General features: G+C 70.1%; 57 protein-coding genes. 7 read left to right on the forward strand and 50 right to left on the reverse strand.

Translation table 11 applies throughout. From position 1 onward, the window contains the following. Positions 1–109 precede the first annotated feature (109 nt). The 3 genes from glmM to rplM all read right to left on the reverse strand — a co-directional run bounded on the left by glmM (position 110) and on the right by rplM (position 2,601). A complete protein-coding gene (gene glmM, locus ACWEF6_RS31720) occupies positions 110–1,444 on the reverse strand; it encodes a phosphoglucosamine mutase (protein ID WP_449686310.1) in 1,335 nt (444 codons plus the stop codon). A gap of 189 nt (positions 1,445–1,633) precedes the next feature. Then, positions 1,634–2,134 carry a 30S ribosomal protein S9 gene (rpsI, locus tag ACWEF6_RS31725; protein ID WP_310967646.1) on the reverse strand — a complete coding sequence of 167 codons (501 nt, stop codon included), beginning with the start codon at positions 2,132–2,134 and terminating at the stop codon, positions 1,634–1,636. Positions 2,135–2,148: 14 nt separating this feature from the next. Next, positions 2,149–2,601 (reverse strand): 50S ribosomal protein L13, encoded by a 453-nt coding sequence (rplM, locus tag ACWEF6_RS31730; protein ID WP_449686311.1) that lies wholly within the window; start codon positions 2,599–2,601, stop codon positions 2,149–2,151. Between the two features lie 261 nt (positions 2,602–2,862). Here rplM and ACWEF6_RS31735 point away from each other — a divergent pair, with 261 nt between their 5' ends. After that, on the forward strand, positions 2,863–3,756 hold the full coding sequence (locus ACWEF6_RS31735; protein ID WP_449686312.1) for a hypothetical protein: 894 nt from the start codon (positions 2,863–2,865) through the stop codon (positions 3,754–3,756). A gap of 29 nt (positions 3,757–3,785) precedes the next feature. Continuing rightward, positions 3,786–4,478: a DUF4333 domain-containing protein gene (locus tag ACWEF6_RS31740; protein WP_449686313.1), complete on the forward strand. Its 693-nt coding sequence runs from the start codon at positions 3,786–3,788 to the stop codon at positions 4,476–4,478. 78 nt (positions 4,479–4,556) lie between these two features. Here the strand turns inward: ACWEF6_RS31740 and ACWEF6_RS31745 are convergent, their stop codons facing one another. From ACWEF6_RS31745 to eccCa, 5 genes are all read right to left on the reverse strand, one after another. Continuing rightward, a complete protein-coding gene (locus tag ACWEF6_RS31745; RefSeq protein WP_449686314.1) occupies positions 4,557–4,850 on the reverse strand; it encodes a WXG100 family type VII secretion target in 294 nt (97 codons plus the stop codon). Positions 4,851–4,907: 57 nt separating this feature from the next. After that, positions 4,908–5,234, reverse strand: a complete 327-nt coding sequence (locus ACWEF6_RS31750) for a WXG100 family type VII secretion target (RefSeq protein WP_449686315.1) — start codon at positions 5,232–5,234, stop codon at positions 4,908–4,910. Between the two features lie 256 nt (positions 5,235–5,490). Next, positions 5,491–5,838, reverse strand: a complete 348-nt coding sequence (locus ACWEF6_RS31755) for a hypothetical protein (RefSeq protein WP_449686316.1) — start codon at positions 5,836–5,838, stop codon at positions 5,491–5,493. A gap of 14 nt (positions 5,839–5,852) precedes the next feature. Then, on the reverse strand, positions 5,853–7,949 hold the full coding sequence (locus ACWEF6_RS31760; RefSeq protein WP_449686335.1) for a type VII secretion-associated protein: 2,097 nt from the start codon (positions 7,947–7,949) through the stop codon (positions 5,853–5,855). A gap of 103 nt (positions 7,950–8,052) precedes the next feature. Further along, positions 8,053–12,063, reverse strand: coding sequence for a type VII secretion protein EccCa (gene eccCa, locus ACWEF6_RS31765; RefSeq protein ID WP_449686317.1), 4,011 nt, complete (start codon positions 12,061–12,063; stop codon positions 8,053–8,055). Positions 12,064–12,369: 306 nt separating this feature from the next. Between eccCa and eccD the strand changes: the two genes are divergently transcribed. Further along, entirely contained in the window at positions 12,370–13,734 is a 1,365-nt protein-coding gene (eccD, locus tag ACWEF6_RS31770; protein WP_449686318.1) for a type VII secretion integral membrane protein EccD, read from the forward strand. Positions 13,735–13,754: 20 nt separating this feature from the next. Next, positions 13,755–15,332, forward strand: coding sequence for a type VII secretion-associated serine protease mycosin (gene mycP, locus ACWEF6_RS31775; RefSeq protein WP_449686319.1), 1,578 nt, complete (start codon positions 13,755–13,757; stop codon positions 15,330–15,332). Between the two features lie 46 nt (positions 15,333–15,378). Here mycP and ACWEF6_RS31780 read toward each other — a convergent pair whose 3' ends face one another. From ACWEF6_RS31780 to eccB, 3 genes are all read right to left on the reverse strand, one after another. Next, the gene (locus tag ACWEF6_RS31780; protein WP_449686320.1) at positions 15,379–16,506 is read right to left on the reverse strand and encodes a WXG100 family type VII secretion target; all 1,128 of its coding nucleotides are present in this window, start codon (positions 16,504–16,506) and stop codon (positions 15,379–15,381) included. Then, positions 16,503–16,820 (reverse strand): hypothetical protein, encoded by a 318-nt coding sequence (locus ACWEF6_RS31785; protein WP_449686321.1) that lies wholly within the window; start codon positions 16,818–16,820, stop codon positions 16,503–16,505. The genes ACWEF6_RS31780 and ACWEF6_RS31785 overlap by 4 nt, the downstream gene beginning before the upstream one ends. A gap of 64 nt (positions 16,821–16,884) precedes the next feature. Continuing rightward, entirely contained in the window at positions 16,885–18,519 is a 1,635-nt protein-coding gene (eccB, locus tag ACWEF6_RS31790; protein ID WP_449686322.1) for a type VII secretion protein EccB, read from the reverse strand. A 271-nt stretch (positions 18,520–18,790) separates the two neighbouring features. On the opposite strand from eccB, the gene ACWEF6_RS31795 reads away from it, so the two are divergent. From ACWEF6_RS31795 to ACWEF6_RS31805, 3 genes are read left to right on the forward strand one after another with little or no spacing between them, the layout of a single operon-like run. Next, positions 18,791–19,342, forward strand: a complete 552-nt coding sequence (locus ACWEF6_RS31795; RefSeq protein ID WP_449686323.1) for a hypothetical protein — start codon at positions 18,791–18,793, stop codon at positions 19,340–19,342. Beyond that, a complete protein-coding gene (gene eccE / locus ACWEF6_RS31800; protein WP_449686324.1) occupies positions 19,276–20,457 on the forward strand; it encodes a type VII secretion protein EccE in 1,182 nt (393 codons plus the stop codon). The genes ACWEF6_RS31795 and eccE overlap by 67 nt, the downstream gene beginning before the upstream one ends. Next, the gene (locus tag ACWEF6_RS31805) at positions 20,454–21,173 is read left to right on the forward strand and encodes a hypothetical protein (protein WP_449686325.1); all 720 of its coding nucleotides are present in this window, start codon (positions 20,454–20,456) and stop codon (positions 21,171–21,173) included. The genes eccE and ACWEF6_RS31805 overlap by 4 nt, the downstream gene beginning before the upstream one ends. A gap of 46 nt (positions 21,174–21,219) precedes the next feature. Here the strand turns inward: ACWEF6_RS31805 and truA are convergent, their stop codons facing one another. The 39 genes from truA to rpsL form a co-directional block, all read right to left on the reverse strand. Then, positions 21,220–22,152, reverse strand: coding sequence for a tRNA pseudouridine(38-40) synthase TruA (truA, locus tag ACWEF6_RS31810; protein WP_449686326.1), 933 nt, complete (start codon positions 22,150–22,152; stop codon positions 21,220–21,222). Continuing rightward, on the reverse strand, positions 22,136–22,690 hold the full coding sequence (gene rplQ / locus ACWEF6_RS31815) for a 50S ribosomal protein L17 (protein ID WP_310967669.1): 555 nt from the start codon (positions 22,688–22,690) through the stop codon (positions 22,136–22,138). The genes truA and rplQ overlap by 17 nt, the downstream gene beginning before the upstream one ends. 41 nt (positions 22,691–22,731) lie before the next feature. Then, positions 22,732–23,802, reverse strand: a complete 1,071-nt coding sequence (locus tag ACWEF6_RS31820; protein WP_004558887.1) for a DNA-directed RNA polymerase subunit alpha — start codon at positions 23,800–23,802, stop codon at positions 22,732–22,734. A 105-nt stretch (positions 23,803–23,907) separates the two neighbouring features. Further along, entirely contained in the window at positions 23,908–24,513 is a 606-nt protein-coding gene (rpsD, locus tag ACWEF6_RS31825) for a 30S ribosomal protein S4 (protein ID WP_043781959.1), read from the reverse strand. 23 nt (positions 24,514–24,536) lie between these two features. Continuing rightward, entirely contained in the window at positions 24,537–24,944 is a 408-nt protein-coding gene (gene rpsK / locus ACWEF6_RS31830; RefSeq protein ID WP_004558885.1) for a 30S ribosomal protein S11, read from the reverse strand. An 18-nt stretch (positions 24,945–24,962) separates the two neighbouring features. Further along, positions 24,963–25,148 carry a hypothetical protein gene (locus tag ACWEF6_RS31835; RefSeq protein WP_013222623.1) on the reverse strand — a complete coding sequence of 62 codons (186 nt, stop codon included), beginning with the start codon at positions 25,146–25,148 and terminating at the stop codon, positions 24,963–24,965. After that, positions 25,145–25,525, reverse strand: a complete 381-nt coding sequence (rpsM, locus tag ACWEF6_RS31840; protein WP_004558883.1) for a 30S ribosomal protein S13 — start codon at positions 25,523–25,525, stop codon at positions 25,145–25,147. Before rpsM ends, ACWEF6_RS31835 begins: the two co-directional genes overlap by 4 nt. 204 nt (positions 25,526–25,729) lie before the next feature. Next, positions 25,730–25,843 (reverse strand): 50S ribosomal protein L36, encoded by a 114-nt coding sequence (rpmJ, locus tag ACWEF6_RS31845; protein ID WP_004558882.1) that lies wholly within the window; start codon positions 25,841–25,843, stop codon positions 25,730–25,732. Positions 25,844–25,878: 35 nt separating this feature from the next. Then, complete coding sequence (infA, locus tag ACWEF6_RS31850; RefSeq protein WP_004558881.1) at positions 25,879–26,100, reverse strand: translation initiation factor IF-1; 222 nt, start codon at positions 26,098–26,100, stop codon at positions 25,879–25,881. A gap of 286 nt (positions 26,101–26,386) precedes the next feature. Further along, positions 26,387–27,163 (reverse strand): type I methionyl aminopeptidase, encoded by a 777-nt coding sequence (gene map / locus ACWEF6_RS31855; RefSeq protein WP_449686327.1) that lies wholly within the window; start codon positions 27,161–27,163, stop codon positions 26,387–26,389. 44 nt (positions 27,164–27,207) lie between these two features. Beyond that, a complete protein-coding gene (locus tag ACWEF6_RS31860) occupies positions 27,208–27,762 on the reverse strand; it encodes an adenylate kinase (protein ID WP_449686328.1) in 555 nt (184 codons plus the stop codon). Next, complete coding sequence (gene secY, locus ACWEF6_RS31865) at positions 27,759–29,066, reverse strand: preprotein translocase subunit SecY (RefSeq protein ID WP_449686329.1); 1,308 nt, start codon at positions 29,064–29,066, stop codon at positions 27,759–27,761. The genes ACWEF6_RS31860 and secY overlap by 4 nt, the downstream gene beginning before the upstream one ends. Before the next feature lie 254 nt (positions 29,067–29,320). Further along, positions 29,321–29,926 (reverse strand): LysE family translocator, encoded by a 606-nt coding sequence (locus ACWEF6_RS31870; RefSeq protein WP_449686330.1) that lies wholly within the window; start codon positions 29,924–29,926, stop codon positions 29,321–29,323. A gap of 4 nt (positions 29,927–29,930) precedes the next feature. After that, on the reverse strand, positions 29,931–30,467 hold the full coding sequence (locus ACWEF6_RS31875; protein ID WP_449686331.1) for a hypothetical protein: 537 nt from the start codon (positions 30,465–30,467) through the stop codon (positions 29,931–29,933). A gap of 801 nt (positions 30,468–31,268) precedes the next feature. Beyond that, positions 31,269–31,715, reverse strand: coding sequence for a 50S ribosomal protein L15 (gene rplO / locus ACWEF6_RS31880; protein ID WP_086842934.1), 447 nt, complete (start codon positions 31,713–31,715; stop codon positions 31,269–31,271). Beyond that, entirely contained in the window at positions 31,712–31,897 is a 186-nt protein-coding gene (rpmD, locus tag ACWEF6_RS31885) for a 50S ribosomal protein L30 (RefSeq protein WP_033291195.1), read from the reverse strand. The genes rplO and rpmD overlap by 4 nt, the downstream gene beginning before the upstream one ends. 1 nt (position 31,898) lies before the next feature. Continuing rightward, positions 31,899–32,543 carry a 30S ribosomal protein S5 gene (gene rpsE / locus ACWEF6_RS31890; RefSeq protein ID WP_004558874.1) on the reverse strand — a complete coding sequence of 215 codons (645 nt, stop codon included), beginning with the start codon at positions 32,541–32,543 and terminating at the stop codon, positions 31,899–31,901. 34 nt (positions 32,544–32,577) lie between these two features. Further along, complete coding sequence (rplR, locus tag ACWEF6_RS31895) at positions 32,578–32,976, reverse strand: 50S ribosomal protein L18 (protein ID WP_449686332.1); 399 nt, start codon at positions 32,974–32,976, stop codon at positions 32,578–32,580. A gap of 2 nt (positions 32,977–32,978) precedes the next feature. Then, positions 32,979–33,518 (reverse strand): 50S ribosomal protein L6, encoded by a 540-nt coding sequence (gene rplF / locus ACWEF6_RS31900; protein ID WP_004558872.1) that lies wholly within the window; start codon positions 33,516–33,518, stop codon positions 32,979–32,981. Between the two features lie 16 nt (positions 33,519–33,534). Further along, positions 33,535–33,933: a 30S ribosomal protein S8 gene (rpsH, locus tag ACWEF6_RS31905; protein WP_004558871.1), complete on the reverse strand. Its 399-nt coding sequence runs from the start codon at positions 33,931–33,933 to the stop codon at positions 33,535–33,537. A gap of 85 nt (positions 33,934–34,018) precedes the next feature. Then, the gene (locus tag ACWEF6_RS31910) at positions 34,019–34,204 is read right to left on the reverse strand and encodes a type Z 30S ribosomal protein S14 (protein WP_004558870.1); all 186 of its coding nucleotides are present in this window, start codon (positions 34,202–34,204) and stop codon (positions 34,019–34,021) included. Between the two features lie 4 nt (positions 34,205–34,208). Then, positions 34,209–34,772: a 50S ribosomal protein L5 gene (rplE, locus tag ACWEF6_RS31915; RefSeq protein ID WP_013222611.1), complete on the reverse strand. Its 564-nt coding sequence runs from the start codon at positions 34,770–34,772 to the stop codon at positions 34,209–34,211. Then, entirely contained in the window at positions 34,772–35,086 is a 315-nt protein-coding gene (rplX, locus tag ACWEF6_RS31920; protein WP_013222610.1) for a 50S ribosomal protein L24, read from the reverse strand. Before rplX ends, rplE begins: the two co-directional genes overlap by 1 nt. Beyond that, positions 35,086–35,454: a 50S ribosomal protein L14 gene (gene rplN / locus ACWEF6_RS31925; RefSeq protein ID WP_004558867.1), complete on the reverse strand. Its 369-nt coding sequence runs from the start codon at positions 35,452–35,454 to the stop codon at positions 35,086–35,088. Before rplN ends, rplX begins: the two co-directional genes overlap by 1 nt. Positions 35,455–35,532: 78 nt before the next feature. Then, positions 35,533–35,811, reverse strand: a complete 279-nt coding sequence (gene rpsQ / locus ACWEF6_RS31930) for a 30S ribosomal protein S17 (protein ID WP_004558866.1) — start codon at positions 35,809–35,811, stop codon at positions 35,533–35,535. Then, positions 35,808–36,056, reverse strand: a complete 249-nt coding sequence (gene rpmC / locus ACWEF6_RS31935) for a 50S ribosomal protein L29 (protein WP_013222608.1) — start codon at positions 36,054–36,056, stop codon at positions 35,808–35,810. The genes rpsQ and rpmC overlap by 4 nt, the downstream gene beginning before the upstream one ends. Next, positions 36,056–36,475, reverse strand: coding sequence for a 50S ribosomal protein L16 (gene rplP, locus ACWEF6_RS31940; RefSeq protein ID WP_004558864.1), 420 nt, complete (start codon positions 36,473–36,475; stop codon positions 36,056–36,058). The genes rpmC and rplP overlap by 1 nt, the downstream gene beginning before the upstream one ends. Positions 36,476–36,478: 3 nt before the next feature. Further along, a complete protein-coding gene (gene rpsC, locus ACWEF6_RS31945) occupies positions 36,479–37,312 on the reverse strand; it encodes a 30S ribosomal protein S3 (RefSeq protein ID WP_072474761.1) in 834 nt (277 codons plus the stop codon). Continuing rightward, positions 37,312–37,731 carry a 50S ribosomal protein L22 gene (rplV, locus tag ACWEF6_RS31950; protein WP_013222606.1) on the reverse strand — a complete coding sequence of 140 codons (420 nt, stop codon included), beginning with the start codon at positions 37,729–37,731 and terminating at the stop codon, positions 37,312–37,314. The genes rpsC and rplV overlap by 1 nt, the downstream gene beginning before the upstream one ends. Before the next feature lie 31 nt (positions 37,732–37,762). Beyond that, positions 37,763–38,044, reverse strand: coding sequence for a 30S ribosomal protein S19 (gene rpsS / locus ACWEF6_RS31955; protein WP_003102083.1), 282 nt, complete (start codon positions 38,042–38,044; stop codon positions 37,763–37,765). Positions 38,045–38,062: 18 nt separating this feature from the next. After that, positions 38,063–38,896, reverse strand: a complete 834-nt coding sequence (rplB, locus tag ACWEF6_RS31960) for a 50S ribosomal protein L2 (protein ID WP_310967696.1) — start codon at positions 38,894–38,896, stop codon at positions 38,063–38,065. Between the two features lie 15 nt (positions 38,897–38,911). Beyond that, positions 38,912–39,223 (reverse strand): 50S ribosomal protein L23, encoded by a 312-nt coding sequence (gene rplW, locus ACWEF6_RS31965; RefSeq protein WP_003102087.1) that lies wholly within the window; start codon positions 39,221–39,223, stop codon positions 38,912–38,914. Beyond that, positions 39,220–39,909 (reverse strand): 50S ribosomal protein L4, encoded by a 690-nt coding sequence (rplD, locus tag ACWEF6_RS31970; protein WP_310967699.1) that lies wholly within the window; start codon positions 39,907–39,909, stop codon positions 39,220–39,222. Before rplD ends, rplW begins: the two co-directional genes overlap by 4 nt. Continuing rightward, positions 39,906–40,562, reverse strand: a complete 657-nt coding sequence (rplC, locus tag ACWEF6_RS31975) for a 50S ribosomal protein L3 (RefSeq protein WP_449686333.1) — start codon at positions 40,560–40,562, stop codon at positions 39,906–39,908. The genes rplD and rplC overlap by 4 nt, the downstream gene beginning before the upstream one ends. A gap of 33 nt (positions 40,563–40,595) precedes the next feature. Further along, positions 40,596–40,901: a 30S ribosomal protein S10 gene (rpsJ, locus tag ACWEF6_RS31980; protein WP_003102098.1), complete on the reverse strand. Its 306-nt coding sequence runs from the start codon at positions 40,899–40,901 to the stop codon at positions 40,596–40,598. A 393-nt stretch (positions 40,902–41,294) separates the two neighbouring features. Beyond that, positions 41,295–42,488: an elongation factor Tu gene (gene tuf / locus ACWEF6_RS31985; protein WP_086842945.1), complete on the reverse strand. Its 1,194-nt coding sequence runs from the start codon at positions 42,486–42,488 to the stop codon at positions 41,295–41,297. A 129-nt stretch (positions 42,489–42,617) separates the two neighbouring features. Beyond that, entirely contained in the window at positions 42,618–44,717 is a 2,100-nt protein-coding gene (gene fusA, locus ACWEF6_RS31990) for an elongation factor G (RefSeq protein WP_449686334.1), read from the reverse strand. 63 nt (positions 44,718–44,780) lie between these two features. Continuing rightward, the gene (gene rpsG / locus ACWEF6_RS31995; protein ID WP_003102106.1) at positions 44,781–45,251 is read right to left on the reverse strand and encodes a 30S ribosomal protein S7; all 471 of its coding nucleotides are present in this window, start codon (positions 45,249–45,251) and stop codon (positions 44,781–44,783) included. Further along, positions 45,251–45,625, reverse strand: a complete 375-nt coding sequence (gene rpsL, locus ACWEF6_RS32000) for a 30S ribosomal protein S12 (RefSeq protein WP_003102113.1) — start codon at positions 45,623–45,625, stop codon at positions 45,251–45,253. Before rpsL ends, rpsG begins: the two co-directional genes overlap by 1 nt. Between the last annotated feature and the right edge of the window lie 936 nt (positions 45,626–46,561).

Raw genomic sequence — 46,561 nt, forward strand, 5'->3', positions numbered from 1 at the left:
TGGGCCCCTCCCCCTTCACCCCCCCCCGGTTGTCCCCGGGTTGGGCTCCGGCCCTGTTTTTGTTGTGTGGTAAGGCGGGTTAGAACCCGCCTTACCACTCACGAGGGGGTCAGGAAACGGCTGAGACGACGCCGGCCAGGCGGTCGGCCGCGGCCTGGGCGGTGGCGACCGCCGGGGCCTCGACCATCACGCGGACCAGCTGCTCGGTGCCGGACGGGCGCAGCAGCACCCGGCCCTCCTCGCCCAGTTCGGCCTCGACCTCGCCGACGGCCGTGCGGACCTCGGAGGAGTCGGCGACCGCGGCCTTGTCGGCCACCGGGACGTTGACCAGCACCTGCGGCAGCCGGTTCATCACCGCGGCCAGGTCGGCCAGGGACTTGCCCGTCTCGGCCATCCGGCTCATCAGGCGCAGCGCGGTCAGCAGGCCGTCGCCGGTGGTGGCGTGGGCCGGGAGCACGACGTGGCCGGACTGCTCGCCGCCGAGCGCGAAGCCGCTCGCGCGCAGCTCCTCGAGGACGTACCGGTCGCCGACCGCGGTCGTCACGACGTTGATGCTGTGGGCCTTCATGGCCAGGTGCAGGCCGAGGTTGCTCATCACGGTCGCGACCAGCGTGTCCTTGGTCAGCTCGCCCGCCTCGGCCAGCGCCAGCGCCAGGACCGCCATGATCTGGTCGCCGTCCACCAGCTCGCCGGCGGAGTCGACGGCCACGCAGCGGTCGGCGTCGCCGTCGTGGGCGATGCCGAGGTCGGCGCCGTGCTCGACGACGGCCTTGCGCAGGTTCTCCGGGTGGTTGGAGCCGCAGTGCTCGTTGATGTTGACGCCGTCCGGCTCGGCGAACAGCGCGACGACCTCGGCACCCGCCCGGCGGTAGATCTCGGGCGCGGCCGCCGACGACGCCCCGTTCGCGCAGTCGACGACGACCTTCAGCCCGGCGAGCGGGTGCGGCGTCGCGTCGACCAGGTGGGCGGCGTAGCGGTCGAGGGCGTCCTCGACGTCGGTGACGCGGCCCACACCGGCGCCGGTCGGGCGGACCTTGCCGTCCGCGAGGCCGGCTTCGATCTCGTCCTCGATGCCGTCGGGGAGCTTGTGCCCGCCCGCGGCGAAGAGCTTGATGCCGTTGTCGGGCATCGGGTTGTGCGACGCGGAGATCATCACGCCGAGATCGGCTTCGAGCGCGCCGACCAGGTAGGCGACGGCCGGCGTGGGCAGCACCCCGACGCGGCGCACGTCGGCCCCGGCGGACGTGAGGCCCGCCACGACCGCGGCTTCCAGCATCTCGCCGCTGGCGCGCGGGTCACGGCCGACGACCGCGACCGGCCGGTGCGAGCGGTCGTGCGCGGCGAGCACCCGGGCGGCACTGGCCGCCAGCGCCATGGCCAGCTCCGGCGTCAGCTCGGCGTTGGCCAGGCCACGGACCCCGTCGGTACCGAACAGGCGTGCCATCGATCGACCTCCTCAAAACGGTCACGACCACGCGACCACCACGACAACCTAGCGACCCTGACGGACCGCGTTCCCCCACCCCGGTGATGTCGCTCGGCGTTCCGGAAACGACACACGACCCGGGAAAAACGCCGGAGCGCCCATCCGATGGACGGATGGGCGCTCCGGTGGGTTGCGCCAGGGGCGCGATCAGCGCTTGCTGTACTGCGGGGCCTTGCGGGCCTTCTTGAGGCCGTACTTCTTCCGCTCCGTGGCGCGCGCGTCACGGGTCAGGAAGCCGGCCTTCTTGAGGGCCGGGCGGTCGTCGGCGTCGACCTCGACGAGCGCGCGGGCGATCGCCAGGCGCAGCGCGCCGGCCTGACCGGAGACGCCGCCGCCCTTGAGGTTGGCGAAGATGTCGAAGGAGTCCGGCTTCTCGACCGTGACCAGCGGCTCCTTGATGAGCTGCTGGTGCACCTTGTTCGGGAAGTACTCCTCGAGGGTGCGGCCGTTGAGCTTGAACTCACCGGTGCCCGGGACGACCCGCACGCGGACGACGGCTTCCTTGCGGCGGCCGACGGTCTGGGCGTTGCCGCCGGCGGCCCGCGACGGGCGCGGCGCGGCGGGGGTCTCGCTGGTCGCGACGGCGCCGGTCTCGGTCGCCTCGGTGGTCTCGACGACCTCGGGGGCCTCGGTCTCGGTGCTGGTCACAGACTGTTCCTCACTCACTGCGCGACCTGCGCGATCTTGGTGATCTCGCGCGCCTGCGGCTGCTGCGCGGCGTGCGGGTGCTGCGGGCCGGCGTACACCTTCAGCTTCTTCGCCTGGGCGCGGCCGAGCTTGTTCTTCGGCAGCATGCCCTTGACGACCTTCTCGACAAGGTGCTCGGGCTTGGTGTCCAGCAGCTCGCCGAACGAGCGCCTCCGCAGACCGCCCGGGTAACCGCTGTGCCGGTACGCGAACTTCTGCTCGCGCTTGTTACCGGTGAGCGCGACCTTCTCGGCGTTGACGATGATGACGAAGTCACCGGTGTCCACGTGCGGGGCGTAGGTCGGCTTGTGCTTGCCGCGCAGCAGCGTGGCGACCTCGGTCGCCAGCCGTCCGAGCACGACATCCTCGGCGTCGATCACGTGCCAGGCACGAGTGACGTCGCCGGGCTTGGGGCTGTACGTGGGCAAGGGTCTACCTCGTCGTCAACATTGCGTGTGGGTTCTGTGCGGGCCTAGCGCTTACGCGCCGCAGCGCACAACGACATATGAAGATACCCCCACGGTCACCGCACCCGCGCATCGGGGGTGGTGGAAGCGCCCATATTAGGCTCCGAGCGGCCCGGGCGCAGCGGGGACCCTACCGGATTTTTCCCGCCGAAGCGCCTGCACGCGCCACCGCGACACGCGAGGATGGGGCCATCCGGGCGACACGGCTGAGCAGGGGACGGTATGAGCAAACGACCGACGGCGATCTTCGTCCTGGGTGCCCTGCTGGCCCTGGTCAGCGCCTGCGGCACGGCGAAGGCGGGCACGGCGCTGCCGAAGGGCGACGACGCGGCGGACTACGTCGGCGCCAAGTTCGAGCAGGTCATCGGCAAGCTCGGCGACACCATCACCGACTCGCGCGACGTCACCAACTCGCTGGACGCCTACTTCAAGTTCGACGACAAGTGGATCCACAGCACGGTGACGTCGGCGCGCACCGGCAGCCCGGAGAGCCGGGCGGTGCGGCACCGGTCGCAGAAGAACCCGGACGAGATCATCGACACGTACACGCCCGCGGACGGCACGGTCGAGTACACCTACCTCGGCCCGATGTACGTGCAGAAGGGCGTCTCGCCGACGGCGTGGGTGTCGATGCCGAAGCCGGAGGGCGGCCTGGTCCTCCCGTGCGTCTGGGGCGGCGTGCTGACGCCGTGCCGGATGGCGGATTCGACCGTGCAGGCCTACCAGGCCGACAAGCGGGCGGTCCGCGGGGCGAAGAGCCTCGGCGACGGCAAGACCGCGCTGACCGTCAACGTGCCGTTCGAGATCTTCGTCAAGAACAAGGTCGAGATCCTGCCGCCGAGCCTGACGGACAAGATCGGGCCGGAGCTGAAGAAGGCCGCGGTCCCGGCGACGATCACGCTGAACCCCGACGGCAGCCTGGTCTCCTTCGTGATGGAGGCCAAGTTCTCCGGCGACGGCCACCAGCTCGAGCTCAAGTACGAGTTCCGGTTCACCGGCAAGGCGAGCCAGCAGGACATGCCGAAGCTGCCGGACGCGAGCCAGATCACGGTGCTGCCCGACCGGGCGGCGATGGACGACTTCTACCGCCGGCTCGGCGAAGCGCAGGGCAGCTGAGGCGTGACCACGACCCGAGGTGATTCCCGATGACACCACCGTCCCAGCCGCCCGACCCGCAGCAGCCGCAGTGGTGGCAGCCGCCGGCTTCCGGCGCCGCCCCGCAGCCGGGCGCGTGGCAGCCCGAGCAGCAGGCGACCGGTCCGCACGCCGGGCAGTGGCAGCAGAACGCCGACCCCGGCGCTTCGGGCGCCTACACCGGTGCGTGGAACCCGGGACAGCCGTCGGGTTCGTTCTCCGGGCCGTGGCAGCCGGGGCCGCCGAGCGGGCCGTGGCAGCCGCCGTCCCAGCCGACGCCGTCCCAGCCGACGCCGACGCCGGGCCACGGGCAGCCGCAGTACGGCGGCGGGTTCCAGCCGGCGCAGTACGGCGGTCTGGGCGCGTTCCCGGCCGAGTCGGCGAAGAAGCCGAAGTCGAAGAAGCCGGCGCTGATCGCGGTGGCCGCGGTCCTGGTGCTCGCGGCCGGCGGCGGTGCGGCGTGGCTGCTGGGCGCGTTCCGCGGGGACGTGCTGGAGCAACAGTCCCTTCAGGACGGTGTGGTCAAGGTCCTGAACGAGAACTACGGCGAGCCGGACGTGAAGGACGCGCAGTGCCCGGCGAACGAAGCCGCCCGGAACGGCACGACGTTCGACTGCACGGTGACCATCGGCGGGCAGCCGAAGAAGGTGACGGTGCGGGTGCTCAACGACCGGCCCGAGTACGAGGTCGGCGCTCCCCACTGAATTCGCATTGCCGTACAACAGAAAACGGCGGGCCCCGCACCGGAGTGCGGGCCCGCCGTGGTTTCCGGGGCTACCGGCTCAGAACAGGCCTTCGACGGCGTTGTCCGTCGTCTGGTAGCCGTCGGCGATCTGCGGCAGGGCGGCGGCGATCTGCGCCAGAACCTGCTTCAGGTCCTCGAACTTCTGGTCCCAGGTGCGCTGGGCAGCGTCGTACTGCTCCTTCGCGGAACCGGTCCAGGTGGTGGTCAGCGGACGCAGGTCGTCCTTGAGGCGGTCGAACGCGGACTGCAGCTCGCCGCCCGTCTGCGTGCAGTCGTCCGCGGCAGCGCGGATGGTGGCGTAATTGACGACAATGCCGGCGCCATCAGGCATGACTTACTCCTTTTGAGCTGAAGATTTCGGGTGGTCGAGAAAGGATTCGGGAGGTGCTCAGCCGAGAGCGTCGAAGCCGCGGTTGACGGCGCCGAGGATCTCCTGCTGCTGCTGCTCGGAACGCTCGTACTTGGAGCCGGCCTCGCGGAGCAGCTCACCGATGCGCTGCAGGGCCTGCGCCATGCCGCGGGCGTCCTCGTCGAAGCGCAGCATCACGTGGTCGAAAGCCTTCTTCGCCTCACCCTGCCACCCGGCGCGGGTCGCCTCGATGCGGTCGCGCAGCGTCGAGAGGTTCTGGTCCATCTGGGCCCGGACCTCGGTGACGCGTCCCTCGGCCTCGGTGAACTGAGCAACTGTCCCTTGGAATCCCTGTCCGGCGCTCATACCGGTACCCCCTTCATAAAGAGTGGTGGTTGTCCGTACCAAGCTTGTTCGTTCGTACGGCCCTACGACGCAGACACTGCCACGTCCGGTTCCCCCTTGTCGTGCTTTGCCCCGAAGTAGTTGCTTGCGTTAACGCCCGCCGGGGGAACCGATCGCCGCGGGTGTCCGGGAACCACCTCGAACCGGTGACACATCACCCGGCAATGCGTTCTCCACCAGCGGGATTAGCACGCGCACAGCAACGGCGGCGCGAGTTTCACCGGTCGCGCTGCATGATTCGCATCTGGGAAAAGTCTTCGTCGTCGTCACCCGATCGAGGGGCTCGCGACTGGGATTGCGAACGCGAAGGAACCGGATCGGGAACCGCGGGAACCGTGAGCCCCCGCGCGCGGCGGAACCGTTCGGCGGCCGCGCGCAGCGTTCCCGGGGTCGGGTCGCCGGACTTCGGGCCGCGCCCGCTCTGCTTCAGCAGTTCGGCGTTCTCGCTGTGCTGCCGCCGGCTGCGGGCGAGCGCGTTCCCGGCGACCCGCCGCGAATGCGTCACCGCGTCCTGGCCGAGGCGCTTGAAGGACGCGGCGGCGCTTTCGAATTCCGCGGACGGCACCGCGCGCCCTCCTCTCAGTTCAGGATTTCCGCCGTGCGCACGGCTTGCGCGCACGCGGCGGCGACCCGCTCGCGCAGCGGGGCGGTGGCGTACTGGCAGCCGACGTGGACGCGGATCCGGCCCTTCGCCACGACGTACCAGTCGACCTGGAGATCGGACCGGTCCGGCTTGGTCTCGTGGTAGCCGATCACGGTCTTGCCGGCGTAGGACAGGTCCGGGTTGTACGCGCTCCAGCGTTCCGGCGCCCGTTCGGCGAGCTGCCGGAGCTCGTCGACGAGCTTCTGCCGGTCCGCCGTCGCGTCGTAGTCCATGACGTACTCCTGCGCGACCACGAGGTCGTTGCCGTCCCGGGACTCCTGCGGGTGGATCACGACCTGCTTCTCGGCGACCCGGTCGTCGGTCTGGACCCAGTCCTCCGGGGCGACGAACCTGAAGTCGTACTGCGAAAGCGTCCGGCCGCTCTCCGTCTGGTCCCCGGAGCCCTTGAACACGAAGATCCCGGCGACGACGAGCGCGGCGACGACGACCACCGCGACGGCCCCCCACAGCTTCCGGCGGTTCTTCGCCTCCGGTTCGGGGGCGGGCCGCGGGCCGGTGGCGGGCCCCGGCGGGTTCGGCCGGGCGGGCGGCGTCCACGGCCGGGCCACCGGCTGCCCGTGGGGCGGCGACGGCGGGGCCGCGCGGTTCGGGAACCCGGCCGGCCCGGGCGGGCCCGGCGCGGCGACCGGGGTGCGCGGCGGTGCCGGGCGCTGGCTTCCGTCCCCCGGGCGCTGGCCGCCGTCCCCCGGGCGCTGGCCTCCGTCGCCCGGGCGGAAACCGACGTCACCCGGGCGCTGGCTTCCGTCACCCGGGCGCGGGGCGACGTCGCCGGGGCGGACGACCTCCGTGCGCTGCGCCGCCGGGCCGAGGTTCGCGCCCGGAACCGCGCCCAGCCGGGCCATCGCTTCGCCGGGCAGCGCGCCGGTGCGGTCCGGGTCCACCAGGACCGCCCGCAGCGCGCCGCGCGCGACGACCGTCTCGGGCTGGTCGAGGCTCGTCGGCACGACGCCGGTGCGTTCGTGCACCAGCCGGGAGATCATCGGGATCCGGCTCGACCCGCCGACCAGGAAGATCGCCGTGAGCTGCTTCGGCCGCAGGCCGGCGTCGCCGATCGCGGCGACCGTCAGCTCGACGGCCCGGCCCAGCGGGGCCGCGATCAGCCGCTCGAGGTCTTCGCGCGTGACGTGCGCGTCGGCGAACGGCGGCGGCATCGGCACGTCGGTGTAAGCGTGCCGCGACAACGTCTCCTTCGCGCCCCGCACGTCCTGGCGCAGCACGCGGCGACGGCGCCGGTCGGCCAGCTCACGGCCTTCGACGAGCTCGCGCCAGGCGTCCGGATCCGCCGCGGAGACCAGCGAACCGACGTGTTCGAGCAGGGCCTGGTCGATGTCGGCGCCACCGAAGCTGGGGTCACCCCGGGTGGCGAGCACCTGGAAACCGCCGCGCTGCGGGCGGCCGGCCCGGTCCCGCGCGGTCTCCGGCAGCCGCCGCACCACGCTGACGTCGACCGTGCCGCCGCCGAGGTCCAGCACCGCGAGCGCGTCGCCGGGGCGCCCGCTGAACTCGACGGTGCGGTCGTTGGTCACGTCCTGCGGCGCGAACGTCGCCGCGTGGTACACCGCCGCCGCGACGGGCTCCGGCACCAGCGCGACCTCGCGCGCCAGCCCGCCGGCGGCCTGCCGCAGCAGCCGGGTGCGGATGGCACCCCAGTCCGCGGGGTGGGTCAGCACGAGCAGGTCGACTTCGGCGTCCCCGGCCAGGCGGCGCGCTTCGGACACCGCGCGCCCCAGCACGGCGTGCACGACGTCGGTCACCCGCAGCACGTTCTCGCCGAGCAGCAGCTCGCCCTCGTCGATCCGCCGCTTCGGGTTCGGCTCGTACCGCGACGGGTCGACCGCCGCCTGCCGCTCGGCCTCCTGGCCGACGAACAGCGTGCCGTCGGCCGCCGCGTACACGGCCGAGGACATCAGCGGCTGGCCGTCGATCACCACGACCTGCGGCTCGCGCCCGTTCACCGAGGCGACGACGCAGGTGCTCGATGTCCCGAAGTCCACCGCAACCCGGACCGTCACCAGCAGCTCCCGCAATCGTGTTCGGGCTTCCTTGCGCCCCACCGGGACGCGCACCCGGGGAGGAACCTACCCACCCCGCCGGGAGCGCGTCCGGCCGCCGTCGTCAGTCGGGCTGGATCCACGACACCTGGATGAGCTGCTTGCCGTTCTTCCGGGTCAGCAGGTTGCCCCGGCCCGGCGGCATCGCGCTCGGCTTGATGTTGCCGACCAGCGCACCTTCGTCGCGCGAGCCGTTCATCACCATGCCCGGGGCCGCGATCTCCTTGAGCTTGCCGATGATCGGGTCGTACATCGCCTTCGACGCGCCACCGGTGCGCCGCACCACGACCAGGTGCAGGCCGACGTCCTTGGCCTGCGGCAGGAAGTCGGAGATCTTCCGCAGCGGGTTGTTCGTCGACGTGGCCACCAGGTCGTAGTCGTCGACGAGGATGAACAGCTCCGGGCCCTTCCACCAGGACCGCGTCTTCAGCTGCTCCTGCGTGACGTCCGGGCCCGGGAGGCGGCGGGTCATCGAGTTGAAGACGTCGCCGACCATGCTCTCCAGCTGCGCGGACGAGACCGCGTACCCGAGGAGCGAGTCGCCCTGGATGAAGCCGAGCATCGTGCGCCGGTAGTCGACCAGCAGGATCAGCGCTTCCTTGGCGGTGTAGCGCTCCGAGATGCCCCGGGCGATCTGCCGCAGCAGGTTCGTCTTGCCCGACTCGCCGTCCGCGAAGGCGTAGAAGTGCGGCTCGGCGTTGAAGTCGATGTAGATCGGCTGCAGGTCCTCTTCGTTGACGCCGATCGGGATCAGCTTCGAGTCCCGTGCGGAGTCGAGCTTGAGCACCTCTTCGTAGGTGATCAGCTCCGGCAGCAGGCGGACCTGCGGGGCGGCCCGGCCGCGCCAGGCGCCCTTGATCTTCGCCACCGCGTCGGCCACGCCGGCCGCGATCGTCTCCGGGTCGCTGGAGCCGTCGATCCGCGGGAGGCCGCCCAGCATGTGCAGCTTCTCGCGGGTCAAGCCGCGGCCCGGCCGCCCGGCCGGGATGTTCACCGCGACGCGCCGGTCGATGTCGGACTCGGTCGGGTCACCGAGGCGCAGCTCGAACCGGGTGCCCAGCATGTCCTTGATCGCCGGGCGGATGTCGGCCCACCGGTTGGCGGCGATGACGACGTGCACGCCGTAGGACAGACCCTGGGTGGCGAGCCGGGTGATCGTGGTTTCGAGCTCTTCGAAGTCGTCGCGCAGGGCCCGCCAGTTGTCGACGACCAGGAACGCGTCGCCGAACGGGTCCTGGTCCGGCCGGATCTCGCCGCGGCGCTTGCGGTTGCGGAACTCGGTCATCGAGTCGATGCCCATCGCCCCGAACCGGCCTTCCCGCTCGGTGAGCAGGGTGGTCAGCTCGGCCACGATCCGGCGGGCCTTGTCCGGCTCGCGCCGGGCCACCGCGACCCCGCCGACGTGCGGCAGGTCGGCCAGACCGGCCAGGGTGCCACCACCGAGGTCGAGGCAGTAGAACTGCGCTTCCTCCGGGGTGTGCGTCAGCGCCATCGACATGATCAGCGTCCGCAGCATGGTCGACTTGCCGGTCTGCGGGCCGCCGACGATCACGCCGTGCCCCGCCGCACCGGCGAAGTCCGCCCACAGCGGGTCACGCCGCTGCTCGTACGGCCGGTCGATGATGCCCAGCGGCACCTGCAGCCGCCCGTTGCCGAAGTAGCCCACCGGGGAGAGGCCGCGGTCGTCGGTCGGGTTCAGGTTGGGCAGCAGCGTGTCGAGCGAGTTCGGGTCCTTCAGCGGCGGCAGCCACACCTCGTGCGCCGGCGGGCCCTGGCCCACCAGGCGCGAGACGATGACGTCGAGCTCGCTGGGTTCGACCGCCTCTTCGGACTGCGGCTGCTGCTGGACCGGCGCCTCGATCTGCTGCGGCTCCGGCTCCTTCGGCAGCTCGACGAAGTCCGGGACGAACAGCTGCGGCCGCTTGTCCGCGCGGACCACGGTCGCCGCGGGGCCGGCCACCTTGAGACCGGCCGGCCGGTACGGGCCCGAGACGTAGGACGCCTTGAACCGCACCAGCGTCGAGGTGTCGTACTTGAGGTAGCCACCACCGGGGACCGACGGCAGCTCGAACGCGTCCGGCACGCCGATCGCGGCGCGGGATTCCGCCGCCGAGAACGTCTTGAGGCCGATCCGGTACGACAGGTGCGAGTCGAGACCGCGCAGCTTGCCCTCTTCGAGGCGCTGCGAGGCGAGCAGCATGTGCATCTGCAGCGACCGGCCCAGCCGGCCGATGGCGACGAACAGGTCGATGAAGTCCGGCTTCGCGCTCAGCAGCTCGGAGAACTCGTCGCAGACGATGAAGAGGGCAGGCAGCGGGTCGAGGTCCGCGCCGTTTTCACGCGCCTTCTCGTATTCCCAGACGTTCTTGAAGTTGCCGCCGTTCTTCAGCGCTTCCTGCCGCCGGTTCATCTCGCCGGCCAGCGCGTCCTTCATGCGGTCGACCAGGGTGACCTCGTCCGCGAGGTTGGTGATGACCGCGGAGACGTGCGGGGCCTTGTCGAGGCCGAGGAACGTCGCGCCACCCTTGAAGTCGACGAGGACGAAGTTCAGCGTGCTCGACGAGTGCGTCGCCAGCAGGCCCAGCACCAGCGTGCGGAGGAACTCCGACTTGCCGGAACCGGTGGCGCCGATGCAGAGGCCGTGCGGCCCCATGCCCTCGGCGGCGGCTTCCTTGATGTCCAGCTCGACCGGCTGGCCGTACTCGCCGACGCCGAACGGGACGCGGTAGCGGTCGCGGATCGGCCGCGGCCGCCACGCCTGCTGGACGTCGAAGGTCATCGGGTCGCCGGGGATGCCGAGCAGCTCCAGCAGCGACGGGTTGGACAGCAGCGGCTCTTCGTCGCCGACGTCCTGGCCCGCGGCGCCGCCGACGCGGTACGGCGAGATGAGCCGGGCCAGCGACTCGGTCTCGACCAGGCTGAGGGTGTCCGGGCGGCCGAACCACTCGACACCGCCGGCGCTGCGCGCGCCCAGCCTCTCGGGCTCGACGACCAGCCGGAGGCCGCGGCGGGCGGCGAGGTTGCCGAGGGAGTCGGACAGGTCGATCAGCGTGACGCCGACCAGGCCCTCTTCCAGGACGATCTGCTCTTCGCGGGTGACCTCGGCGTCGTCGATGATGATCACGACGTGCGGCTGGTCCGGCGCCGGCGTGGCGTTGCGGGAGAAGCGCTGGCGGTCACGCAGTTCTTCGTCGAGCCAGTCTTCGATCTGGGCCAGCGAGCCGGCCATCATGCGGAGCTGGCCGATGCCGTCGGACAGCGTGGGGTGCTGGACGTGCGGCAGCCACTTCGCCCACTCCCACTCCTCCTTCGCGCGACCCGCGGTGGCGACCGCGATCAGCACGTCGTCGGGGCTGTGGAAGGAAACGAGCTGCGCGAGCATGGCGCGGGTGAGGCCCCGGGTCAGCGCGCGGTCGCCCTGCATGCTGACCGCGGCGAACCCGCGGAGGGTGATCTGGGTCGGCAGGTCCGGCACGATCGAGTGCGCGCGCACGAACCGGCGCAGCGCGAGGGTGGCGATCGGTTCCAGCTCGTCGACGGGGCCGGTCTGGGGCGGGACCAGCCGCGTGGCGAGCCGGTGTGAACTGCGCCCGACGCGCAGGTGCAGGAAGTCCTGGTCGTTCTGCCGGCGTTCCCACATCCGGCGGCTGGCGGCCAGCGACCACAGCGACTGCGGGTCCGGGTGCACCCATTCCAGGGCGGCGCGCTGGTCGACCATGGCCTCGCGGGCGCGGTCACGCATCTGGCCCAGGTAACGCAGGTAGTCCTTGCGGTCCTCGTCCATCTCCGCGCGCTTGGCGCCGCCGCCCTTGCCGCCACCGCCGGCCATCATCCCGAGCGTCCCGACGACCATCATGCCGCCCATGGCCATCATCATCGGGTTCCGGTTGCTGGCCTGGAACATGAAGACCATCATCCCGAGCGACGCGACGATCATGACGACCGGAAGCGCCTTCATCACGATGTTCCCGGGGATCACCCGGGGTACCTCGGGCGGCGGCTCGAGGTGCACCTCACCGCCCGGCGGCCGCGGTGCGGCCAGCCGCGGCGACTTCTTGAACTGCAGCGTGCTCATCGAAGGACCCCTCATTCAAACTCGACGATGGCGGCCACCGCGTCGGTGCGCGACCAACCTATCGAACGCCCTCGTGGAATTCCGCCGGATGCCGGAACCGCCCGGGAACGCTGCCCGATCGTCGTGAGGACAGTGTACGGCCCGGCACCGACAGTAATGGCGGTTCGGCGGCCCTGAGCTGCGGCAGCCGGTGAATTTCGGACGTTCGATGATGCCCGCGGGCGGCTTCGGTATAAGTTCCCCCGGGAGACGTCTCATCAGAGCGGGGGCAGTGCAGTGGCTACGGGCACGACAGTTTTCAGCAGGGTGACGGTCGTCGCACCGTCCACCCGGATCGACGTGGCGCTGCCCGCCGACGTCGCGGTGGCCGATCTGCTGCCGATGCTGCTGGACATGGCCAAGGAAACCGCGCCCGACGGCGGGGCCCGCCACGGCGGCTGGGCGCTGGCGAAGCTCGGGGACGCCCCGCTCGACCCGAGCCGCACGCTGGCCTCGCTCGGCGTCGTCGACGGTGAGCTGCTCCAGCTGCGCAAGCGCAACGAAAACCCGCCGCCGCCGCTGTACGACGACGTCGTCGACGCCATCGCCGAGTCCTCCCCCGACAGCTTCCGCCCCTGGACCAAGGAAACCGCGAACCGGTTCGGGCACGTCGCGGGCGGGCTGGCGCTGTTCGCCGCCGCCGTCGCGCTGTTCATGAGCGGCTCCTTCTACGGCGGCAGCGCGCTGGGCGCGGCCATCGCCGGCGGCATCGGCGCCATCGCCTGCGTCGCGGTCGGCGCCACGCTCGCCAAGGGCTACCAGGCCGAACCCACCGGCGTGCTGATCGCCGCGGCGGGCGGGCTGCCGCTGGCCTTCGTCAGCGGCTTCTACATCGTGCCCGGGCTGTCGCTGCGGGCGAACCTGCTGCTCGGCGCGGTCCTGGTGATCATCGTCGCCTCGGTGTGCATCATGGTCATCGGCGCCGGCATCACGACGTTCATCGCCGCGGCCACCGCGGGCACGTTCGGCGCGCTGGCCTTCCTGTTCGGCACGCTCGTCGCGCACCCGGCGCCCGGGATCGCGGCCGGCACCGTCGCGGTCGCCCTCGCCTGCATCTCGATCCTCCCGCGCGCCACCATCTGGCTCGCGAAGCTGCCGCTGCCGCACGTGCCGAGCAACGCCGAAGAGCTGAAGGAAGACTCCGGCTTCCCCGACTACCGGGCGATCGAGCGTCGCACGGCGATCGCGCACAACTACATGACCGGCCTGATGGTCGGCTGCGGTGCCACGGTGGCCGTCTCGGCGATCATCGCGGCGACCGCGCCCGGCGCGTTCGGGATCATCCTCGGCGTCGTCGCGACGCTCGTGCTGCTGCTGCGCGCCCGCGCGTACGCCAACGGCAGCCAGGCGATCGCCCTGCTCACCACGGGCCTGGTCTCGGCCACCGGGATCGCCGTCGGCTGGCTGGTCTCGGCGAGCGCCCAGAACCGCCTGCTCTACGTCTTCGGCCTGCTGATCCTGCTCGCCGCGGGCGCGCTCGTCGTCGGCGTGATCTTCCCGAACCAGCGGTTCTCGCCGCCGCTGCGGCGCACGGTGGAGATCATCGAAGCGATCTGCATCGCCTCCGTGCTGCCCCTAGCCCTCGGTGTGATGGACCTCTACACCACCCTGCGGCACCTGAACTTCAAGTGACCGGGTCGGGTGAATCTCGGATGTCAGCAGGACGCCCCCTGGGCTCGGCCCGGCGCACCACGACGGCCCTGCTCGCCGGCACGATCGGCGTTCTGGCCACGGTCGCGGGCGCGGTGCCGGCCCACGCCCAGGCCGCCCCGGCCGACGGCTACTTCGCGACGCCGCCGCCGGTCGACGACAGCAAGCTGATCCCGGATTCCCGGCAGCCGGACAAGAAGTACAAGAAGTCGAAGGCCTGCGTCCAGCGCAGCACGCTCGGCCGGGACATCGTGCTGAAGAACCGGCCGTGGGGCCAGGACTACCTGCAGATCGGCAAGGCGCAGGAGATCGTCAAAGCGGCCACCGGCAGCGCCGGGGGCACCGTGCGGGTGGCGGTCGTCGACACCGGCGTGACCCAGCACCCGTGGTTCCAGAACCGGGTCAAGTCCGGCGGCGACTACGTCGCGAAGCCGGACGGGAAGCCCGAGGGCCTCGAAGACTGCGACGGCCACGGCACCGAGGTCGCCGGCATCATCGCGGGCAAGCCCGACAACCCGGAGGTCGGGTTCATCGGGGTCGCCCCGGACGCGACGATCGTGTCCTACCGCCAGCTGAGCGAGAACTACGAGCCCGACACCTCGACCCCGACCCCGCCGGCGAGCAGCAGCGGGGGCACGCCGCCGCCGTCGTCGAGCACCAGCCCGCCGCCGGGCGGCGGGGGCGGCAGCGGCGAAGGCGACCGGACGTCTCCGGGACAGACCAACGGCGGGCGCCAGCTGGAGAAGGCCGGCACCGCGGGGACGTTGAAGACGCTGGCCGAAATCATCCGCGGCATCGCCGAGCGCAACGAAGCCGACATCATCAACATGTCGGTCGACAACTGCCGCCCGGCCACCGGCTCGATCACCGAAGGCGAGCAGCAGGTCCAGGCCGCTGCCCACTTCGCCGCGCAGCGGGGTGTCGTGATCATCGCCGCCGCGGGCAACGCGACGGACACCTGCCCGCAGAACGACCAGCCGGACGCGCGGAAGCCGAATACGATCGTGACGCCGCCGTGGTTCGCCGACGACGTGCTGTCCGTCGGGGCGATCGACGAGACCGGCAGCGTGGCCCCGTTCAGCGTGCACGGCCCGTGGGTCGGCGTAGCGGCGCCAGGGACGCAGATCATGTCGCTCGACCCCGCCGAAGGCTCCGACGGCTTGGCGAACCTCACGTTCGAGAACGGCGACAAGGCCAGCCCGATCCAGGGGACGAGCTTCGCGGCGCCGTACGTCGCCGGGCTCGCGGCCCTGGTCAAGGCCAAGTACCCGCAGCTGGACGCGAAGGGCATCATCAACCGGATCAAGGAGACGGCCCAGCACCCGGCGGCACCGGGCGGCCGCGACAACTTCGTCGGCTACGGCGTCATCGACCCGGTGGCGGCGCTGACCCAGAGCCTGCCGTCGGAAGTGGGGAACCCGGCGCCGATCCCGGGCCCGCAGATGGCCCAGCTCCCGCCGGCCAACGACCGCAGCCCGACCCCGGTGATCGTGGCGCTCGCCGGAACGGGCGGCGGCCTGGTGGCGTTGCTGATCACCCTGTTCGTGATGCGCACGATCCGCCGCAACCGCCCCGAGTAGTCCGGCGATACCCGTGCTCGACCGGGCACGCGTGATGCCGGTTCCGTCACTTCGCGGGCGGGGCCGGGGGCTTCTTCGGCTGGGGGTTTTCGTCCTCGCCGATCACCGGCGGGGCCACCAGATCGGGCTCGCCCAGCAGCTCCGACGGCTTCGTCGTCGGGCGGGTCTTCGACTGGCGGCGGCCGCCGCCACCGCCTCCGCCGAACGCGCCGAAGCCCATCATCGGCATCATCGGCATCCCGGACGCGCTGTGGCTCGCGGCGCTGTCCGGGGCCGGCTGGGGTGCCGGCTCCACGGGCTGGGCCGCGTCCGGCGTGCCGGCGCCGGTGTGCTTCGGCTCCGCCGGATCGCCGCTCGCCGACGACGGTGTCGTGACCGCGTCGGAGTCGGAGTTGGGTTCGGAGTCGGAGTTGGGCTCGGCCGGAGGTGGGGCGGGGGTGGTGGGTTCCGGCTCGTGCAGGCGGAAGCGCTCCTCCGGGTAGCGGTGTGCGATCTCGATGCTGCGCGTGGCCGCGTCGGGGTCGTCGATGCCGTTGCACAACCGGTCGAACGCCTCCAGGACGTCTCGCGCCGTCTCGTACAGCGCCTTCGCCGCGTCCTGGGTCTCCGTCAGCTGTGCCCGGGCGCGCTTGGTGCCGCCGCTGGGCAGCATCATCGTCTCGGAGATCAGGTCCGCTGCGCCGACCAAAACATCGGCGAGGTCGACGACCAGGTGGCGCAGGGTGGTCACCAGGTCGTCGAGGGCGTCCGCGAGCGTCGTGAGCGCCTCGCGGAGGTCGCCGCCCGCGGCGCCGATCTCCCGGATGTACCCGACGAACGCGTCGGCGTCTCGGCCCTCCCAGCCGGCGTCGAGCCGGCCCAGGTGGTCTTCGAGGCGGGCGGACACCTCGGCCGCCGCCGCGGCGGCCGCGCGCAAGCGGCCGGCTTCGGCGCCGAGGTCGCCCCAGCGGCCGAGCAGCGGGCGGAAGTACGTTTCCACCGGGTCGATCAGCCCGAGCCGGCCGGACACCTCGGTGAGGTAGGCCAGGTAGGGCTCGGCGGTGGCGGCAATCCCGGCGCCGTCCGCGTCCGGGGCGAACGCGACCGCGGGCGCGGTGACCACCGGGGCGGCGGCCCGCTTCGCGAGCGGGTGCGGGATGGAGTCCGTGGACGCCTCCGGCTCGGCGAACGTCATCCGTCGAGCCTTCCGGCCCGCTTGATCAGCTCCGCGGCTTCGGCGTCCTGGCCGCCGTGGCGGACCGTCACCTGCCGCAGCGCCTCCGCGGCCGAGCGCAGCGCCTCGGCTCCGTCGGCCAGCTGACGCCGCAACGCCCCCGCCGCGCGGCCGTACGACTCCCCGACGCCGATCTGCGCCCCCAGCGTCCCGTAGGACTCCCCGGTGACGTCGCCGCCGACCTCGGCCGCCGCCGCGTCCAGGTCGTCCGCGGCGGCCTCGGCCGTCTCGGCGTACCGGGCGACGACGACGCCGTCCATCTTCAAGCCGGCCACGGCACCTCCGCTCGCGAAAAGGACCTTCGAGCGTGGGACGTCCGCCGCGGCCCGGCGGTTCCGCTCAGTTCGCCGGCTGCTGGGTCGTGGGGAACGCGCCGGCGTTCGGGTCGATCGGCACCGCGTCGAACTGCCGCAGCACGTCCTGGGTGTTCAGCGACGCCCCGGTCGGCAGCAGCCCGATGATCGACTCGGGCGCGGGCTGCCGGTTGTTCAGGCCGATCGCGTCCGCGGTCTGCGCGTCCGGGACGCTGTAGCGGACGCCCCGGTCGGAGATCAGCTGGATCGCGCCCTTGCCGAAGCTGGCCTTGCCGGTGGCGGACTGGACGACCGCGGCGAACCCGGGCTTGAGGTAGAAGCCGTTGAGCGGCACCCGGTTCGGGCCCGGCGTCGTCACGGCCATCGGGGTGAACTTCTCGCCGGTGCTCTTCTGGCCGGGCAGCTGCGTGTCGACGTACACCGAGGTGTGGCCGTCCTGGTCCGGGCCGGAGCCGACCAGCGACCAGCCCAGGCACGCGACCGAGGAGTTCTTCGTCGCGTCAAGGATCGTCGGCACCGAACGCGGGAAGTCGTCGACCGGGATGTAGTCCGGGTCGTTCGGCTGCAGGGTCTTCACGCCGGCGAGCTTGTCCAGGCCCAGCGTCTGGATGCTGCTGGAGCTGCCGTTCTTCGCGACGCGGATGATGTCGGCGACGGCGTTGGACACCCGCTGGATGCCGGTCGGCGTGATCGCCCAGTAGTTCAGCTCACGCTGGCCGGCCTGCTGCGTGGCGAAGACGTCGCCCGAGGTCAGGCCGTCGAAGTCCGCCGGGGCCTGGCCGCTCGGGATCTTCGGCGGCGACAGCTTCGCGACCTCGGGGATCGCGTTGAGCAGGCCCTGCGTGATCTTCCGCGGCGACGGCGGCAGCTGCAGCGCCGTCCGGACGGCGTCGTTCGGGTTGTCGACGTCGATCTCGGCGCGCACGGTGTTGGCGTTCGGCCGGTTCCGGGAGCTCGGCAGCCGGTAGACGAGGTAGGTCTTCCCGTTGTCGGCCTTCGCCAGCAGCGCCTCGTTCTCGCCCAGCTCGGTGCCGAGGCCGCTCGGCGCGATCCCGCCGAAAACGTAGGTGTTGGTGCGGCCCGTGTCGGGGTTCGGCAGCGACGTGTCGAGCTGAACCTGGTCGCACACGGCCCAATTCGCGGAAATTCGCTGGGAATCCGTCGGGATCAGCTGCGGACCGTCCGGAATTCCGGTCAGTTTGTCGCGCGGAATGTCCTTCAGCTGCTCGTCGGAAACGACCGTGGGATTCTTCACACTCGCCGGGCTCGCCGGAGCCGGAGCGGGAGCCGCGGTCGCGCCGCCCGCCCCCGCGCCCGGTGACTTCTGCTGGGCCAGCAGGAGAAGCCGGGCCGACGCGAGGTTGAACGTCGGGATCAGCTTCTTCGGGTTGCCCGTCACGACGTAGACCGTGCCGGACTGCTCGCCGATCACGATGTTCCCGGCCTCGGGCACCGACGGCGCCGGGCTGAGCAGGCCCCAGACGACGAAGACGATCATGCCGAGCGCGCCCAGCACCACCCCCACGATCGTGGCCCGCGTGTGGGTGCGCATCGGGTCGTGCAGCATCACGGCATCCCGCCGGACCAGCGCCGACTGCATCCGCCGCAGGACGAACTGATACGCCTGGACCTGAGACTTAGTCGTGGGTGTTGATGGCATTCTCGACCTACAGCTCTCCCCGTCGCGGTACGGTTCCGCAGGATAGCCGTACGGGGACCGTCTGGTGTGGGGTTTCTACCAACTCAAGCTAGTGTCGGGCACCCCGGGACCCGGCTTCCGGGTACGCAGCAAGCACGAGGGGAAGAGAAAGCGCGGATGTCCGTCACCACTCCTCCACGTCCGCCTGGCCCGCCCGGGCCCCCGCCGCCCGGTGGCCGTCCGCCGGGCCCGCCGCCGCGGCCGGGCAGACCGGGCGGTCCCGGTGGACCCGGTGGCGTTCCCGGCGGCCCCGGCGGGGTGCCCGGTGGCCCGGGCGGACCCGGCGGCGTACCTGGTGGCCCCGGACTGCCTCCGCGCGGTCCCGGCGGCCCCGGTCCCGGCCCGGGTGGCCCCGGCGGACGTCCGGGCGGCCCTGGCGGCCCCGGTGGCCCGAGTGGGCCCGGTGGACCTGGTGGCGGCGGTCCTGGCGGTCCCGGCGGTAGTGGCCCGGGTGGCGGCGGTGGTCCCGGTGGTCCCGGCGGCGGTGGTCCTGGTGGTCCCGGCGGCGGCGGTCCCGGCGGCCCGGGTGGTCCCGGTGGCGGAGGTCCTGGCGGTCCCGGCGGTCCCGGCGGCGGTGGACCCGGCGGCCCCGGCGGCGGTCCCGGTGGCCCGCAGGGGCCCGACGACAGCGGTCCCGCCACTCCCCCGCCCGGCCCGGCCCGGGTGGCTCCGCCGGCGCGGCGGCGGTCCGCCGGCGTCACCCTCGGCCCGCTGCCCGTGGCCAACCTCGTCGTGCTCGAAGTCGGCCTCGCGATCGGCCTGGTGCTGCTCGCCATCGACATGAAGCTGAAGTGGGTCGGCGTCGGCATCGTCGGCTTCGCCCTCATCGTCGCGCTGCTGCGCTGGCGCGGCCGCTGGTTCACCCAGTGGGTCGGCCTGACGCTGCGCTACACCTTCCGTTCGCACGACCGGGTCGCCGAGCCGCTGCCGCCGAGCACCGTCGAAGCCATGACCGCCGAGGAGACCACGGTCACCGGCCCCGACGACGCGCGCGTGAACCTGCTGCGCATCGCCGTGCCGGACCTCGTCGTCGCGCACGGCGTCGACCACGAACGGCAGCAGGTCGGGCTCGCCTGGAACGACGGCACGTGGACGGCGGTGCTGCTCGTCGAGCCGGCCCCGGCGCTGATCACCCAGGCCGACGGCGCGCCGAGCCTGCCGCTGTCGGCGCTGGCGCCCTGCCTCGAGGACCGCGGGGTGGTCCTCGACTCGATCCAGATGATCTGGCACTGCTACCCGGGCAGCGCCGCGCTGCCGTCGGACTCGCCGGCGCTGAGCTCCTACATGGAGGTCCTGGGCCCGCTGCCTGCGGCGGCCCGGCGGACGACGTGGGTGGCGATCCGGCTCGACCCGCGGCGGTGCCCGGCGGCGATCCGGGAACGCGGCGGCGGCGTCGTCGGCGCCCACCGCGCGCTGATCGGCGCGCTCTCGCGGGTGCGCAACGCGCTGGAGTCGCAGGGCGTGCCGACGCGGCCGCTCGACCCGGACGAGCTGCTGCGGGCGAGCATCTCGGCCGCGGAGCTGACCTCCGTCGCCGGTTCGCCCACCAAGGTGACGCTGCAGGAACGCTGGTCCGGCGTGACCGCGGCCGGCATCGGGCACGCGAGCTACGCCATCACCGGCTGGCCGAAGGGCAAGGTCACCAGCAGCCTCAACGCGCTGACGAGCGTCCGCGCGCTGTCGGCGACGCTGGCGATGTCGATCTCCCCGGCGTCCGACGAGGGCAAGATCGGCCTGCGCGGCGTGGTCCGGCTGAGCGCGCGGAACCCGCGTGAGCTCGACGCCGCCGACCAGCGGCTGCAGAACCTGTCCGAACGGCTCGGGGTGGACCTGACGCCGCTGCGCGGGCTGCAGGTGTCCGCGCTCGCCGCGACGTTGCCGATCGGAGGCACAGCATGAGTTCGCGCGTCCGTGACGCCGGGCAGAACGGCGGCGTGGCACCGGAGTTCACGGTGGACCCCGCGCTGCTCGACGCGATCAGCCCCTCGGGCGACCGCGGCGGCATCGTCCTCGGCTCCGGCCTCAAGGGCGAGCCGCTGACCATCTCGGCGCTGCGCTCGACGCCCACCCGGATCGTGCTGGTGGGCGGGCTGTACCTGGCCCGCCAGGTGGCCATGCGGGCGATGGCGGTCGGGGCGTGGGTCGTGGTCGCGACCGGTCGCCCGACGGAGTGGCAGGTCCTGTCCCGCGCGGCGGGCAGCCGCGACGGACGGCCGTCTCCGCTGGTGCAGATCCGCCGGCTGTCCCCGGTCGAGCTGCCGCGGCCGTCGGAGGACGCCCCGCTGCTGGTGGTGACCGACGGCGGCCCGACACCGCAGGACCTGTTCCCGCCTCGCTCGCCCTGGCAGACGACGGTCTACGTGCTCCCGTACCTGCACCCGCAGGCGGGCGCGACGGCCAACGCGGCGGACCTGGTGCTGATGCAGCGCCTCCCGGCCGGCCAAGCCGAGCTGGCGGCCCGCATCTGGCGCCTGCCGCCCCAGATGATGCGCCAGCTGACGACGTTGAAGGACGACCAGGTGGTGGCCCTCGGCCGCAACCTCTGGCGGCCGCTGAGGCTGGTCACGACGGGCAAGGAACAGCAGCTCCTCGGCCCGGTCCGCCGCGGCGACTGACCTCGGCCCCGGCTGTCGTGAGTGGTAAGGAGGGTTCTAACCCTCCTTACCACTCACGAGGGGCCGGGGACGTGCGGATGTTGCGGGTCTGCTCGGCGCGGGCGGCCAGCTCGTCGTCCGGCGGGTAGTCGACGCCCAGCAGCGTCAAGCCGTGGGCCGGGGCGACCGCGCTGTCGCGGATGCCGCTCTCCAGGACCTTCGACGGCCACGCGTCGGTGCGGCGGCCGTCGCCGACCAGGAGGAGCACGCCGACCAGGCTGCGGACCATCGAGTGGCAGAACGCGTCCGCCGAGACGCGGACTTCCAGCAGGTGGTCGTCGACCCGCGCCCACTCCAGGCGCTGTAGCTCGCGGATCGTCGTGCCCGTGTCGCGCTGCTTGCAGTACGCCGCGAAGTCGTGCAGGCCCAGCAGGTCCGTCGCCGCCGCGTTCATCGCGTCCGTCGACAGTGGACGGTTCCAGGCCAGCGTGTCGTGACGGCGCAGCGGGTCCACGCCCCACGGCGCGTCCGAGACCCGGTAGCGGTAGTGCCGGCGGATCGCCGAGAACCGGGCGTCGAAACCCTCGGGAGCGACCCGGGCGCCCAGCACGCGCACGTCGCCCGGCAGCAGGCGGTTCCAGCGGCCTGTCATGCGCGTCAGGTCCGGGATGCCTTCCGGGGACACCGGGATCCGGCCCGAAGGCGACGAGAGGGGCACCACGTCGACGTGCACCACCTGGCCCGTCGCGTGCACACCGGCGTCCGTGCGGCCCGCCACGACGACGGACTTCGGCACCGACGCCCCCGGCGGCTGCTTCTGCAGCGCCTCCTCCAAGAGGCCCTGGACCGTGCGGCGGCCCGGCTGGCGGGCCCAGCCCGAGAAGTCCGTGCCGTCGTAGGAGACGTCCAGGCGCAGACGAACGAGCCCGCCCTCCCCGGGGGGAGTGGCGGGCTCGTCCGGTGTCGAAGCGGCCGTCAGGACGTCAGTCCTTCTTGGCATCCGCGTCGTCCGAAGCCGGAGCCTCGGTCTCCGCGGCGGTGTCCTCAGCCTTGGCCTCCTCGGCGGCGGGCGCCTCGGTGGTCTCTTCGGTCGAGGTCTCCTCGGCAGCAGCCGGGGCGGCGGCCTTCTCGTCCTTCGCGAACTTCGTCTTGCGAGCGCGCTCGGCTTCCGAAGTCACCGTCTTCTCGGCCACCAGCTCGATGACGGCCATGGCGGCGTTGTCGCCCTTGCGCGGCATCGTCTTGGTGATCCGGGTGTAGCCACCCGCACGCTCCGCGAAGTGCGGACCGATCTCGGCGAACAGCTTGTGCAGGACGTCCTTGTCACGGACGACCTTCTGCACCTGACGACGGTTGTGCAGGTCGCCCCGCTTCGCCTTGGTGATCAGCTTCTCGGCCAGCGGGCGGACCCGGCGGGCCTTCGCCTCGGTGGTCGTGATCTTGCCGTGCTCGAACAGCTGCGTGGCCAAGTTGGCCAGGATCAGCCGCTCGTGCGCGGACGACCCGCCGAGCCGGGCTCCCTTGGTAGGGGTGGGCATTGGTTCTCCTAGTTCAGCTCACAGCGTCCGGGCACAGAGCCTCAGAGCTGCTCGGTCTCTGCGTAGTCCTGGCCATCGTCGTGGCCGTCCGAAATCCCGTCGGCGATGCCACCGACACCCTCCGACCAGCCTTCGCCGTCGTAGCTGGCGGCCGCCGCGGTCGGGTCGAACCCGGGCGGGCTGTCCTTCAGCGCGAGGCCGAGACCGACGAGCTTGAGCTTGACCTCGTCGATCGACTTGGCGCCGAAGTTGCGGATGTCGAGCAGGTCCGCCTCGCTGCGCGAGACGAGCTCGCCCACCGTGTGGATGCCCTCGCGCTTGAGGCAGTTGTACGACCGGACGGTGAGGTCCAGGTCCTCGATCGGCATCGCGTAGGCGGCGATGGTGTCCGCCTCCTGCGGCGACGGGCCGATCTCGATGCCCTCGGCGTCGACGTTCAGCTCGCGGGCGAGACCGAACAGCTCCACCAGCGTCTTGCCGGCCGACGCGACCGCGTCGCGCGGCGTGATCGACGGCTTGGTCTCGACGTCCAGGATCAGCTTGTCGAAGTCGGTGCGCTGCTCGACACGGGTGGCCTCGACCTTGTAGGTCACCTTGAGCACCGGCGAGTAGATCGAGTCGACCGGGATCCGGCCGATCTCCGCGCCCGCCTGCTTGTTCTGCAGGGCCGGAACGTAACCGCGGCCGCGCTCGACGACGAGCTCGATCTCGAGCTTGCCCTTGCCGTTCAGCGACGCGATGTGCAGATCCGGGTTGTGCACGGTGACACCCGCCGGCGGCACGATGTCGGCCGCCGTGACCTCACCCGGGCCCTGCTTGCGCAGGTACATGGTGACCGGCTCGTCCTCTTCCGAGGACACCACGAGCTCCTTGAGGTTCAGGATGATGTCGGTGACGTCTTCCTTCACCCCGGGAACGGTGGTGAATTCGTGCAGCACGCCGTCGATGCGGATGCTCGTCACGGCCGCGCCCGGGATGGACGACAGCAGCGTGCGCCGCAGCGAGTTGCCGAGCGTGTAGCCGAAGCCGGGCTCCAGCGGTTCGATGGTGAACCGGGAGCGGGTCTCGTTGACCGTCTCTTCGCCGAGAGCCGGCCGCTGGGAAATCAGCATTTCTTCCTAGTTCCTTTCCAGACGACGCCCGCCATATGACGTCGAAGGGATGGCGCGGCGGCGGCGCACTGTGGGCGCCGCCGCCCTGCGTCCGACGGTGCCGGACTACTTCGAGTAGAGCTCGACGATCAGCTGTTCCTGAACCGGAACGTCGATCTGCGCACGCTCCGGGAGCTGGTGGACCAGCACGCGGAGGTTGGACTGGACGACCTGCAGCCACGCCGGGATCGGGCGGTCGCCGAAGGACTCCTTCGCCGCCACGAACGGCAGCATGCCCATGGACTTCGGCCGCACGTCGATGATGTCCCACTTGGTGACCTGGAACGACGGGACGTTCACCTTCTGGCCGTTGACCAGGAAGTGGCCGTGGCTCACCAGCTGACGCGCCTGACGGCGGGTGCGGGCGATGCCGGCGCGGTAGATCACGTTGTCCAGGCGGGACTCGAGGATCTGCAGCAGGTTCTCACCGGTCTTGCCGGGACGCCGGACGGCTTCCTTGTAGTACCGGACGAACTGGCGCTCGAGCACGCCGTAGGTGTAGCGAGCCTTCTGCTTCTCCTGCGACTGCAGGAGGTACTCGGACTCCTTGATGCGCCCGCGGCCGTGCTGGCCCGGCGGGTAGGGGCGACGCTCGAAAGCCTGGTCGCCGCCGATGAGGTCAACCTTGAGGCGACGCGAAATACGCGTCGCGGGGCCGGTGTAACGAGCCATTTCTTCTTACTCCTCCCCGTTCCTCAGACCCGGCGCCGCTTGGGCGGGCGGCAGCCGTTGTGAGGCTGCGGGGTCACGTCCTGGATGGTGCCGACCTCGAGGCCGGCCGCCTGCAGCGAGCGGATCGCCGTCTCGCGGCCCGAACCCGGGCCCTTCACGAAGACGTCGACCTTCTTCATGCCGTGCTCGGCGGCCTTGCGGGCAGCGTTCTCGGCGGCCATCTGCGCGGCGAACGGGGTGGACTTGCGGGAGCCCTTGAAGCCCACGTGCCCACTCGACGCCCACGCGATCACGGCACCGGTCGGGTCCGTGATTGAGACGATGGTGTTGTTGAAGGTGCTCTTGATGTGCGCGTGACCGTGCGCGACATTCTTCTTTTCCTTGCGGCGGACCTTCTTGGCCCCGGCCGCAGTACGAGACTTCGGTGGCATGTTCTGAGGGTTCTCCTGTTAGCGCGCGTTCTCTTGGTGAGCGGCGACCGCTTCGGCCTGGCCGCGCCGGATGATCGAACCGGCGTCGGTGTACAGGTTGCGGAGCGCCATCGGGCGGGCGTAGAGCGCCTTGGGCGAGACACAAGCCGAGCCGCGGCGCTGAACGCCACCCATCTGCACGACCTTCTTGCCCTGGACGCTCACTTCTTGCCAGCCTTCTTCTTGCCGGCGACCGTCTTCTTCGGACCCTTGCGGGTGCGGGCGTTCGTCTTGGTGCGCTGACCACGGACGGGAAGTCCGCGGCGCCAGCGAAGGCCCTCGTAGCACCCGATCTCGATCTTCCGACGGATGTCGGCGTTCACCTCACGGCGAAGGTCACCCTCGACCTTGAAGTTCTCTTCGATGTACGTACGCAGCTTCGCGAGGTCGTCATCGCTGAGGTCCTTGACGCGGGTGTCCGCGTTGAGCTCGGCAGCCTTGATGAGCTGCTTCGAGCGGGTACGGCCGATGCCGTAGATGTAGGTAAGCGCGATCTCCAACCGCTTTTCGCGGGGGAGGTCTACGCCAGCGAGTCGTGCCATTGGCGCTGATGCTCCTTCTTCGGTTTCTTCTTCAGGTCTGCTCCCCGTCCGGTTCCGGGACCGACTCGCCTGTCGTGCCCTCGGCTTGCGCCTCGGGTGTCCCAGCCCCGGCCTGAAGCCCGGGGGTGAACCGGACCACTCGCGTGGCCCGGCAGGTGCGGGGAGGTTGTGTAGCCGTCAATCCACTCTGGTCGAGTGCTGTGATCAGCCCTGCCGCTGCTTGTGCCGCAGGTTCTCGCAGATCACCATGATCCGGCCGTGACGGCGGATCACCTTGCACTTGTCGCAGATCTTCTTGACGCTCGGCTGAACCTTCACGTCTTCTGCTCCTGCTTGTTAGCTGCTCTTCGTGATCACTTGTAGCGGTAGACGATGCGACCACGAGAGAGGTCGTAGGGCGAAAGCTCCACGACAACCCTGTCCTCCGGCAGGATGCGGATGTAGTGCTGCCGCATCTTGCCGCTGATGTGAGCCAGGACCTTGTGACCGTTCTCCAACTCGACGCGGAACATCGCGTTGGGGAGCGGCTCGACTACGCGGCCTTCGACCTCGATGGCCCCGTCTTTCTTCGCCATGTCCTCCGCATTTCCCTGTCGGTATCGTCTGTCGCCACACTTGATCAACTCGAGCACTAGTGCTGGGTCGGGTGTTGCGTGGCACACTGGTGCCCGGCTCCCTAGACCGTGAATTCACGAGCGCGCAGGATCCGGGCGCGATAAGTGCGCCGACTTGACAGTGTACGCAGGTCGTGTCGCGACCCCCAAACCGGGGGTGACCATGGTAGGTGAACGGGCGACAGCGGTCGTGAGTGGTAAAGCGGGTTAGAACACGCCTTACCACTCACGAGGGCGTTTGCGCAGGTCAGGCGTCTCCCGGGGCCGTCAGCACCCAGGGACCGTCTTCGGTGATCGCGACGGTGTGCTCCCAGTGGGCCGCGCGGGAGCCGTCGGCCGTGACGACCGTCCAGCCGTCGTCCAGCTCGCGGGTCTCGCCGCCGCCGCCGGTGAGCATCGGCTCGATCGCCAGGGCCATGCCGGGCTTGAGCCGGGGGCCCTTGCCGGGCTTGCCGACGTTCGGCAGGAACGGGTCCATGTGCATCTGGCGGCCGATGCCGTGGCCGCCGTACTCGACGATCATCCCGTACTCGATGCCGTCGTCGCGGCCCGCGCGCTCGGCGGCGGACTGGACGGCGTGGGAGATGTCGGTGAGCCGGCCGCCGGCGCTGACCGCCTCGATGCCGGCCCACATCGCCGCCTCGGTCGCCGCGGACAGCGCCAGGTCGGCGTCGGAGACCTTGCCGATGGCCAGCGTGACGGCGGAGTCGCCGTGCCAGCCGTCGAGGATGGCGCCGCAGTCGACGGAGATGATGTCGCCGTCGGCCAGCACCTGGGTCTTCGCCGGGATGCCGTGCACGATCTGCTCGTTCACCGACGCGCAGATCGACGCCGGGAACCCGTGGTAGCCCTTGAACGACGGCACCGCGCCGGCGTCCCGGATCGTCTGCTCGGCCAGCTCGTCGAGCTCGGCCGTGCTGACACCGGGCTTCGCCGCGGCGCGGACCGCCGCGAGCGTGCGGGCGACGACGAGGCCCGCGGCCCGCATCGCCTGCAGCTCGTCCGGGGTCTTGACTTCGATCATGCGCCCACGGCGGAGCACTTGCAGAACACGCAATCCTCCGAGGTTCACGTGCGGTCGCGCAGCGCTTTCAGCACCCGGCCGGAGATCTCCTCGACGCTGCCGACACCGTCGACGGTCACCAGGATGTCGGCGTAGTACTCCAGCAGCGGCGCGGTGTCCGACACGTAGATCTGCTGACGGCGGCGGATGACCTCTTCGGTGTCGTCCGCGCGGCCGCGCGACATGAGCCGCGCGACGACGACGTCCTCCGGCACCTGCAGCTGGATCACGGCGTCGAGCGTGACGTCCGCGTCGCCCAGGATCTCGCCGAGGACCTCGGCCTGCTTGGTGTTGCGGGGGAAGCCGTCGAGCAGGAAGCCGGCCTTGGCGTCCGGCTCGGCGAGCCGCTCGCGGACCATTTCGTTGGTCACCGAGTCGGGCACGAGCTCGCCCGAGTCCAGGTAGCGCTTCGCCTCCTGGCCGAGCGGGGTCTCCTGGCCGACGTGGGCGCGGAACAGGTCACCGGTCGAGATGTGCGGGATGCGCAGCTGCTCGGACAGGGCCACCGCCTGCGTGCCCTTGCCCGCACCGGGCGGGCCGACGAGAACCAGGCGCGTCACTTCAAGAACCCTTCGTAGTTGCGCTGCATCAGCTGGCTTTCGATCTGCTTCACGGTGTCGAGGCCGACACCGACCATGATCAGCACAGCCGTGCCACCGAACGGGAAGTTCTGGTTGTTCCCGCTACCGGTCACCGACAGGAAGAAGTTCGGGAGGATCGCGATGATGCCCAGGTACAGCGAGCCCGGCAGGGTGATCCGGCCCAGCACGAAGCTGAGGTACTCGGCGGTCGGGCGGCCGGGGCGGATGCCCGGGATGAAGCCACCGAACTTCTTCATCTCTTCCGCACGCTCGTCCACGTTGAACGTGATCGTGATGTAGAAGTACGTGAAGAAGATGATCAGCGCGAAGTACAGCAGGATGTGCACCCAGCTGGACTGGTTCACGATGTAGTTCTTGATGAACACCTGCCAGCCGGAGTTGGCGTTCTGGTCGCCGACGAGGCGGCTGATCAGGTCCGGCAGGTACAGCAGGGACGACGCGAAGATGACCGGGATGACGCCGGCCTGGTTCACCTTGATCGGCAGGTAGGTCGACGTGCCGCCGTACATCCGGCGGCCGATCATGCGCTTGGCGTACTGCACCGGGATCCGGCGCTGGCCCTGCTCGACGAAGATGACGCTGGCGATGATCACCAGGCCGAAGGCGCAGACGACGGCCAGGCCGAGGCCACCGGCGTTGCTGAGGATGTTGCCGCCCTCGACCGGGATGCGCGCGGCGATGTTCAGGAAGATCAGGACGGACATGCCGTTGCCGACGCCGCGCTCGGTGATCAGCTCGCCCAGCCACATCATGACGGCGGTGCCCGCGGTCATGGTGATGACGATGATCGCCAGCGAGTAGACGCTGTTGTCCGGGATGATCGGCTGGTCGCAGTCCGGGAAGAGCTGCTTGCGGTCCGCGAGCGCGACCACCCCGGTGGCCTGCAGGATCGCCAGCGCGATCGTCAGGTACCGGGTGTACTGGGTCAGCTTGCCCTGGCCGGACTGCCCTTCCTTCTTCAGCTCCTCGAACCGCGGGATGACCACGGTGAGCAGCTGGATGATGATGCTCGCCGTGATGTACGGCATGATGCCGGTCGAGAAGAGCGACAGCTGCAGCAGCGCACCACCGCTGAACAGGTTCAGCAGCTGGTAGACGCCCTCCTGCTGCGCCTGGGAGCTACAAGCCTGTACGGCACCGTACGAGATGCCGGGCGCCGGAATGGTCGCACCGATTCGGTAAACCGCGACGATGGCTAGCGTGAACAGGATCTTCTTGCGTAGATCCGGCGTCGCGAGAGCCGAGCGGAAGGCGCTGAGCACGCGGGGGACCTCCTCGGCGTCGTCGGCTGTCCTAACCGACGATCGGCTTGGCCGGCACGGGGCCGGCGGGAACACACAGCACTACTGGCACGCAAGCCAGGAACGCTTCGGGGCACACTCGTCCCGAAGCGTGTCGCCGACTCTAACAGCTTCACAGGGCGTGTCCGCAGTCCGTGTGCGTTTTCCGTACCAAGGTTGCTCCGGCGGGTTGATCCACATCGCCGTCTTGGCGGTATTCCTTGACAGATGATGGATCAGGCGTTCGACGTCGCGAGCACGCCGGCCAGCCCGACGAGCACCACCCCGGTGGCCCGGTCGACGCCCCGCCGGGGCAGCTTGACCGTCTTCACCGCGGCGCCGGCGACGACGTAGACCGAGCCGGCCAGGAACTCGGCCAGCAGGTAGCCCGCGCCGAGCAGCGCGATCTGCGTCGAGAAGGGACCGTGACCTGCGTCGATGAACTGCGGGACGAAGGCGGTGAAGATCAGGATCGCCTTCGGGTTGGTGATCGCGACCCCGAACTCCTTACGGGTGACACGCCAGGCCGTAGTGGGGGTTTTGGGCAACTCGTCCGGGGTGTTTTTGCCCCGGAAGGTGGACCACAGCAGGCGGACGCCGAGGTAGAGCAGGTAGGCGGCGCCGGCCCACTTGATGATCGTCAGAGCGGTCTCGGAGGCGGCCAGGAGCTGCCCGAGCCCGGCCGCGACGGCGGCGATCAGCAGGGTGAAGGCGGCCAGCCGGCCCCCCAGGCCGGCGAGGCCGTGGCGAACACCGTGCGTCATGCCGTGGTGGAGGCCGAGCAGGTTGTTCGCCCCTGGCGTAAGGGCGACGAGCACGGAGGCGCCGAAGAAGACCCACACGTGTTCACCGTAGCGGCGGTTCGTCCGGCTCGTCCGGCTCGTCCGGGGGCAGCACGGTGATCGCGACCCCGGAGGGCGGCGTCGGGGTGTCGGCGTAGGCGACGGCGGGATCGGCCCAGGCGGGGTCCCGGAGGTGGCCGAGGAGGGGCAGGTGCGCCACGACCGCCGCGGCGGCGGCCGTCACGGCGGCCAGGGCCAGCAGCCACATGCCGGGTCCGGTGGTGACCTCCAGGTCCACCTCTTCCCCGGCGATGGCAGCCAGCTCGAACCGGAACATCGCAACGGTGGTGACGACCCCCGCGGCGAACACCGCACCGGCCGACAGCAGCCACCGGGTCAGGCCCCGCCCGGGCCGGGAGAAGGCCGCGAACGCCGCCGCGGCCAGGAGAACGATCGCGACGATGACGGGGATGCCGACGGGCACCCCGGGACGGTCGGTGGGTTCCTGGCCGGAGACTTCGATGCGGTTGCCCCAGGCGGTCTCGGTGATGGTCAGCTGGGCGTCGCCGAAGCCCTGGCGGAAGGAGAGCTCCTGGAGCATCCGGAAGAGCGGCAGGAAGCACCCTCCGACGGCCAGAAGGGCGGCGAGGGCCGCGAGGACCGCCGGAAGGTGCCGGGGCAGCCGGGAGGCGGGCGGCTCGGGAGCGGGGGCTTGGGCGGGCGCGGGGGCAGGCGGTGGGGGCGCGGCGACGGTGGGGAGCTCGGCGACCGGGAAGGGTAGTTGGCCGGGCGGGGTGGGGGGTGGGAAGAGCGGTGGCTCGGTGCGGGGTGTGGCTGCCGCGGGGAAGGCGAGGGGCTCCGCGGGCGGGGTATCCGCCGGGAAGAGCGGTGGCTCGGTGTGGGGTGCGCCTGGCGCGGGGAAGGTGAGCGGATCGCCCTGCCGCGGCCGTTCGGCCGCCGCCTCCGACGGGAACGCCAGCGGATCCGCAGGCGGGGTCACCGGCGCATCCGCCGGGAACAGCGGCGGCTCGGTGCGCGGTGCGGCCGCCGCAGGGAACGCCAGCGGATCGCCCTGCCTCGTCGCTGTGGCCCCCTCAGAGAGGGCCGGCGGTGGTGCGGCCGCCGGCTCCGCGGGGAAGGCCAGGGGGTCGTCCTGCCTCGGCACTGCCGCCTCCCCCGGGGCGCCTTCCGGTGCTCCGGCTCCCGGCTCGACCCCGGCGAGCTTGGGCGCCTCGACCGGGAAGCTCAGCGGGGAATCCGCCGCGCCGGCCGGGGGTGGGGGGTCTTGTGCGGGTCTGTCCACCCCTGTGATCCTCCGCCCGGATCCGGCTTCCGGCAAGGAAGTCCGGGAACGCCGAAGGCCCGCCCGGCGCGAGCCGGACGGGCCTTCAAACGAGCAGCCTCAGTTGGTGGTGGCGGAGCCACCGGCCGCTTCGAGCTTCTCCTTAGCGGAGCCGGAGAACGCGTCGGCGGTGACGTTCAGCTTGACGCCGTTCACGTCGCCGTTGCCGAGGACCTTCACCAGCTTGCCCTTGCGGACCAGACCGCCCTTGACCAGCTCGTCGGCGCCGATGGTGCCGCCGTCCGGGAAGACGCGGGCGATGTCGCCCACGTTCACCGGCTGGTACTCGGTGCGGAAGCGGTTCTTGAAGCCGCGGAGCTTCGGGAGCCGCATCTGGATGGGCATCTGCCCACCCTCGAACCGGGCCGGCACGTTCTTCCGGGCCTTGGTGCCCTTCGTACCGCGACCGGCCGTCTTGCCCTTCGAACCCTCACCACGGCCCACGCGGATCTTGTCGCGCTTGGCGCCCGGAGCCGGACGCAGGTGGTGGATCTTGATGGCCGTCATGCCTTGACCTCCTCGACCTCCACCAGGTGGCGGACGGTGTGGATCAGGCCGCGCACCTGGGGGGTGTCTTCACGCACGACGCTCTGGCGGATCTTGCGCAGCCCGAGGGTGCGCAGCGACTCGCGGTGAGCGTGCTTCGTGCCGATCTTGCTCTTGACCTGGGTGACCTTGAGCTGAGCCATGTCAGACCCCCTGGCCCGCGCGCTGGCGCAGCATCCGGGCCGGCGCGACGTCCTCGAGCGGGAGACCGCGGCGGGCCGCGACCTCTTCGGGACGCTGCAGGCCCTTCAGGGCCGCCACGGTCGCGTGCACGATGTTGATCGCGTTGTCGGAGCCGAGCGACTTCGACAGCACGTCGTGGACACCCGCGCACTCCAGCACGGCGCGCACCGGGCCACCGGCGATGACGCCGGTACCGGCGGAAGCCGGGCGGAGCAGCACCACACCGGCGGCTTCCTCACCCTGGATCGGGTGCGGAATGGTGCCGCCGACGCGCGGGACGCGGAAGAAGTTCTTCTTCGCTTCCTCGACGCCCTTGGCGATGGCCGCGGGAACTTCCTTGGCCTTGCCGTAGCCGACGCCGACCTGACCGTCGCCGTCGCCGACGACCACCAGGGCGGTGAAGCTGAAGCGACGACCACCCTTGACGACCTTGGCGACGCGGTTGATCGTCACGACCTTCTCGAGGTGCGGGGTCTTGTCCTGGGCCGCCCCGCCACGGCCGCTGTCGCGCCGGTCGCGGCGGTCGCGACGGTCACCGCGGTCGTTGCCGCCCTGCCCGCCGGGTCCACCCTGGCCGCCGCCGAATTGCCGTGTACGTCCCGGCATCAGGCTTTCCTTCCGTTAACAAGCTTCTGCATCGTCAGAACTCCAACCCCGCCTCACGGGCGGCGTCGGCGAGCGCGGCGATGCGGCCGTGGTAGGCGTTGCCCCCACGGTCGAACACCACAGCCGAGATCCCGGCGTTCTTGGCCCGCGCGGCGACGAGTTCCCCGACCTTGGCGGCCTTGGCCTTCTTGTCGCCGTCGACCGACCGGACGTCCGCCTCGAGGGTGGACGCCGACACCAGCGTGTGGCCGGCCAGGTCGTCGATCACCTGCACGGCGATGTGCCGCGAGGACCGCTTGACGACCAGGCGCGGACGCTGGTCCGTGCCCGAGACCTTCTTGCGGAGCCGGAAGTGCCGACGGGCCTTCGCGACGCGGCGGCGGGTCGAGATGTCCTTGCCCACCGGCTTGCGCTTCGTAGTCGTGTCGCTCATGATCACTTACCCGTCTTTCCGACCTTGCGGCGGATCTTCTCACCCTCGTAGCGCAGGCCCTTGCCCTTGTACGGGTCCGGGCGACGCAGCTTGCGGATGACGGCCGAGATCTGGCCGACCTTCTGCTTGTCGATGCCCGAGACCGAGAACCGGGTCGGGGTCTCCACCTTGAAGGTGATGCCCTCCGGGGCCTCGATCTTGACCGGGTGCGAGTAGCCGAGGGCGAACTCGAGGTCCGCGCCCTTGGCCTGCACGCGGTAACCCACGCCGTGGATTTCCATCTTCTTCTCGTAGCCGGCGGTGACGCCGACGACGAGGTTGTTCACCAGCGTGCGGGTGAGCCCGTGCAGCGCCTTGGAGGTGCGCTCGTCGTCCGGGCGCTTCACCAGCAGCGTGCCGTCTTCGTCGCGCTCGACGGTGATCGGCTCGGCGACGGTGTGCTCGAGGGTGCCCTTGGGCCCCTTGACCTTGATCAGCTGACCGTCGATGGTCACCTCGACCCCGGAAGGGACGGCGACCGGCAGCTTTCCGATGCGTGACATGCCTGTTCCCCTTCCCTTACCAGACGTAGGCGAGGACTTCGCCGCCCACGCTGTTGCGCTTGGCCTGCCGGTCCGTCTGCAGACCACCGGACGTCGAAATGATCGCGATGCCCAGGCCGCCGAGGACCGACGGCAGTTCGGTGGACTTTGCGTAGACCCGCAGACCGGGCTTGGAGACGCGCCGCAGGCCGGCGATGCTCCGCTCACGGTTGGGGCCGTACTTGAGCTCGACGACGAGGTTCTTGTGCTTCTCGCCCGGCTCGTCGTGGTAACCCGCGATGTAGCCCTCGCGCTTGAGGATCTCGGCGATGTTCGCCTTGAGCTTCGAGTGCGGGAGCTTGACCTCGTCGTGGTACGCCGAGTTCGCGTTGCGCAGACGCGTCAAGAAGTCTGCGATGGGGTCGGTCATCGTCATGGTGACCTGTCAACCTTTCTCGCCTGGTTCCCCGCCCGCCGGAGCGGGCGGGGCCTGTGGCGAATCTGGAGTTAAAAAGAAGCTCTTACCAGCTGGACTTGCGGACGCCGGGCAGCTCGCCCGCGTGCGCCATCTCGCGAAGGCAGATCCGGCAGAGCCCGAACTTGCGGAACACGGCGTGCGGACGGCCGCACCGCTGGCAGCGGGTGTAGGCGCGCACGGCGAACTTCGGCTTCTTCGCGGCCTTGTGGACCAGTGCTTTCTTGGCCATCGGCTCAGTTCTCCTTGAACGGGAAGCCGAGCTTGCGCAGCAGCGCCCGGCCCTCGTCGTCGTTCGTGGCGGTCGTGACGACGGTGACGTCCATGCCGCGCGGGCGGTCGATGGAGTCGGGGTCGATCTCGTGGAACATCGACTGCTCGTTGAGACCGAACGTGTAGTTGCCGTGGCCGTCGAACTGCTTCGGCGAAAGCCCGCGGAAGTCGCGGATACGCGGCAGCGCGATGGTCAGCAGCCGGTCGAGGAACTCCCACATCCGGTCGCCGCGCAGCGTGACGCGCGCGCCGATCGGCTGGCCCTCGCGCAGCTTGAACTGCGCGATGGACTTGCGGGCCTTCCGGACCTCCGGCTTCTGGCCGGTGATCAGGGCGAGGTCCTTGACCGCGCCCTCGATCAGCTTGCTGTCGCGGGCGGCGTCGCCGACGCCCATGTTCACGACGACCTTCGTCACGCCCGGGATCTGGTGGACGTTGGCGAAGGAGAACTCGGCCTGCAGCTGGCCCTTGATTTCCTCGCGGTACCGCACCTTGAGGCGCGGCGAGGTCTTCTCAGCGGTGGTCATCAGATGTCCTTACCGTTCCGGCGCGAGATCCGGACCTTCTTGCCGTCCTCGCCGATGCGGTAACCCACCCGGGCCGGCTTGCCGTCCGAGTCGACGACCATCACGTTCGAGACGTGGATGGGCGCCTCCTGCGTGACGATGCCGCCGGACTGCGCGCCGCGCTGGGTCTGGCTGATCCGCGTGTGCTTCTTGATCCGGTTCACGCCTTCGACCAGCACGCGCTCGCGCTCGGGGTAAGCCTGGATGACCTTGCCCTTGGCGCCCTTGTCCTTGCCGGCGATGACGACGACCGTGTCGCCCTTCTTCACCTTCATCACAGCACCTCCGGCGCGAGCGAAATGATCTTCATGAACTTTCGGTCGCGCAGCTCGCGGCCCACCGGGCCGAAGATGCGGGTGCCGCGGGGCTCGTTGTCGTTCTTGATGAGCACGGCGGCGTTCTCGTCGAACCGGATGTAGGAACCGTCCGGACGACGGCGCTCCTTGACCGTGCGGACGATGACGGCCTTGACGACGTCGCCCTTCTTCACCCCGGCGGCCGGGATGGCGTCCTTCACGGTGGCGACGATGATGTCGCCGATGCCGGCGTAGCGCCGCCCGGAGCCACCGAGAACGCGGATGCAGAGGATTTCCTTTGCACCCGTGTTGTCGGCTACCCGAAGCCGCGACTCCTGCTGGATCACGTCTACTCCTGTATGTCGCGCCGGTTCTCGCCCAGGACGGGCGAGCCTTGCGGAACTAAGAACTCCGAAGAGCCCTGCTTACTTGGCCTTCTCCACGATCTGCACCAGGCGCCACCGCTTCGATGCCGACAGCGGGCGGGTCTCCATCAGGGTGACCCGGTCGCCCACGCCCGCCTCGTTGTTCTCGTCGTGCACCTTCACCTTGGAGGTGGTGCGGACGACCTTCGAGTAACGGGGGTGCTTCTTGCGGTCCTCGAGCTCGACCACGATCGTCTTGTTCATCTTGTCCGAGACGACGTAGCCCTCGCGGACCTTGCGGTCGTTCCGGGCCGGCGTCTCGGTGGTGGGCTCGCTCATGCGGCACCTTCACTCTCGGCGTCGGGGGCAACGGACAGGCCGAGTTCGCGCTCGCGCATGACCGTGTAGATCCGCGCGATGTCCGTGCGGACGGTGCGCAGACGGCGGTTGTTGTCGAGCTGCCCGGTCGCCATCTGGAAGCGGAGGTTGAAGAGCTCCTCCTTGTATTCCTTCAGACGCAGGACGAGCTCTTCCGCGGTGAGCTCACGCAGCTCCGATGCCTGAGCGGCACCTGCGTTAGCCATCAGAACTCACCACCTTCACGGGTCACGATGCGGCACTTCATGGGCAGCTTGTGGATCGCGCGGCGCAGCGCCTCGCGAGCCGTCTCCTCGTTCGGGAACGAGATCTCGAACATCACGCGGCCCGGCTTCACGTTGGCGATCCACCACTCGGGCGAACCCTTACCGGAACCCATCCGGGTTTCGGCCGGCTTCTTGGTCAGCGGGCGGTCCGGGTAGATGGTCGTCCACACCTTGCCACCACGCTTGATGTGACGGGTCATGGCGATACGAGCGGACTCGATCTGCCGGTTCGTCACGTAGCTGTGCTCAAGCGCCTGGATGCCGTACTCGCCGAAGCTGACCTTCGTGCCACCCTTGGCGGCGCCGTGGCGCTTCGGGGAGTGCTGCTTCCGGTGCTTGACCCTGCGCGGGATGAGCACGTCTCAGCCCTCCGTCTTTTCTGCGGTCTCGGTGGCCGGGGCCGCCGGGGCCTCGGTCGTGGCGGCAGCGGCCGCACGACCGGCTTCGGTCGAGGTGGCGGTCGTGCCCGAGGCGCCGGAACGACGCGGGCGGGACGGCCGGTCGCTGCGGTCGCGGTCGCGACGCGGCGCGCGCTCGGCGGCGTCGCGGGCTTCGCGGGCCTTCAGGCCACCGACGAGCTCACCCTTGTAGATCCACACCTTGACGCCGATGCGACCGAACGTCGTCTTGGCCTCGAAGAAGCCGTAGTCGATGTCGGCGCGCAGCGTGTGCAGCGGGACGCGGCCGTCGCGGTAGTGCTCCGAGCGGGACATCTCGGCGCCGCCGAGACGACCGCCGCACTGCACGCGGATGCCCTTGACCTGCGGCGAGCGCATGGAGGTCTGGATCGCCTTCCGCATCGCGCGGCGGAACGCCACGCGGTTGGAGAGCTGCTCCGCGACCGCCTGGGCGACCAGCTGGGCGTCGGCCTCGGGGTTCTTGACCTCGAGGATGTTCAGCTGGACCTGCTTCTTGGTCAGCTTCTCCAGCGCGCCGCGGATCCGGTCGGCCTCCGCGCCGCGGCGGCCGATGACGATGCCCGGCCGGGCGGTGTGGATGTCCACGCGGACGCGGTCACGGGTGCGCTCGATCTCGACCTTGGAGATGCCCGCGCGCTCCATGCCGGTGGCGAGGAGCTTGCGGATCTTGACGTCCTCGGCCACGTACTCGGCGTACTGCTTGTCGGCGTACCAGCGCGACTTCCAGTCCGTGGTGATACCCAGGCGGAAACCGTGCGGGTTGATCTTCTGGCCCACTACCGGCCACCTGCCTTCTTCTTGCTCTGAGCCTTCTGCGCGACGGCCGGACGCGACTCCACCTCGACGGTGATGTGGCTGGTCCGCTTGCGGATCCGGTACGCGCGGCCCTGGGCCCGCGGGCGGATGCGCTTGAGGGTGGGGCCCTCGTCGGCGTACGCGTTCTTGACCCAGAGCGTCTCCGGGTCCAGCTGAAGGTTGTTCTCGGCGTTGGCCACGGCGCTGGCGAGCACCTTCGCGACCGGCTCGCTGGCCGCCTGCGGGGCGAACCGGAGCACGGCCAAGGCGTCGGCGGCGCTACGTCCCTTGATGAGCTCGATCACCCGGCGCACCTTGGTCGGCGAGTCCCGGACGAAGCGAGCCCGCGCGTACGCCGTAGGCAGTTCAGCCTCGGTCGTCGCGTCGTTCTGGGCGTTCATCGCTACTTCCCTTGTCTTTTCTCGTGCCCGCTCAGCGGCGGCGCGACTTGCGGTCGTCCTTGATGTGGCCCTTGAAGGTCCGCGTCGGGGCGAATTCCCCCAGCTTGTGACCCACCATCGCCTCGGTGACGAACACCGGGACGTGCTTGCGGCCGTCGTGCACCGCGATCGTGTGTCCCAGGAAGTCCGGGATGATCGTCGAGCGGCGCGACCAGGTCTTGATGACCGTCTTCTTGCCCGATTCGTTCAGCGCGTCCACCTTCTTGAGCAGGTGGTCGTCCACGAACGGGCCCTTCTTAAGGCTGCGTGGCATGTGCTTCTACCTCCCTGCTCAGCGCTTCTTGCCGGTACGCCGGCGGCGGACGATGAGGGCGTCGGACGCCTTGCGGCGACGCGTGCGGCCCTCGGGCTTACCGTTCGGGTTGACCGGGTGGCGACCACCGGAGGTCTTGCCCTCACCACCACCGTGCGGGTGGTCGACCGGGTTCATGACGACACCACGGACCGTGGGGCGCTTGCCGCGCCAGCGGTTGCGGCCGGCCTTGCCCCAGTTGATGTTGGCGTGCTCGGAGTTGCCGACCTCGCCGACCGTGGCGCGGTTGCGCACGTCCACGTTGCGGATCTCGCCCGAGGGGAGACGCAGCTGGGCGTACGGCCCGTCCTTGGCGACGAGCTGCACCTTCGCGCCCGCGGACCGCGCCATCTTCGCGCCGCCGCCGGGGCGGAGCTCGATCGCGTGGATCACGGTGCCGACCGGGATGTTGCGCAGCGGCAGGTTGTTGCCCGGCTTGATGTCGGCCCGGGGGCCGTTCTCGACGGTGTCGCCCTGCTTCAGCTTCTCCGGCGCGATGATGTAGCGCTTCTCGCCGTCGGCGTAGTGCAGCAGCGCGATGCGAGCGGACCGGTTGGGGTCGTACTCGATGTGCGCGACCTTGGCGGGGATGCCGTCCTTGTCATTGCGACGGAAGTCGATGACGCGGTAGGCGCGCTTGTGGCCGCCACCCTTGTGCCGGGTGGTGATCTTGCCGGACGAGTTGCGACCGCCCGAACCGCTCAGCGGACGAAGCAGCGACTTCTCCGGGGTGGAGCGGGTGATCTCGGCGAAGTCCGAGACGCTCGAACCGCGACGACCCGGGGTCGTCGGCTTGTACTTGCGGATGCCCATTGTCAGCTCAGTCCTTTACGCGGTGGGTCCGCCGAAGATCTCGATCGCCTTGCTCTCGGGCGAAAGAGTCACGATGGCGCGCTTGGTGTCCTTGCGCTTGCCGAAGCCGGCGCGAGTCCGCTTCCGCTTGCCCTGGCGGTTGGCCGTGTTGACGCTGACCACCTTGACGCCGAACACCTTCTCGACCGCGATCTTGATCTGGGTCTTGTTGGCGTCCGGGCGGACGATGAACGTGTACTTGTGGTCCTCGAGCAGCCCGTAGGACTTCTCGGAGATGACCGGCGCGAGCAGGATGTCGCGGGGGTCCGGAATGGCGACCGAACTCACTTCTCGTCACTCCCTTCCGTGACCTCGCCCGACCGCGCGGAAGCCTTGACGGTCTTACCGCGGACGGGGCCGGCGACGAACGCGTCGTACGCGGCCTTGGTGAACACGACGTCGTCGTTGACCAGCACGTCGTAGGTGTTGAGCTGGTCGGCCCAGAGCAGGTGCACCTCGGGCAGGTTCCGCAGGGAAACCCAGCTCAGCTCGTCGGCCCGGTCCAGCACCACGAGAACGCGCTTCGCGGCCGTGACGGCGGCGAGGACGGTCTTGGCGGCCTTGGTCGACGGCTTCTCGCCGGTCACCAGCTCGGTGACGACGTGCAGCTGGCCGGCGCGGGCCCGGTCGGAGAGGGCGCCACGCAGAGCGGCGGCCTTCATCTTCTTCGGGGTGCGCTGGGTGTAGTCGCGCGGCGTGGGGCCGTGCACGACGCCACCGCCGGCGAACTGCGGCGCGCGGGTCGAACCCTGGCGGGCACGGCCGGTGCCCTTCTGGCGGTACGGCTTCTTGCCGCCACCGCGAACCTCACCACGGGTCTTCGTGTCGTGCGTGCCCTGGCGCGCGGCGGCCTGCTGAGCCACCACCACCTGGTGCATCAGCGCGACATTGGCCTGCACGTCGAAGATCTCCGCGGGGAGATCGACCGTGCCGTCGGCTTTACCGGCCGGGGTCTTCAGCTCGACGCTTGTCATTCGGAGTTACCACCCTTCGCGGCGCTGCGCACGAACAGCAGGCCGCCCTTGGGACCGGGCACGGCGCCCTTGATCAGCAGCAGGCCGTCCTCGGCACGCACGGCGTGCACGGTCAGGTTCTGCGTGGTGACCCGGTCGTTGCCCATCCGGCCCGCCATGCGCAGGCCCTTGAAGACGCGGCCGGGGGTGGCGCAGCCACCGATCGAACCCGGCTTGCGGTGCACGGCCTGGGCACCGTGGCTCGCGCCCTGGCCCTTGAAACCGTGGCGCTTCATGACACCCGCGTAGCCCTTGCCCTTGCTGGTCCCGGTCACGTCGACCTCGACGCCGGCGGCGAACACCTCGGCGGTGATCTCCTGGCCGACCTCGTAGGTCTCGGCGTCGGTGGTGCGCAGCTCGGCGAGGAACCGGCGCGGGGTCACGCTCGCCTTGTCGAAGTGGCCGGTGCGCGGCTTGTTCACCTTGCGCGGGTCGACCGCGCCGAACGCCAGCTGCACGGCCGCGTAGCCGTCCTTGTCCTGGGTCCGAACCTGGGTGACCACGTTCGGACCGGCCTTGACGACGGTGACCGGGACAACCCGGTTCTGCTCGTCGAAGACCTGGGTCATGCCGAGCTTGGTGCCCAGGATGCCCTTCATCTGCCTGTCAGACATGTGAGTCTCTTATCTCCGCCGCTCGCCCAACGCTTACTGGATGTTGACGTCGACGCTCGCCGGCAGGTCGATGCGCATGAGCGCGTCGACCGTCTTCGGCGTCGGGTCGAGGATGTCGATCAGACGCTTGTGCGTGCGCATCTCGAAGTGCTCGCGCGAGTCCTTGTACTTGTGCGGCGAGCGGATGACGCAGTAAACGTTCTTCTCGGTGGGCAGCGGCACCGGCCCGACAACCCGGGCGCCGGTGCGCGTGACCGTCTCCACGATCTTGCGCGCCGAGGTGTCGATCGCCTCGTGGTCGTAGGCCTTGAGCCGGATGCGGATCTTCTGTCCCGCCATGGTGGCTGCTCGTTCCTTGTCGTCTCGTGCCGCTATCTCACAAAACCCCGCCGGGTGTCCCCACCCTGGCCGGGTTTCCGCAGTTCAACGGCCCTGTCCCCGGTCCACGCGGTCGGGCGTGTCGCGCCCGACGCACAGACGGATCCCGCGGGATCGTCGTCTTGCCTGGTCTTCCTCAACGTGAGGAGGCTATGAGCCGGCTGGACCGTCTCACCGCCCTTGCCCGCTCGCCTCACCCGAAGGAAAGAGCTCCGCGGACCGTGGCCACTCGCACCGAGGCGGCCGGACCCCAAAGGGATCGGCCGCCCCAGGACGAGCAACCAAAATAGTGTCGCACACGTGAGTTGACGCCCTGCACCCGGGGGTGTATTACCCGGGCGCAGGGCGCCTACGTCACTTGTTGATCTTGGTGACCTGGCCCGCGCCGACGGTCCGGCCACCCTCGCGGATGGCGAAGCGCAGACCCTCGTCCATCGCGACCGGCTGGATCAGCTGGACCGAGATGTCGGTGTTGTCGCCCGGCATGACCATCTCGGTGCCCTCGGGGAGGGTCACGACGCCGGTCACGTCGGTGGTGCGGAAGTAGAACTGCGGGCGGTAGTTGTTGAAGAACGGGGTGTGACGGCCACCCTCGTCCTTCGACAGGATGTAGACCCGGCCCTCGAAGTCGGTGTGCGGGGTGGTGGTGCCCGGCTTCACGACGACCTGGCCGCGCTCGACGTCCTCGCGCTTGATACCGCGGACCAGCAGGCCGACGTTGTCGCCCGCCTGGCCCGAGTCGAGCAGCTTGCGGAACATCTCGACACCGGTGACGGTGGTCTTGGTCGACTTCTCGCGGATACCCACGATCTCGACCTCTTCGTTGACGTTGATCTGGCCGCGCTCGACGCGACCGGTCACCACGGTGCCACGACCGGTGATGGTGAAGACGTCCTCGATCGGCATCAGGAACGGCTTGTCGAGCTCACGCACCGGGTCCGGCACGTTGTCGTCGACGGCGCTCATCAGCTCGAGAACGGCCTCGGACCACTTCTCGTCGCCCTCGAGGGCCTTCAGGCCGGAAACGCGCACGACCGGCGCGTCGTCGCCCGGGAACTCCTGCGAGGACAGCAGCTCGCGGACCTCCAGCTCGACGAGCTCGAGGATCTCCTCGTCGTCGACCATGTCGGCCTTGTTCAGCGCGACCACGATGTAGGGCACGCCGACCTGGCGGGCGAGCAGCACGTGCTCACGGGTCTGCGGCATCGGGCCGTCGGTGGCGGCCACGACCAGGATCGCGCCGTCCATCTGGGCGGCACCGGTGATCATGTTCTTGATGTAGTCCGCGTGACCGGGGGCGTCCACGTGCGCGTAGTGACGCTTCTCGGTCTGGTACTCGACGTGCGAGATGTTGATCGTGATGCCGCGCTGCTTCTCTTCCGGCGCGTTGTCGATCTGGTCGAACGCCCGCGACTCGTTCAGCTCCGGGTACTTGTCGTGCAGCACCTTGGTGATGGCCGCGGTCAGAGTCGTCTTGCCGTGGTCAACGTGACCGATGGTGCCGATGTTGACGTGCGGCTTGGTCCGCTCGAATTTCGCCTTCGCCACTGGAATGTCCTCCTGGACTGATTTCGCTTTGTGCTCACGGGGCGGCGTGGCTGCCGCCCCGTGATTGTTCCTTCGTCGGTGCTGCGGACGTTCAGGAGAGTCCCTTAATGCCCGCGAGCGCTGGGGGAACTACTCCCCCGTCGCCTTCGCGATGATTTCCTTCGCGACGTTCGCGGGAACCTCGGCGTAGGAGTCGAACACCATGGAGTAGTTCGCCCGGCCCTGGGTGCGGGACCGCAGGTCGCCGACGTAGCCGAACATCTCCGACAGCGGGACCAGTGCCTTCACGACACGGGTACCGGACCGCTCCTCCATGGCCTGGATCTGACCACGGCGGGAGTTGAGGTCACCGATGACGTCACCCATGTAGTCCTCGGGCGTGGTCACCTCGACCGCCATCATCGGCTCCAGGATCACCGGGCCGGCCTTCTTCGCGGCTTCCTTCATCGCCATGGAACCGGCGATCTTGAACGCCATCTCCGAAGAGTCGACCTCGTGGTACGCACCATCCAACAGGGTGAACTTCAACCCGACGAGCGGGTAGCCGGCCAGGACGCCGTACTGCATCGCGTCCTGCGCGCCCGCGTCCACCGACGGGATGTACTCCCGCGGCACGCGGCCACCGGTCACCTTGTTGTCGAACTCGTAGAGCGCGCCGTCGGTGCGCTCGAGCGGCTCCAGCTTCACGATGACCTTCGCGAACTGGCCGGAACCACCGGTCTGCTTCTTGTGGACGTAGTCGAGCTTGTCGACCGTCTTCTTGATCGTCTCACGGTAGGCGACCTGCGGCTTGCCGATGTTCGCCTCGACCTTGTAGTCGGACTTCATCCGGTTCACCAGCACCTCGAGGTGCAGCTCGCCCATGCCCGCGATGATCGTCTGGCCGGTGTCCTCGTCCAGCTTGACCTGGAACGTCGGGTCCTCTTCGGCCAGCTTCTGGATCGCCAGGGACAGCTTCTCCTGGTCGGCCTTCGTCTTCGGTTCGATCGCGACCCGGATGACCGGCTCGGGGAACGTCATCGACTCCAGCACGATCGGGTTCTGCGGGTCCGCCAGGGTGTCACCCGTGGTGGTGTCCTTCAGCCCGATGACCGCGTAGATGTGGCCGACCTGGGCGTCGTCGACCGGGTTCTCCTTGTTGGAGTGCATCTGGAAGATCTTCCCGATGCGCTCCTTGCGCTCCTTGGTCGCGTTGATGACCTGCGCGCCGGAAGCGACCTTGCCCGAGTACACCCGGATGTAGGTCAGCTTGCCGAAGAACGGGTGCGCGGCGATCTTGAACGCGAGCGCGGCGAACGGCTCGTCGACCGACGCCTTGCGGGTCGCCGGGGTCTCACCGTCGGGGAGCAGGCCCTCGACGGCCGGGACGTCCAGCGGCGACGGCAGGTAGTCGATCACCGCGTCGAGCATGGGCTGCACGCCCTTGTTCTTGAACGCGGAGCCGGCCAGGACCGGGAACGCCGAGCGGGTGATGACGATCTTGCGGATGCCCGCCTTGATCTCCGCCTCGGACAGTTCCTCGCCCTCGAGGAACTTCTCCATCAGGGCGTCGTCGGTCTCGGCGACGGTCTCGACCAGCTTCTCGCGGTACTCCGCGGCCCGGTCGGCCAGGTCGGCCGGGATGTCCTCGACGGTGTAGTCCTCGCCCTTCTGCACCTCGCCGCGCCAGACCAGGGCCTTCATGCGGACCAGGTCGACGACGCCTTCGAAGTCGTTCTCGGCGCCGATGGGCAACTGGATCGCCAGCGGCTTGACGCCGAGGCGCTCCTCGATGGTGCGCAGGGTGTAGTAGTAGTCCGCACCCAGCTTGTCCATCTTGTTGACGAAGCAGATGCGCGGGACGTCGTACTTGTCCGCCTGCCGCCAGACCTGCTCGGACTGCGGCTCGACACCTTCCTTGCCGTCGAAGACGGCGACCGCGCCGTCGAGCACCCGCAGGTTGCGCTCCACCTCGACGGTGAAGTCGACGTGCCCGGGGGTGTCGATCAGGTTGATCTGGTGGTCGTCCCAGAAGGTGGTGGTGGCAGCCGAGGTGATGGTGATACCCCGCTTCTGCTCCTCCTCCATCCAGTCCATGGTGGCGGCGCCGTCGTGGACTTCACCGATCTTGTAGTTGACCCCGGTGTAGAACAGGATCCGCTCGGTGGTCGTCGTCTTGCCGGCGTCGATGTGGGCCATGATGCCGATGTTGCGGACCTTGTTCAGGTCGGTCAGCACTTCACGTGCCACGAGAGTGTTCCCCTGTTCTCAAGCTTGGGGCCCGGCATGGCTTGGTCGACAGCCGGGCGGTCATCACCAGCGGTAGTGCGCGAAGGCCCGGTTGGACTCGGCCATCTTGTGCGTGTCTTCGCGACGCTTCACGGAGGCACCGAGGCCGTTGGAAGCGTCCAGCAGTTCGTTCTGCAGGCGCTCGATCATCGTCTTCTCGCGGCGGGCCTGCGAGAAGGAGACCAGCCAGCGCAGGGCCAGCGTGGTGGAGCGGCCCGGCTTGACCTCGATCGGCACCTGGTAGGTGGCACCACCGACGCGGCGGCTCTTCACCTCGATGGTGGGCTTCACGTTGTCGAGGGCGCGCTTCAGCGTGACGACCGGGTCGGTGCCGGTCTTCTCGCGAGCGCCTTCGAGCGCGCCGTACACGATGCGCTCGGCCAGGGACCGCTTCCCGTCCTTCAGCACCTTGTTCACCAGCTGGGTGACCAGCGGGGAGGCGTAGACGGGGTCGGAGATCAGCGGCCGCTTCGGGGCCGGACCCTTGCGGGGCATTAGCTCTTCTCCTTCTTCGCGCCGTACCGGCTGCGCGCCTGCTTGCGGTTCTTGACACCCTGGGTGTCGAGCGAACCGCGGATGATCTTGTAACGGACACCCGGAAGGTCCTTCACACGACCACCGCGCACGAGCACCATCGAGTGCTCCTGCAGGTTGTGGCCCTCACCGGGGATGTAGGCGGTGACCTCGATGCCGCTGGTCAGCTTCACACGCGCGACCTTGCGCAGCGCCGAGTTCGGCTTCTTGGGGGTCGTGGTGTACACGCGGGTGCACACGCCACGCCGCTGCGGGCTCCCCTTGAGGGCCGCCGTCTTCTGCTTGGCAGCCTTGTCCTGGCGGCCCTTGCGGACCAGCTGCTGGATCGTGGGCAATGGACCAGCTTCCTGTCGTGATCTGCTTCTTCGTGTCTTCACCGGCCCCCGCGGTCGGGCGTGTCGGCCCGCGTCACGGTCTCGCGACCGGTAACTTCCCGGAGGGATTTCCGTCGGAACCCCGACCTGCCGAAGCCGGTGACCGGGTGCCGAAGCACCCCGCCCATGCGCACGGCACGCGGAGCGGCCCGACGCATGCCGGGCACGGTCTCCAAAGATACCCGCCCGGGTCCGGGAGGAGCGCGGCGGGGGGTCTGTAGGTCGACGAACCTCCAGCGTACCTCTCAACGCCCCGGCGCTGCGGGACATTCCCACGCCTCGGGTCGCGGGGGCGATCATTCCCGCGGGCGTTGGGGCGGAGGCATTCCTGCGGCGGGATCACCGCAGCCGCGGCTCGGTGCGGTCGGGGTGGGTAACGCCGCAGGGAGGGGAGAGATTCCCCCGGGTCGGCGGGGGTTTCGGCGGGCGGGCCGGGCGGCGGGGTGGTTTGCGGGGGCGGAGCCGCCGGGGCGGGGTGGCGGCCGCGGCGGGATGGCTGCCGCGGTGAGGAGGCTGCCGCGGCGGGATGGCGCCGGTGGGCGTGGTGGCCGCCTCGGCGCGGGGCGCCGGTGGGTGCGGTGCGGCCGGGCTGCGCGGCTGCCGAACCGATTCGCGGCGCCGAGGCCGCGCGGGCGGCTTGGTCGCCGGGGCGGCTGCCGAGCCGGCGCGCAAGCGGGGCGGCGCAGGCAGCCAACGCCTCTGACGCCGACCCGCGACCCGCGATCCGACAGCCGGCAACCGACAGCGCGAGCCGACCAACAGCATCACCACACGCGAACCGGCGGCCGGCAACGCAACCCGGCCAACGACGTCACCAGACCTCCCCCGCCCCTCATCCCAGCTATCCCTTCAGTCGGCGGCCGGGTGTGTCAAGGCACGCTTTCCCGCCTTGACACA

Source organism: Amycolatopsis sp. NPDC004772 (assembly GCF_053601215.1).

Excerpts from the sequence above, each read along its gene's own strand:
- rplR (WP_449686332.1), bottom strand. The coding sequence starts at position 32,976 with ATGAGCGACACGACTACGAAGCGCAAGCCGGTGGGCAAGGACATCTCG.
- rplF (WP_004558872.1), bottom strand. The coding sequence starts at position 33,518 with ATGTCACGCATCGGAAAGCTGCCGGTCGCCGTCCCTTCCGGGGTCGAG.
- rpmD (WP_033291195.1), bottom strand. The coding sequence starts at position 31,897 with ATGGCTCAGCTCAAGGTCACCCAGGTCAAGAGCAAGATCGGCACGAAG.
- rpsM (WP_004558883.1), bottom strand. The coding sequence starts at position 25,525 with ATGGCACGACTCGCTGGCGTAGACCTCCCCCGCGAAAAGCGGTTGGAG.
- rpsD (WP_043781959.1), bottom strand. The coding sequence starts at position 24,513 with ATGGCTCGTTACACCGGCCCCGCGACGCGTATTTCGCGTCGCCTCAAG.
- rplD (WP_310967699.1), bottom strand. The coding sequence starts at position 39,909 with ATGACAAGCGTCGAGCTGAAGACCCCGGCCGGTAAAGCCGACGGCACG.
- rplQ (WP_310967669.1), bottom strand. The coding sequence starts at position 22,690 with ATGCCCACCCCTACCAAGGGAGCCCGGCTCGGCGGGTCGTCCGCGCAC.
- truA (WP_449686326.1), bottom strand. The coding sequence starts at position 22,152 with ATGCCAAGAAGGACTGACGTCCTGACGGCCGCTTCGACACCGGACGAG.
- rpsG (WP_003102106.1), bottom strand. The coding sequence starts at position 45,251 with ATGCCCCGCAAGGGTCCGGCCCCGAAGCGGCCGCTGATCTCCGACCCC.
- rplO (WP_086842934.1), bottom strand. The coding sequence starts at position 31,715 with ATGACGGCCATCAAGATCCACCACCTGCGTCCGGCTCCGGGCGCCAAG.
- ACWEF6_RS31805 (WP_449686325.1), top strand. The coding sequence starts at position 20,454 with ATGAGTTCGCGCGTCCGTGACGCCGGGCAGAACGGCGGCGTGGCACCG.
- glmM (WP_449686310.1), bottom strand. The coding sequence starts at position 1,444 with ATGGCACGCCTGTTCGGTACCGACGGGGTCCGTGGCCTGGCCAACGCC.
- rplX (WP_013222610.1), bottom strand. The coding sequence starts at position 35,086 with ATGAAGGTGAAGAAGGGCGACACGGTCGTCGTCATCGCCGGCAAGGAC.
- map (WP_449686327.1), bottom strand. The coding sequence starts at position 27,163 with ATGATCGAAGTCAAGACCCCGGACGAGCTGCAGGCGATGCGGGCCGCG.
- ACWEF6_RS31735 (WP_449686312.1), top strand. The coding sequence starts at position 2,863 with ATGAGCAAACGACCGACGGCGATCTTCGTCCTGGGTGCCCTGCTGGCC.
- rplB (WP_310967696.1), bottom strand. The coding sequence starts at position 38,896 with ATGGGCATCCGCAAGTACAAGCCGACGACCCCGGGTCGTCGCGGTTCG.
- ACWEF6_RS31820 (WP_004558887.1), bottom strand. The coding sequence starts at position 23,802 with ATGCTGATTTCCCAGCGGCCGGCTCTCGGCGAAGAGACGGTCAACGAG.
- rplV (WP_013222606.1), bottom strand. The coding sequence starts at position 37,731 with ATGAACGCCCAGAACGACGCGACGACCGAGGCTGAACTGCCTACGGCG.
- ACWEF6_RS31780 (WP_449686320.1), bottom strand. The coding sequence starts at position 16,506 with ATGACGTTCGCCGAGCCGGAGGCGTCCACGGACTCCATCCCGCACCCG.
- rpmC (WP_013222608.1), bottom strand. The coding sequence starts at position 36,056 with ATGGCTAACGCAGGTGCCGCTCAGGCATCGGAGCTGCGTGAGCTCACC.
- rpsE (WP_004558874.1), bottom strand. The coding sequence starts at position 32,543 with ATGCCGGGACGTACACGGCAATTCGGCGGCGGCCAGGGTGGACCCGGC.
- ACWEF6_RS31745 (WP_449686314.1), bottom strand. The coding sequence starts at position 4,850 with ATGCCTGATGGCGCCGGCATTGTCGTCAATTACGCCACCATCCGCGCT.
- rpsJ (WP_003102098.1), bottom strand. The coding sequence starts at position 40,901 with ATGGCGGGACAGAAGATCCGCATCCGGCTCAAGGCCTACGACCACGAG.
- rpsQ (WP_004558866.1), bottom strand. The coding sequence starts at position 35,811 with ATGAGCGAGCCCACCACCGAGACGCCGGCCCGGAACGACCGCAAGGTC.
- eccCa (WP_449686317.1), bottom strand. The coding sequence starts at position 12,063 with ATGAGCACGCTGCAGTTCAAGAAGTCGCCGCGGCTGGCCGCACCGCGG.
- rpsS (WP_003102083.1), bottom strand. The coding sequence starts at position 38,044 with ATGCCACGCAGCCTTAAGAAGGGCCCGTTCGTGGACGACCACCTGCTC.
- ACWEF6_RS31750 (WP_449686315.1), bottom strand. The coding sequence starts at position 5,234 with ATGAGCGCCGGACAGGGATTCCAAGGGACAGTTGCTCAGTTCACCGAG.
- rpsH (WP_004558871.1), bottom strand. The coding sequence starts at position 33,933 with ATGACGATGACCGACCCCATCGCAGACTTCTTGACGCGTCTGCGCAAC.
- rplC (WP_449686333.1), bottom strand. The coding sequence starts at position 40,562 with ATGTCTGACAGGCAGATGAAGGGCATCCTGGGCACCAAGCTCGGCATG.
- ACWEF6_RS31910 (WP_004558870.1), bottom strand. The coding sequence starts at position 34,204 with ATGGCCAAGAAAGCACTGGTCCACAAGGCCGCGAAGAAGCCGAAGTTC.
- eccB (WP_449686322.1), bottom strand. The coding sequence starts at position 18,519 with ATGCCATCAACACCCACGACTAAGTCTCAGGTCCAGGCGTATCAGTTC.
- ACWEF6_RS31875 (WP_449686331.1), bottom strand. The coding sequence starts at position 30,467 with ATGCTCCAGGAGCTCTCCTTCCGCCAGGGCTTCGGCGACGCCCAGCTG.
- mycP (WP_449686319.1), top strand. The coding sequence starts at position 13,755 with ATGTCAGCAGGACGCCCCCTGGGCTCGGCCCGGCGCACCACGACGGCC.
- infA (WP_004558881.1), bottom strand. The coding sequence starts at position 26,100 with ATGGCGAAGAAAGACGGGGCCATCGAGGTCGAAGGCCGCGTAGTCGAG.
- rpsK (WP_004558885.1), bottom strand. The coding sequence starts at position 24,944 with ATGCCACCGAAGTCTCGTACTGCGGCCGGGGCCAAGAAGGTCCGCCGC.
- ACWEF6_RS31740 (WP_449686313.1), top strand. The coding sequence starts at position 3,786 with ATGACACCACCGTCCCAGCCGCCCGACCCGCAGCAGCCGCAGTGGTGG.
- rplE (WP_013222611.1), bottom strand. The coding sequence starts at position 34,772 with ATGACCACCGCTGAGAAGACCTCGCCGCGCCTCAAGGTGCGGTACCGC.